The sequence below is a fragment of the Bradyrhizobium cenepequi genome, from assembly GCF_020329485.1.
Lineage (GTDB): Bacteria > Pseudomonadota > Alphaproteobacteria > Rhizobiales > Xanthobacteraceae > Bradyrhizobium > Bradyrhizobium cenepequi.
On the sequence record NZ_JAGKJI010000055.1, the window covers coordinates 1 to 41,948 of the forward strand.

The window sequence follows — 41,948 nt, forward strand, 5'->3', positions numbered from 1 at the left end:
CTTTGAGGCCGGGCGGGGGAGGGAAGTGGTGGATGGGGGACATAGCTCAGCCTGGAGTTTCGCTGCGAAGGGCCGGAAGTGTATCACCGAAAGAAGGATTGAACTTTCTCGCTTCTTGAAGGGAAACGACTGGAATGGAAAAAGTCTCCTTGTGACTTCTTCCAAAAGCGTCGAGAACTGCAACTCTCACCTTAGTTCGCCCATTCTTAGGTGACGGGAAGAAGCCTCCCCAACTGTCAGACTGCTCGAAATATACGACTCCATTTACCGACTGGCCGACCTGGAGGTAAGTGTTAGCCGATTGTCCCGAAATCGTACTTCGTTGGAGCAAGAAGGGATAGAACTTGACTTTCTCTCCGATCGCAAATTGGAAATCCTCAAGTGCGACTGCTGGGCTCTCCAGCCAAAACCAAAAAAAGCGATGCTTGAGCCAGATCAAAGAGAGTGGCCGCACATGCCACTGATATCCAAGCTTTACGCTGTCGATGCTTGTTGGCGCGGAGCCAACATTTGATAACTGTAGATATAACGCAAAACCGGTTCGATGAACGTCGAACTCATTGTATTTCTCACCCGTTGAAAACGTTGAGCAAAATGTTGGCCCATCGATTAAATTAATTCGCAGCTTTGGCCGCCGCCTCAAAGCAGAAAAAATTCCAGTTATCCAACCACCAAAAATCGTCAATGCAAATATGAGCAGACTAACAACGCCCTGATTGTCGTTCAACCATTTGGCTGTATCGACAATCATGGCGTTGTTAGTCTCCTAGTAGAGAGTTTCTACAACGCCTGATTGCTCTCCTTCACCTGCTCCGCATCCACGTACACGTCGCCCCCCATCTCCCTGAACTTCTGGCTCATCTTCGCCATGCCGTCCTCGATCGTGCCCTGCACTGACATCCCCACGCTCGCCGGATCATTCAGCGTCGCCGCATAATCCCGCACGTCCTGCGTGATCTTCATCGAGCAGAATTTCGGGCCGCACATCGAGCAGAAGTGGGCGACCTTGTGGGCTTCCTTCGGCAGGGTCTCGTCGTGGAAGCTCTTTGCGGTGTCGGGGTCGAGGCCGAGGTTGAACTGGTCGGTCCAGCGGAAGTCGAACCTTGCGCGCGAAAGCGCATCGTCGCGGAGCTGCGCGGCCGGGTGGCCCTTCGCGAGATCGGCAGCGTGAGCGGCGATCTTGTAGGTGATGACGCCGGTCTTGACGTCGTTGCGGTCGGGCAGGCCGAGATGTTCCTTCGGCGTGACGTAGCAGAGCATGGCGCAGCCGAACCAGCCGATCATGGCAGCGCCGATGCCTGAGGTGATGTGGTCATAGCCCGGCGCGATGTCTGTGGTCAGCGGGCCCAAGGTGTAGAACGGCGCTTCGCCGCATTCCTTGAGCTGCTTGTCCACGTTGATCTTGATCTTGTGCATCGGGATGTGGCCGGGACCTTCGATCATGACCTGGCAGCCCTTGTCCCATGCGATCTTCGTCAGCTCGCCCAGCGTCTCGAGCTCCGCGAACTGGGCGCGGTCGTTGGCATCGGCGATCGAGCCGGGACGCAGGCCATCGCCGAGCGAGAACGAGACGTCATACTTGCGCATGAGGTCGCAGATCTCGTCGAAATGGGTGTAGAGGAAGCTCTCCTTGTGATGCGCCAGGCACCACTTCGCCATGATCGAGCCGCCGCGCGAGACGATGCCGGTGACGCGGTTGGCGGTGAGATGGATGTACGGCAGGCGCACGCCGGCGTGGATGGTGAAATAGTCGACACCCTGTTCGCACTGCTCGATCAGCGTGTCCTTGTAGAGCTCCCAGGTCAGCTGGACCGGATCGCCGTTGCACTTCTCCAGCGCCTGGTAGATCGGCACGGTGCCGATCGGCACCGGGGAGTTGCGCAAAATCCATTCGCGGGTGGTGTGGATGTTGCGCCCCGTCGAGAGGTCCATCACGGTATCGGCGCCCCAGCGGATCGCCCACACCATCTTCTCGACCTCCTCCTCGACCGACGACGTCACGGCGGAGTTGCCGATATTGGCGTTGATCTTGGTCAGGAAGTTGCGGCCGATGATCATCGGCTCGAGCTCGGCATGGTTGATGTTGCTCGGAATGATGGCGCGGCCACGTGCGATCTCGCTCCTCACGAACTCCGGCGTGATGAAGGCCGGCACCGAGGCGCCGAAGCTTTCGCCGTCGGCGAGGGCGGCCTCCGCACGCTCGAGCTGCTTTTTGCGGCCGAGATTCTCGCGCTCGGCGACATAGATCATTTCCTTGGTGATGATGCCGGCGCGGGCGAATTCGAGCTGGGTGATCTTGTGGCCGTCGAGCCCGCGCAGCGGCTTGTGATGCGCGGTGAAGGCGCGCGCCGCCTTCTCAGTGGAGAGATTGCCGTTGTCTTCCGGCTTGATCGTGCGCCCTTCATATTCCTCGACGCCGCCGCGCTCCTTGACCCAGGCGAGACGGTTGCGCGGCAGGCCGGCATTGACGTCGATTGTGATGGACGGATCGGTGTAAGGACCCGAGGTGTCATAAACAGGAAGGTTGGGCTCGCCGGCGCCCTCGCTCAGGATGATCTCGCGCAGTGGCACGCGGAGGTCGGACGCCGCTTCGGGGGTCGAAAAGATCTTGCGCGAGGAGGGCAGCGGCCCCGTGGTGACGGCGGGAATGGTGGTATCAGGGTTGGAACGGATATTCATGGAGTTCCTCCGTAAACTTCTTACTTCAAGCGGCTTTGGCTGAAGCGCCAAGCCATTGTCTGACCCGCGCATCGGGGTCGGCGTTCTGGGTGATGTCGGAGACGACGGCGATCGAGTCGGCGCCGGCTGCGAAGATCTCCGCGGCCTGCTCAAACTTGATGCCGCCGATCGCAACCAGCGGGATGTCGCCGATGCGCTGCTTCCACTCGGTGATCTTTGGAATCCCCTGCGGGGCGAAGCGCATCGATTTCAGCGTGGTCGGGAAGATCGGGCCGAGCGCGACATAGTCCGGCTCGGCCTTCAGCGCGGTGGCAAGCTCCTCATCGTCATGGGTGGAGATGCCGAGCGTCAGGCGCGCTCGTCGGATCTCGGCAAGATCGGCACCCGCGAGATCCTCCTGGCCGAGATGCAGGTGTTCGGCGCCGGCGACGATCGCCGCGCGCCAATAGTCGTTCACGACCAGCTTTGTCGGTGTGCCCTTGGTCACCGCGAGCGCATCGGTGACGATCTGCAGCGCTTCAGCGTCGTTCAGGTCCTTGGCGCGGAGCTGAATGGTGCCGACGCCGAGTTTTGTCAGTCGCTCGACCCAGGCGACGCTGTCGACGACGGGATAAAATGGATCAGGATACGGCATGCCAGAACGGAGTCCCGATGACAGGGGTGGAGGGGGAGGCGAAATCGCGTGCTTCCATCAGCCCAGCCTCATAGGCGGCGCGGCCGGCCTCGATGCCGAGGCGGAATGCGTTTGCCATCGCGACAGGGGCTGCCGCCTTTGCGACCGCCGTGTTGAGCAGCACTGCATCGTAGCCGAGCTCGAGCGCGTGGGCCGCATGCGAGGGTGCGCCGATGCCGGCATCGACCACCAGCGTGATGTCGGGCAGGCGGTCGCGCAGCAGCTTCAACGAATCGCGATTGGTGATCCCCTTGGCGCTGCCGATCGGCGCGGCCCAGGGCATCACCACCTTGCAGCCGGCATCGACCAGCCGCATCGCCACCGAAAGATCCTCGGTGCAATAGGGGAACACTTCAAAGCCGTCCTTGACCAGGATCGAGGCGGCTTCGACCAGGCCGACAACATCGGGCTGCAGCGTGTCGTTGTCGGCGATGACCTCGAGCTTGATCCAGCTCGTTCCGAACAATTCGCGCGCGAGCTTTGCCGTGGTCACCGCCTCGCGCACGGTGCGGCAGCCGGCGGTATTCGGCAGCACTGTGACGTCAAGTTCGCGGATCAGCGACCAGAACGCGTCCCCGGTCTTGCCGCCGGCGGCCTCGCGCCGCAGCGACACCGTGACGACGTTGGCGCCGGAAGCGCGGATCGCCGCCTGCATGATCGCGGGCGAGGGATAGAGCGCCGTGCCGATCAGCAGGCGGGAGGAGAAGGTCTTGCCGTAGAAGTTCAGCATGGTGCGTCTCCGCGGTCTCGGTTAGCTCCCTCGCCCCGCTCTTCGCGGGGCCGGGACGAGCAAAGCTCGCTCTGGGAGGGTTGCGGTGAGGGGCTGCCTCCGCGAAAACGGTGGAAGTGAGACTCGCGGAGAGTCCCCCTCACCCGGATCGCATCTTGCGATGCGATCCGACCTCTCCCCGCAGGCGGGGCGAGGTGCGGCACGCACCTGCGTTCCCAACATTCTCACCCTCCCTGGCGCGGCGTGATGATCTCGATCTCGTCGCCAGCCTTGATCTGTGTCTCGGCCCAGCGGTTCTTCGGCAGCACGTCGTAGTTCAGCGCGATGGCGAAATGGGTGCCTTCGTATTCGAGCTCGGCGAGCAGCGCGTCGACGCTGGCAGCACGGATCTCCCGCGGCTCGCCGTTGACGATCACGCGCATCGCATCACCTCATTGTCGATCATGCCGCGCTCGACATAAGCGAGCGTCAATTCCGCCAGCGCCGGCGCCAGCAGGAAACCATGGCGGTAGAGCCCGTTCACGGAAATTGTCTGCTTGTTGATCGTGATCCGCGGCAGATTGTCGGGAAAGGCCGGGCGCAGGCCGGAGCCGAATTCGACGATACGTGCTTCGGCAAAGGCCGGATGCACCGAATAGGCGGCCCCGAGCAGCTCCAGCGCCGAGCGGACGCTGACGCCGGTGTCCTCGGCCTCGATCGACGTCGCGCCCAGCATGAACAAGTGATCCTCGCGCGGGATCACATAAAGCGGCCAGCGCGGATGGATCAGTCGCACCGGGCGCGCCAGCTCCACCTCCGCAGTCTCGATCAGGATCATCTCGCCCTTGATGCCGCGCAGCTCCGGCTCTCCGTCGCGCGCGGAAAGGCCGCGGCAATCGATCACGATGCCTTCGAGATCCCGCGCGTTCACGTCGCTGTTGAACTTGATGACGCCACCGGCGGCGAGGATGCGCTCGTGCAGCTTGGGCAGCACGCGGCGCGGCTCGACATGGCCTTCGGCCGGGAAGAACAGCGCGTCGCGGAAACGGCCATCGAGCGAGGGCTCGAACTGGGCAACCGCGGGGGCATCGAGCCGCTCGTGGCCTTCCGTCATCCTGGCGAAACGCTCGAAATCGTTGCGCTCGCGGGCATGCGCCACCACCAGAGAGCCGTTGAACGGCGTATCCGGCAATTCGCGCCGCCAGATGTCGAGCGAGCGCAGGCCAAGCCGGCTGATGATGGGTTCGGCCACCTCCGCCTCGCAATAGGGCGCGAGCATGCCGCCGGCCCAATGGCTTGTGGATGCCGTCATCGCCGCGTCACTGCGCTCGTGCAAAGTGACGGCGTGACCGGCCTGTGCGAACAACAATGCTTGCCAAGCGCCGGCAATGCCTGCGCCGATGATGGAGACGGGGGAATCCCCCCGCGGAGACTTGTTCTGGTACATCCCTGTCCCTTCGCCGGTATGACCCGGATCAGGTTCAAAGGGTCACCGCGGTCCCGGATATCGACCAGATGGTCGACCCCAAGCATGCGATATCTCAGCTCCTCCTCGGAGCACCCCTCGGAACGCCTCTAATGTAAGCGGATGCGCTGAGCTGTCAATGTCGCGCTTCGCGGCCGTGTCCCTCAGTTGCCGGACATCTGCTGTGCATTGTCGCCGGGAGCGCTTTCCAGCGCTTCGGCCTCTGCCTGCTGTTTTTGCAATGCGACAGCGAACGCCGGCCGGGATTCAGCCTTGGATTCCCTCAGGTGCTGCAGCCGCTGCTGCTTGGCGGCGTAATAATACCCGCCGGCGTAGTAGCGCACGGCGCGGTCGTGGTTGCCGCCGGCGGCGCGATAGGCGCCGGCGAGATATTTGATGCCATAGGTGAGATTGGTCTCGGGATCGCGCAGGCCCGCCACGTCGCCCCTGTAGCCAAGGCCGCGGGCGGTCGCGAGCTTGATCTGCATCAGCCCAATCGCGCCGCCGCGTCCGATCAGGTTCGGCCGATACTTGCTCTCGCGCACGATCACCCGGTGCACCAGCGCATCCGGCACCAGATTGGCCTGGGCATGGGCGGCGATCAGCGCCTCATATTGCGAACGCTGCTGCGCCTGCGCAGGCGAACCGGTTAGCATCGCGGCAACGGCCGCAAGCGAGGTGAGTGCGAAAGGGAATTTCATCGGACGAGGTCTCGGCGACGGAATGATCTGTTCCACTTACGCAACCGAATTGTTGCGGCTGCCGGGCAGGGATATGGCGAAAACGAGGCGTTACGCGACGGGCTTCAGTAAGGTCTTAAACGACGATTTGCTGCGGGGCGGCAAGCACATTGTCGCGCAAATGACTCAAAGCCGCCCTAGAATTTTGCATGGCGGGCGCGGGTTCAGCGCGTCCTGCAAACAATCAAGAAACGACAATCAAAAGCCGACCAAGAAAAGCGACAAAGGGAGACGCATCATGACCCATTTTGAGTCCACTGATCTGCCGCGTGGAAATCCTTGCGCACAATGCGGCAAGCCGATCACGAAGCCGGACTGGGTCGAGCACGACGCCGGCCGCACCTTCTATCTCTGGCATTGCCGCGCCTGCGATTACCGCTTCGAGGCCATCGCGATCTATCCGGAGCCCAACAGCGAACGGGCGCCGCTGGCCGCCTGAGGTCAGGCCGCCGAGCGCCGACCTTCTTGGCGCACCGGCAATTCGATCCGCACCAGGAGCCCGTGAGGCTGTTTGTCGTGCAGCGATAGTGTCCCGCCATGCGCGAGCACGATCGCGTTGGTGATCGACAGCCCGAGGCCAAAGCCTTCGGCCTCATTCATGTTGCGCGCATCGTCGCCGCGCATGAACGGCTCCAGCACATCGTGCTTGCGCGCATCCGAAATGCCGGGGCCGTCGTCCTCGACGTCGATCGTGATGCGATCGTCTGCAGTACGGAGGCGGATCGTCGCCTCGGCGCCGAAGCGGACCGCGTTCTCGACGAGATTGGTGACGCTGCGGTGCAGGTCGTCCGGCCGCACGGTGGCCATCGCGTGCGCGGGGCCGTCGTAACTCACCTTGTGGCCCATGTCGGAAAACTGGTCGGTGACGAGCTGCAGCGTGCTGGCGACATCGGTCAGCGTCATTGATTCCAGCCGACGGTCGTTGCGCAGGAACGACAGCACCGATTCCAGCATCGTGCGCATCTGGTCGAGATCGTCGAGCATGCGGCTGCGATGGGTCTCGTCCTCGATGAATTCCGAGCGCAGCCGCATCCGCGTGATCGGCGTGCGCAGGTCATGGCTGATCGCGGCCAGCATCCTGGTGCGGTCGTCGATCAGCCCGGTGATGCGCTCGCGCATGCGGTTCAGCGCTTTCGCGACCGAACGGATCTCCTCGGGCCCACGTTCGGGCAGCGGCGCCGCCGCGCCGTCGAGGCTGAAGCTTTCAGCGGCGCGTGCGAAGGACGACAGCGGCGCGGTCAGCGCGCGTGCGGCCCACAGCCCGAGCAGCGTGACACTGATGACCATGAACAACAGCGTCATCATCCAGGGACCGCCGAGGAACGGCGGCCGGTGCCGATCCGCAAACAGCCTTGCCGAGATCATCGCGCCGTCGGGCAGCACGATGCCGACCCTCGGCCCTTCGCCCACCAACGGAAACAGCCGATAGGCGCCGCCGAGCCGGCGGTGGAGGAAGTGCAATTCGCGCTCATTCAGTTCGCCGGCAGCCGGCGTGGTGCCAGGCGGAAGGCTCTCGATGGCCAGTTGCGGAAACGCGTTGTTGATATCGGCGGACAGCCGCTGCCGTTCCGACGGGGAGGCGGCACCGAGCAACTGGATCGCGCTGGCGAGCTGGGCATGTCCGCGGTCACCCGGCGGCTCCGGCTGGTCCGGCCGATACAGCAGGAAGATCGTGGCGATGATGACGTGGATGGCGACGATCGAGGCGACCACCAGCGCCGCGATCTGGCCGCTGATGCGCCGCAGATTGAGGAAGCCGGCGAGCGTCATCGTCAATTGCCCGCAGCGGCAATTATTTCCACCCTCGGCGTGAACATGTAGCCGCCGGCGCGCACCGTCTTGATCATGGTAGCCTCCTGCGGATCCGGCTCGATCTTGCGGCGGATGCGGCTGACCAGGACGTCGATGGAGCGCTCGAACGAGCCGGCGTTGCGCGCGCCCGTGAGGTCGAGCAGGCTTTCGCGCGACAGCACGCGGCCGGGCCGCTCGCAGAAGGTCCTGAGCAGGTCGAATTCGGCGCTGGTCATGGCGACCTTGGCGCCTTCCGGGTTGCGCAGTTCGCGCAGGCGGAAGTCGATCCGCCAGCCCTGGAACGTCAGCACGGTCGCGCCTTCGATGGCGCTGGCGGTGCGCGCCGCCGCCTGCCGCCGCAGCACCGCATTGATCCGGGCCAGGAGCTCGCGCGGATTGAACGGCTTCGCCAGATAGTCGTCAGCGCCCATCTCCAGGCCGAGGATGCGATCGACATCCTCGCCGCGCGCGGTCAGCATGATGATCGGCGTCTGCGAGGTCGCGCGCACCTTGCGGCACAGGCTGAGGCCGTCCTCGCCCGGCAGCATGATGTCGAGGATCAGAAGGTCGATGCGACGGTCGGTCATCGCGCGGACCATCTCGCGGCCATCGCCGGCGGTGGTGACGTTGCAGGCGTTGTTGCGCAGATATTTCGCGATCAGGCTGCGCGTCTCGCGGTCGTCCTCGACGACAAGGATGTTCGGCTGTGGTTGGGCCATGCTGACCTTTTGTCCGTGATTCGAGACAAGTGGCGAAGATTTTTGTTTCCGGATGTTTCTGGAGGACGGGCGGCAACAGGGGGTAACAGGCCAAAAGGCACTGTTAAGACGGTTAACCCTACCGTCGCGGCGAGTTTCAGGCGTGCTTATCAGAATCATTTGGAGCCTTCCATGACCGCGATCTCGGCTGCTTCGGGCAGCAGCTACCAGTCGCCTCTGCAGCGGCTGCAGGATGAACTGCAGTCCGAAATCAATTCCGGCGCCATCAGCTCGTCCGATCAGGACGCGTTGTCGTCGGCGCTGACGGATATCGACGCCTCGATGCAGGCGAGCCGTGCCAGCGATCAGGCCGGCGGCACGCGGCCGTCGCAGGACGAGATGCAGTCCAAGCTCGATGATCTCATCAACCAGGAGGTCGCGAGCGGCAAGCTGACCAGCGATCAGGCAACCGAATTGCAGGGCGTATTCAAGGCCGCCTTCGCGCAAGGTCCCGGCGGTGCCCATGGCCACCACGGCGGCGCCGGCGCGCCACCGCCATCGGACGCGTCAAGCTCGACCGATGACGCCAGCACCACGACCGATTCCGTCAGCGACATCCTGCAGCAGTTCCTGCAGTCGCTGCAGGACTCGCTGTCGGCGTCGTCGAGCTCCTACAATTCGGTCGGCAGCGCGAGCACAGCGGCTGACGGCAGTTCTTTCTCCGCGCTGCTGATCGATTACCAGAGCTAGAGACGCCTGACGCGGCGACGCAGGCGCAACGCGTAACCCGGGGCCGCTCGTCAAAGTTGACGGAGCGGTCCCGGGTTGCGTTTCTTTCCACCTGGGCTTGTGCTTCCCCGAAAGGGAAGGGTGGCTGTCCCACCAGCGGCGGAGGAACCAGTCGCCGAATGTGGCGTTGACGTTATCGATCATTTGTGGGGAGGGCCAGATGGCAGCCGACGCCAGCACCAATCCGCATCGGCTCATCGCCAGCGATCGCGTCGAAGGTACTGCGGTGCGGCGACCGAACGGCGAGATGATCGGCCACATCGAACGGCTGATGATCGACAAGGTCTCCGGACAAGTGTCTTACGCCGTGCTCAGTTTCGGCGGCTTCTTCGGCCTCGGAACCAATCTGATTCCCTTGCCGTGGGCGCGGCTCCGCTACAACACGCGCTTCGAAGCCTATGAGCTCGACATATCAGATGAAGAGTTGAAACGCGCGCCGTCGTTTCGCGCCGACAAGGATTTCGATTGGGGCGATCGGTCGCAGGAAGTCGAGCTGCATCGCTACTACGGCATACCGCCTTATTGGGGCGGTTTCTGAAAATGTGCTCGTCACTTATAACTTTTAATTTTTCAATTTGGCCTCGAGTTGGTTTGGCGTCGCAAGTTCCGTGTTACCTGACACGGAACGCTTGCTGACGTGACGGGTTTTCTCAGCACCGATTTCGAAACTGGAGGATCCGATCATGTTAGCGAAGTATGCCATCACTGGCCTCGCGGCTTCGGCCTTGCTTGCAAGCGTCGCGTTCGCGCAAACGCCGAACACGGCGACCGGAGACCAGCCGAGCAACCAAGCCACCACGTCAACCACCGCCCCCTCGTCGTTCAAGGGCACTTGGCGCGCGTCGAAAATGGCCGGCCTGAATGTCTATAACGACAGCAACGAGAGCATCGGCTCTATCAACGACATGTTGATGGACAAGAGCGGCAGCATCAAAGCGGTCGTGATCGGTGTTGGCGGCTTCCTCGGTGTCGGCGAGCATCTGGTCGCGGTGCCCTTCGAGAAGGTCAAGTTCGTCAGTGAGCCGGTCGCCTCTGCGAGCGCGTCGAACACCGGCGCAAAGCAGCCGGGCGGCGCTGGATCGCCCACGACCACGGGTGCTGCGACAGGCTCGACCTCGACTGCCAAGTCGAACCCCTGGTACCCCGATCACGCCGTCTACAGCGCGACCAAGGACGAGCTGAAGGCGATGCCGGAGTTCAAGTACTCGACTGAATAAGGTGGTGGTCACCTGCTCAAGCAAAGCGCGCCCGGTTCGGCCGGGCGCGTTCTCGTGCTCGGCGCGCGCCTCACTTCTTCACCGTCTTCGCCTGCACCTTGGGCGGCGGCGGCGCCTTTTTCGGCGCAGCCTTTGCGTTGTCGACAGCGGTGTTGATGTCCTCGATCAGTTTTGACACGCGCGCGGCATTGCTGCCGAGGTCGGCCTTGAAATAACGCGAGGCGGAGCGAATATCGACCCGCGAGTCCTCGCCATCGGGCATGACGCGGATCGCAACGTCCTCGCGGAAGCCCATGATCGGTGTACGCGCCACCGCCTCGATGCGGCCGACGCGGCGCGGTGGCGTCGGCGGGCGCTCATCGATGACGAGCCATTTGCGCCGGTTCACGAGCTGCAGCGCCACCGTGTAGGCGCGGTCGACCGGCACCTCGAGTTCGACAGTCTCGATGTCGGGATAGGCGCGGCGCTGCTGCTCGGCGGAGTAGAGTCCGGCATAGACGGCCGAATTGGTGTCGTCACTGGTGCGCAAGCGCGCCAGCGCCTCGAACCGCGGCGGATCGATCGGGTCCGTGGTGATGTCGTGGATCGGCGGCAGCCGGCGATATTGCACGGCGAGATAAGCAGGATAGGCGAGCACCACCGCGGCGATCAGGAACGCCAGAAGGATGCGGCCCATGCCACGCGAACCGTTCTGCCAAATTGCGGCGAAGGCGGCAAAGCCGAGCAGGATCGAAAGTCCGGCAAGGGCCAATGCGCCGAAGAAGGTCGCCAGCGCCGGCTTCATCTCCAGGAAGCCGAAGCGGACGATGAGGACCGAGACCACCACGGCGACGGCGGAGAAGATCGCGAGGTTGCGCGCCCAGGTGGCGAGGCCGGAAACCGGCTCCGACTGGTAGGGAACGGAAAACCTGCGGGCCATCGATAAAACTGCCGGGTTTGGGCTGGGCCGACTGTCAGCGGCCCGTTGAAAAACTCGCAGCTTGAGACCACGGCAGCTCGGCAATTTCAAGGTTTACGGGCGACATGGCTCAGGCGGCGGGAAAATTCAGCAACTTGTCGATTGGTCATTCAATTGATGCGATCTTTAGTTGCATATTGACTAGACCGTACTTTTGTCTAAACGCTCGCCTCTAGGTTGTCGGAACCAAACCGCTGGGCAGCCCACGCCGCCGCGACAATTCGGAAATGTTCACCAAAGCCGTCGCCCAAGCCATGCAGGAAGCGATGGAGCCCATCGAGGTGCCATCCGTGCTCCGCAACTCAGGAAGGCGCGCGCTGCTCAGCGTGGGGGTCAGGTTCTCGATCGCGGCCGCCGTTGCGGCGAGCATTGCGCTGATCATCGTCATGGCTATTCCGGCGTCGCAGAGTCCGGAGGTCCGGTCGAGCGACATTGCATCCATCTCGTCGTATTGGCGGTCCTTGAAGGCCTCGATCTTTCCGGCACCGCAACGCAGGCGGGCTGCGACCCTTACCGTGCAGGACAGTAGCGGCCTCGCCAACGACCCGCTGCCGCTGGGGGTACGCGTAGATGCTCCTCGCCCTTCCGAATCTCGATCATCCGGAGCTTTCTGACATGACAATCCGACGTGTGACCAACGTGGCGTTTCGCTGCGCAGCCGGGATCGCGCTTCTCCAAGGCTGTAAGCCAGGTGAAGGGAGATGGTCTGCATTTTGTGCCGATCCCGTATAGCGCCCCTTGCAGAGCGATTATCTGCCATCCGTCCTGAAGGCCGAGGATTATCCTTCGCTCATCCCGCCCGGCGGCCGCGTGGACACGATCGCCGTTCCGGCGATCCTTGCGGCCTACAACTGGCCGGCGAAGACCGAGCGATACCGCAAGGTGGAGCATTTCGTTCAGGTCTTCTTCGACCGCCTGAAATACCTGCAGCAGCCGCCGTTCCATCCGAAGCGGAAGGAGGCGGTGTTGGGTGCACCGCTGAAGGGTTGAAATCGTTTCCCGGCCGCGCAGGAATGGCTCGATCGGAATTCCGGTCCGGCATCGGACACATGCCAGCAGTTCGACCAGTTCATGGCCGTACGGGCCCGCGAGTCCGGTCGGCAAGGCGCCCGAACGCCGGAGCAGGACGAGGCGCTCTATCAGAAATGGCCGAAATTGCAGCAGACGCAATCAAGGCGTTAGAGCATGAGCCGATCGGGGGCTCCACGGGCACGAATGTTCGCGGAGAGAACCCCTCACCCGAGCGAGTTCGCTGCAGGCGACGGAGTGGCCCTCTCCCACAAGGGGAGAGGGCGCATTAACTGGCGCCGATCCTAGGCCGCTGCGGTCGGGAGGCTATAGCTCTTGAATTGATCGCGCAGTGCGGTCTTCAGGATCTTGCCGGTCGCGGTGTGCGGAATGCTGTCGACGAAGACGACGTCGTCGGGCATCCACCATTTTGCGATCTTGCCGTCCATGAATTTCAGGATCTCCTCGCGCGTCGCCTGCTGGCCCTGCTTGAGCTGCACGATGAGGAGCGGACGCTCGTCCCACTTCGGATGACGCACGCCGATCACGGCGGCCTCGGCCACGGCCGGATGGCCGACCGCGAGGTTCTCCAGATCGATCGACGAGATCCATTCGCCGCCGGACTTGATCACGTCCTTGGAGCGATCGGTGATCCGCATGTAGCCGTGCGCATCGATCGTCGAAACGTCGCCGGTGTCGAAATAACCCCCTTCGTCGAGGATGTTGCTGTTGACGCGGAAATAAGCCTTGGCGATCGACGGTCCCGAGACCTTGAGCCGGCCGAACGTCTTGCCGTCCCACGGCAGTTCCGTGCCCGCATCGTCGGTGATCTTCATCTGGACGCCGAACGGCGGGTAACCCTGGGTCTGCAGCACGTCGAGCCGTTCCTCGCCGGTGCGCTCCTCGAACGGCGGCTTCAGCGCCGCGACGGTGCCGATTGGGCTCATCTCGGTCATACCCCAGGCGTGGCGCGGTTCCACGCCCATCTTGATGAAGGTGTCGATCATCGAGCGCGGCATCGCCGAGCCGCCGCAGATCACCATCTCCAGGTGCGGCAGCTTCAGGTTGTTGGCGGCCATGTGCTGCAGCAGCATCAGCCACACCGTCGGCACGCCGGCGGTGTGCGTCACCTTTTCGGTGTCCAGCAATTCGTAGACTGACGCGCCATCGAGCTTCGGCCCGGGCATCACGAGCTTGGTGCCCATCGAGGGCGCGGAGAAAGCGATGCCCCAGCTGTTGGCATGGAACAACGGCACCACCGGCAGCATTGTATCGGTTGCGGATGTGCCGAGCGCATCCTTGTTGTTGGCCATCAGCGCATGCAGCACGTTGGAACGGTGCGAATACAATACGCCTTTGGGATCGCCCGTCGTACCCGACGTGTAGCACATCGCCGCCGCGGTGTTCTCGTCGAAGGTCTTCCACTGGAGTTTGCCGTCGGACGCCGCGATCCAGTCTTCATAGGCGACCGCGTTCTTCAGCGTGGTTTCCGGCATATGGGCCTTGTCGGTCAGCAAGACATAGCGCTCGACGCTCGGAAGCTTGTCGACAATCTTCTCCAGCACCGGCACGAAGGTGAGGTCGGTCATCACCACGCGATCCTGGGCGTGGTTGATTATCCAGGCGATCTGTTCCGGAAACAGCCGCGGGTTGACGGTATGGCAGATCGCGCCGATACCCATGATGCCATACCAGGCTTCGAGATGGCGCCAGGTGTTCCAGGCGATGGTGGCGACACGGTCGCCGAGCTTGATGCCGTCGCGCTCCAGGCTCTGCGAGACCTTCAGTGCGCGCGCATGGATCGCCGCATAAGTGGTGCGATGGATCGGGCCTTCGACCGACCGGGTCACGACCTCCTGCGTGCCGTGATATTTCGCTGCGTGTTCGATAATCCGGTGACACAGCAAAGGCCAGTCTTGCATCAAACCAAGCATACGCACGTCCCTCCTCAGTGTTCTTCCCTCGCATGACTGCCAGACGGGTGTGGCCAGCCGCTCCATCACGAAATTGACATGAACTGTAGCGCGGAGAAAGCAAGCCGAAAATCCACTTATGGCGCCTTTGGCCGCACCGGAATGGCACTGGTTACCACTGTAGCCATATTGTTCGGGATGCTGGCCGAACCCGCTATGGCCGCCCGCAGGTCGGTCCCGTTCCCTCTTTCGTCCCCTTGGGCTGACCTGTTCGCTCCTCCTCCTCGGCCAAGGCCGCATCGGGCCGTCCATCGAGCGGCCGTGCCGCTGCCAAAGCCCCGCCCGGCCGAGGCGCCTGTCGCGACGCGCGAGCCCGCGGCCGCAAAAAAGATGCCGCCGGCCGACCATGGCAAAGCCGCCGACGGCAAGGCTCCCGACGGCAAGGCTCCCGACGGCAAGGCTCCCGAGCAGGCTGCACCCGAGCCTTCGGCCTGCCGGCAGGCGTTGACCGACGATATCGCTATCGCGCCAAGCGTTCCCGCCATTCACGGTCCGGGCGCCTGCGGTGGCGAGGATCTGGTGCGGCTTGAAGCGATCGTGCTGGCTGACAAGCGGCGGGTTGCGGTGAAGCCGGCGGCGATCCTCCGCTGCAGCATGGCCACCGCCATTGCCGATTGGGTGCGGGTCGACATCGCGCCGCTGGCTGCCGGGTTCGGCAGCAGCGTCAGCGATCTCGATAATCTCGATTCCTTCCAATGCCGCGGCCGCAACGGCGTCCCCGGCGCGCAGCTTTCGGAACATGGCCGCGCCAATGCGCTCGATGTCCGCGCCTTCAAGCTCGCGAACGGCCGCTCGATCTCGCTCACCGACCGCGCCGTGCCGCGCGATCTGCGCGAGAGCGTGCTGCATTCAGCCTGCACCCGTTTTACGACCGTGCTGGGGCCGGGCTCCGACTGGCACCACGAAGACCACATCCATGTCGACCTGATGGAGCGCCGGAACAATTACCGGATCTGCCAGTGGGATGTCTTGGACCCGCTGCCGGTGGTCGCCCCACTGCTGCCCGCCCAGCGTCCCGAAGAAGCGCCGCCGCGAGAGGTCGCGGCCAAGGATGACCCAAAGGGTGGCGCCAAGAGCGACGTCAAGACTGACACCAAGTCGGAAAATACGAAGTCGAAAGCGAGGAAGCCGGATGCTGGCGATTCCGACAGCGCGGAGTCAAAGCGTGCAGCGACCAAATCGCAGCCAACAAAAAAGCGCCGGCAAAGCCGGCGCCCTTGATCGCGTCTCGTACACCCGAGCTATTGCACCATGGCGTTGCCGCCGCCCTGCAGCGCCATCTTCGAATTGAACGGCGAGTCGCCGTGCTTCGGTTCGAGCACCACCACGACCGTGCCGACGCCGACGCGGTCATAAAGGTCGATCACGTCCTCGTTGGTCATGCGGATGCAGCCCGAGGAGATTGATGCGCCGATATATTCCGGCTGGTTGGTGCCGTGGATGCGGAACAGCGTGTCCTTGCCGCCCGAGTACAGATAGAGCGCGCGCGAACCCATCGGATTGTCGGGGCCCGGCGCGACATAGGTCGGCACGCCGAGCCGGGAGATTTCGCCGGGGGTCGGATGCCAGGCCGGCCACTCGGTCTTGCTGCCGACCTTGGCAATGCCGGACCATGCCATGGCCTCTTCGCCGACAGTGATGCCGTAGCGGATCGCCTTGCCGTCCTTCTGCACCAGGTAAAGATAGTGGTTATCGGAGTCGACCACGATGGAACCCGGCGCCTCCTTGCGGTGATAATCCACAATGGCGCGGCGGAACGGCTCGGCAACCGGGACTTTCGCGTAAGTGGTTTTCGCCAGCAGGTCCTTGTCGCGGGGCTTGAAGTTGGCGATGTTGGTGGCCTCGTAAGTTGTGGCCTGCATGCAACCCGACAGCATCAGGCCGGCGGCCACAATTCCCAGCGTAACTTTCAGCGACGACATGGTGCACTTCCGTTGAAAACCCTGCGCTCGCAGCGCGAAAATGCGCCCCAATCGCCACGATTCCATTAATCCCATTAGTCGTATTATTGCCGAAACCTGCCGCTATTCCCAGCGTTTCGAGACCTATCCCGCGCTGCGGGACTTCTGCTGTGGCTTTTTTGCCGCAAATCCTACCATCGGCAGCCGATTTCTGTGCAGATCGGCAACGGTTGCCAAGTCCGGGCCGCGCCGGAGCCATTTCTCCGCCACAAATATGGATGGGCGGTTAATGCGCCGGTCATGAAGCCCTTGCCAGAATCGCGTTTAGTCCTGTTGGGTGCGCCGGTGCCCGGTTCCGGAGTTGCTGATGCTGTCGGTGTTCGTTCCTGCTGATCTTGCGCTGAAAAAGGTCGTCTCCGCCGAACTGGCGGCCTTGCCGGAGAACACGGTGTGGATCGACATGGTGAGGCCCACCCCTGACGAGGACCGCGCTGTGGAGCGGCTGGCCGGGATCGCGGTGCCGACCCGGGAAGACATGCAGGAAATCGAGATTTCCAGCCGGCTCTATATCGAGAGCGGCGCGCGCTACATGACGGCGACGCTGATGAGCCATTCCGACACCGACATGCCCCGCACCACGGCGGTCACCTTCATCCTGGCCGGCCACCGCCTGGTGACCGTCCGCTATGACCAGCCGAAACCGTTCGCGCTGGTCGAGGCCAAGCTTGGGCGGTCCTGCGCGCCCGGCATCTCCGGCGAGATGGTACTGATGGAACTGCTCGACGCGGTGATCGACCGTTGCGCCGACATCCTGGAGCGTTGCGGTTCCGAGATCGACCAGGTCTCCCACGACGTCTTCGAGCCGGAGAGCGAACGGCACGGCCAGGCCAAGCGATATGCGCGGATCCTGACTGAGATCGGACGCAAGGGCGACCTGACCTCGAAGGTGCGCGAAAGCCTGGTTTCGATCGGCCGTCTCGTCACGTTCCTGTCCGCGGTGATTGAAGGCGTCAAATGGTCCAAGGACATGCGAGAGCAGCTCAAGACCATGCAGCGCGACGTGGTCTCGCTCACCGACCACGCCTCCTATCTCTCCAGCAAGATCACCTTCGTGCTGGACGCCATGCTCGGGGTCGTCAACCTCGAGCAGAACAACATCATCAAGCTGTTCTCGGTGATGGCCGTGGTGCTGATGCCGCCGACCTTGATCGCGTCGATCTACGGCATGAATTTCAAGCTCATGCCAGAACTCGACTGGCCGCACGGCTACCCGATCGCGCTGGTGATGATGCTGATCGCGGCAATCGTGCCGTACTGGATTTTCAAATGGAAGAAGTGGCTGTAGTTCGGTCGCTGCACTCGATCGCGAGTTCCATTATCGCGCTAATCGCGCTCGATTGCGGCAACAAAGCTGCCGCAATTCCTCCGCTAAAATTTGAGTGTTGCGCTGAACGTTTGAGCGAAACTTTGCTGCGATAACCGCCGGCCTCAAGCCGGAGGACAGCAATGGTTGAGAAGATCATAACGCCACGGCGTAACATCATCGACTTCGCGCGCTATCAGCAGGACCGCATGGTCGGAAAGATGCAGGCGATCTCGCCGCGCATCTGCCGTCACTGCGGCGCTGCCCTGCTCGATGGCGAAAACGAAGACGAGTGCTCGAGCGCGTTCAACACCAGCGCGCTGCGAGCGGTTGAGAAGCCGCGGAAGTTCTACGCGGATTGACGGCCATCTAGGCCGCTAACAGAGTGCAAGCAAAGCAATCCAGAAGTCGACGGCGGAAACGGTCTGGATTGCTTGGTGCTCTCGTTTGTTTCCAGCAGCAATCGCCTGTCCTACACGTGCTGGCCGCCATTGATGTGGATCTCGGCGCCGTTCACGTAGGAACTGGTTTCCGTGCACAGGACGTAGATGATCTTGGCGACTTCGTCGGGCGTGCCGAGGCGATGCATCGGAATCTGCTGCTCGACGATCTTCTCGGTGCCCGGCGACAGAATCGAGGTGTCGATCTCGCCCGGCGCGATCGAGTTGACGCGGACGCCGACGCGGCCGAAATCGGAAGCCATCTCGCGCGTCAGAGCCGCGAGTGCCGCTTTCGAGGTGGCATAGGCCGCGCCTGCGAACGGATGCACGCGGGAGCCGGCGATCGAGGTGACATTCACCACCGCGCCCTTGGCGGTCTTCAGCTCGCTGATCAGTCCGCGCGCCAGCATGATCGGCGCAAAGAAGTTGACGCGGAAGACATGCAGCCAGGTGTCGATATCGGTGTCCATGGTGCCGAGCCGCGCACCGCCCGGACCCTTGGGCGAAATCGCCGCATTGTTGACCAGCGCGTGCAGCTCGTCATTCTCCAGCCGCCGCCGGATCTCCGAGATCGCACGCACGGTGTCGTCATGGTCGCCGAAGTCGACCTCGATATGATCCTCCGGTCCCGCGCCCCACGGACAGACTTCCGGAAAAGCGTGCCGCGAGCAGGTGATGACGCGCCAACCGGCCGAGGAGAAGCGGATTGCGGTGGCATGACCGATGCCGCGGCTGGCGCCGGTCAGGAGCAGCGTGCGTCGCGGCGCGTTGGGGATGTTCGGCATGGTGCTCTTTCAGGCTCTCGTCATCAGGGGTAGAGCCGCACTTTGGACCAGGCTTGGCCTTCGCCCTCGCGACGGAATTCGATGCGGTCGTGCAGTCGATAGGGGCGGTCGTGCCAGAACTCGATTCTGACAGGCGTGATGCGCCAGCCACTCCACCCTTGCGGGCGCGGCACGTCGCCGATGACATATTTCGCGGCCACCTTCGCGATCGCCTGCTCGAAGGCGAAACGGCTCTCCAGCGGCTGTGACTGCTTGCTGGCCCAGGCGCCGAGCTGCGCCTGCTTCGGGCGCGTCGCGAAATAAGCGTCCGCCTCGGCGTCGCTCACCGGTGACACGTTGCCGCGGATGCGCACCTGCCGGCGCAGCGATTTCCAGTGGAATAGTAAAGCGGCCTTAGGATTTGCGGCGAGTTCGCGGCCCTTGGCGCTGGCCGTGTGGCTGTAGAACACGAAACCATCCGCGTCATAGCCCTTCATCAGCACCATCCGCACGTCCGGCAGCCCGTCGGGATCGACCGTTGCCAGCGCCATCGCATTGGGATCGTTCGGCTCGGACTTGCATGCTTCGGCAAACCATTCGGCGAACAGCGCAAACGGTTCCTCTGCCGCGGTAAAATCACCCGATGTTAACGGTGTCGGGTGTTTGATGGAGGTCGTGTCCGTCATGTCAGGAGTCCAGCGTTGCGTCCGTCGGCATCAGAGCGCGCGTTACTCGCCCTATATAGGATGTCCTTATATAGGGCATGGGGACGCGTTGGCCTATCGGCGATCCGCCCGGCGGGGATGGTGATGACACTGGTTCTAATCGGCTTGGGGACCGGCGGCTGCGCCCTGTCCCGGGGCGACAGTTTCGCCCGGCTGGACGACAAGGACTTCACCGGCGCGCTCCGTGCGACCCAGGTCAAAGCATCGGCGCCAACCGACAGCGATCTCGCCTTCGCCCGCAACGCCGCCACCGACGTGCTGACCAAGGGCGACAAGGATTCCAGCCAGGCCTGGGAAAACCCTGAAACCGGCGCGCGCGGCTCGGTGACGCCGCTGGCGCAGGCTTACGCCGCCGAGGACGGCCGGACTTGCCGGGATTTCCTGGCAAGCTATGTCAATGGCCGGACCGAAAGCTGGCTGCAGGGCGCCGGCTGCCGGTCCGGGCGTGGACGGTGGGAGATCCACAGTCTGAAACCTTGGCGATCCTGAGCAGCAAAAGCAGTTGCAAAAATGCCACTGCGCCCCCAAATGACATCAAAGTGGGGCGACAACCCCGAAAATTTCAGGTCTGATTTCCCGTGAAGGAGACGTGACGGATGCGCGACCCCTATGAGGTCTTGGGGGTGCCGCGGGGCGCCAGCGCTGCCGCGATCAAGAGCGCCTATCGCAAGCTCGCCAAGAAACATCATCCCGACAACAACAACAACGACCCGAAGGCTGCCGCGCGTTTCGCCGAAATCAACTCGGCCAACGAAATCATCGGCGACGAGGAGAAGCGCAAGCAATTTGACCGCGGCGAAATCGACGCCGAGGGCAAGCCGCGCTTCCAGGGTTTTCCCGGCGGCGGCTTTGGGGGTGGCGATGCGCGCGGCCGTGCCGGACCGGGCGGGTTCGAAACCTATACGTTCCGCAGCGGCCCCGGCGGCATGGAAGGCGGCGCTGGCGGCTTCGAGGACATCCTCAACAGCATGTTCGGCGCCGGTGCGCGTGCGCGCGGTGGCGGCCGCCAGTTTGAATTCGACACCGGCGGTGTCGGCCTCGACCTCGACCTCAGTGTCGCCATGACGGTGTCGCTGGAGGAGGCGGTGAAGGGCGCGGAGAAGCGCGTCCGGTTGCCGACTGGCAAGGAACTCAACGTCAAGATTCCCGCCGGCGTCAGCTCCGGCCAGCAGATCCGGCTGAAGGGGCAGGGCGAGACGGCGCCCGGCCATCGCCCGGGCGACCTGCTGATCACCGTGACGATCGCGCCGCATCCCTTCTTCAAGGTCGACGGCAACGATCTCCGGGTCGATTTGCCGATCACGCTGTACGAGGCGGTGCTGGGCGCGAAGGTCCGCGTGCCGACGCTCGGTGGCGCGGTCGAATTGTCGATCCCCAAGAACACCTCAACTGGACGGACGTTTCGGCTGAAGGGCAAGGGCCTGCCGAAGCCGGGCGGTCCAGGCGACCTCTACGTCATCACCCGCATCATCCTGCCCGATGGGAACGATGCGGAGCTGGAGACATTGATGCAGAAGTGGCGCGACCAGCATCCTTATAATCCCCGCAGCGATCTTGGCTGAGGGTGCGGCCTCGAGAGGGGGACCAGCGCTGTACCAAACCCCAATCGAGGCCGCGAGCGCCGATCGGCGGATCGAGCGCTGCGCGATATCGCGGGAACATCCGGTGCGATTCTGAGACGCGCCGATGTCCTCATTCCAGATTTTCAATGTCGGAATTTGGACACCGGGCAAGTGTTGCCGTTGCATCACGAAGGTCCGCGAAATGCGGGCGTTTTAGCAAAACCCGGTATTGCCCGGTCTTCCGAATCGCGGCGCGCGAACTACATAAAGTCGTGCGATGGCGCTTCGCGCTATCGCAGCCCTCCTTGGGCGTTTCCTCCCTAGACTTGGGCCGCTTGCTCCCGCGAGTGGCCCTTTTTTCTCACGGTGGCCGGCGACGATCTGGCTGGCTCAGCCGCCGCTCTTTTCCATCTGGTCGTAGACGGCCTGTGCGATCTGGGTCAGGCGGTTGCGGTCGGTGCCGCCGCTGACGACATAGCCGACGCCGCGGTCGGCCCAGAACAGGGCGCCTTCATTGCCGTGCGTGGCGTAACGCATCTGCGTGGTCTCGGCCTGAGCCTTGGAGGCGTAGACCGTGAAGCGCTCGCCGGAGGCGCTCTCATACATCAGGAAAGAGGCCGGTCGCCCGGTCGGGCCGGGCAGCAGCCGGCCGCCAACCAGCTTCAATCCGGCCGCCGACAATTCCGGCGCGCGCACCTGCCAGCCGCAGCGCTTGGTCAGCCACGTCTGCAGATGGGCACGTTCATCGCCGGGCACCTCGACTGGATGGCGGACCTCGACCACGTAGAGCCGGTGCGCGTCCATCGCGTCGAGCGTGAAGCTCTGCAGCGGCGAGGGCGCGGCGGCAGCGCCATGCGCGATCCAGCCGACGCCGCCGCCGGCGATGAACGCCACCAGCGTTGCGGCAATGGCGCCATAGACCAGCTTGCGCGGCTGACGCACCAGCTGCTCGATCTCGAGCCGCTTCGGCACTGCCTCGTCGGCGACCGAATCGTAGCGCGCGTGCAGCACGTCGGCCATGGCGAGCCACGACCGCACCCTCTCGGCGTCATCAGGGTGCATCGCCAGCCACGCCTCGACATCGCCGCGGCGCTCCGCCGGCAATTCGTTGTCGATGTAAGCGTGCAGCTCGTCCTCGGTGACGGGAATCCTGGGGTTGGTCATCGCAGTCTTCTCTGTCTAATCCTCAACAAACAAATCGCCTGAATCTGATGTCATGGCCATGCATAACGCCTGCCATCATTTCACCCGCCTCAATGCCGTCGCGCGTTCGCCCTCGAGGAAGGCTTTAACGTGGGCGCGGGCGCGCGCAAGCCGGGACATCACGGTGCCGATCGGCACGCCCTGGATGTCGGCGACCTCGCGGTAACTCAATCCTTCCAGCATCACGAGAAGCAGCGCGGCGCGCTGCTCTTCCACGAGCGTCGCCAGCGCGCGCGCAATGTCGCGGCCTTCGGCCTCCGTGCCGCTGGCGTCGGGATTGTTGTCCAGCAGCGGCATGAATTGCGGTCGCCGCGCCAGCGAGCGCCGGCGGTTCTTGTTGAGATTGGTCAGGATCGTATAGAGCCAGCTCCGCACGTCGCCGCCGAGGAACAGCCGCTCCGAGCGCAGCGCCCGCACCAGGGTGTCCTGCACCAGGTCGTCGGCAACATCGGCATCCCGCGCAAGCGCCCGCGCGTAGCGGCGCAGCGCCGGGATCATGGCTTCAACACTCTGCCGGAACGCGGTCATGGCACCGGAATCTTCATCCCTCGTCGGCGCGGACGCCTTGCCCAACATAACACCAAAATGACACGACTATTCCTTCGCTCTTGCAGCCCGAGTTGCGCTGCGCTTCACCCGGGCTACGGGATCGGACAAAATCGGCGTGAGGGGACTGTACCGCGGTGGAGCGCTGGTGTACCTCCGAATACCAAACCAACGCGAGAATGGACAGCGGATGGCACAGAAATCAGGTCTGATGCAGGGCAAGCGCGGCGTGATCCTTGGCGTCGCAAACAACCGCTCGATCGCCTGGGGGATCGCCAGAGCATGCCACGACGCCGGCGCCGAGATCGCGCTCACCTGGCAGGGCGATGCCCTGAAGAAGCGGGTCGAGCCGTTGGCGAAGGATTTGAACGCGCTCCTGCTCGGCCATTGCGACGTCACCGACGCTGCGACCATCGACGCAGTGTTTGATGTCGCCCGCGAGAAGTGGGGCAGGATCGATTTCGTCGTGCATGCGATCGCCTTCTCCGACAAGGACCAGCTCGACGGCCGCTACATCGAGACCACGGCAGAGAATTTCTCCAAGTCCATGCTGATCAGCTGCTACTCGCTGACCGCGATCGCGCAGCGCGCCGAGAAGCTGATGACCGAAGGCGGCTCGATTCTGACGCTGACTTATTACGGCGCCGAGAAGTGGATGCCGCATTACAACGTGATGGGCGTCGCGAAGGCGGCGCTGGAGGCGAGCGTGCGCTATCTCGCCGCCGATCTCGGCGAGAAGAACATTCGTGTCAACGCGATCTCCGCAGGTCCGATCAAGACGCTCGCGGCCGCCGGCATCGGCGATTTCCGCTACATTTTGAAGTGGAACGAATACAACGCGCCGATGCGGCGCACCGTCACGATCGAGGAGGTCGGCGACAGCGCGCTCTATCTGTTGTCCGATCTGGCGCGCGGCGTCACCGGCGAGGTGCATCACGTCGATTCCGGCTATCACATTGTCGGCATGAAGCGTCCCGATGCGCCTGACATTTCGCTCGCCAAGGAATAGTTGCTGCCGCGATGCCGATGCCGACGATCTACTACATCCGCCATGGCGAGACGGCGTGGAATGCAGAAGGGCGGTTGCAGGGCACCCTGGACATTCCGCTGAACGATCGCGGCCGCGCGCAGGCGTCTCATGCCGGTCATGTGCTGGCCGACCTTTTCGCACGCGACGGGCTCGACCGGGCGTCGCTGCCTTACGTCTCGAGTCCGCTGGGACGGGCGCGCTCGACCATGGAGCTGGTGCGGCGCGTGCTGGAATTGCCGCCCGGGGATTACTCGCTCGACGATCGGTTGCGTGAGATCGGTTACGGCGTCTGGGAAGGCTCGACGCTGGCGGAGATGCAGCTTGCCGATCCCGAACTCTACGCCGAGCGCCAGACCGCGAAGTGGACGATGGCGCCGGAGGGCGGCGAGACCTACGCCACAGTGCAGCTTCGGATGCGCGACTGGTACGATTCGCTCCTGGTCGACACCGTCGCGGTCGCCCATGGCGGCACCTGCCGCGCCCTGATGGTGTCGCTGGGGATCGAAACCCCTGATAGCGCCGCAGACCTCTACATCGAACAGGGCACCGTCTATGTGTTTCGCGATGGCGGGCTGACGAAGTATAGTTAAGGCGTCAGGAATTGAGCGGTCATTCCGGGGCGGTCCGCAGGACAGAACTACGATGTGCAATTGCACATCGGAGAATCTCGAGATTCCGGGTTCGATGCTTTGCATCGCCCCGGAATGACAGACTGCCGCGTTTGACCGTGGTGCCCCCACGCGTTACGACAAGTCAGTATTGACTTACGAGTTAGGCGACGGATGTCCCACAACACTTTCGGCCATTTGTTCCGGGTCACGACCTTTGGCGAGAGCCATGGGGTTGCGATCGGCTGCGTGGTCGATGGCTGTCCGCCGCTGATCCCGCTGACGGCTGAGGACATCCAGCACGATCTCGACCGCCGCCGGCCGGGCCAGTCGCGCTTCACCACCCAGCGTCAGGAGCCGGATGCGGTGAAGATCCTGTCCGGCGTGATGGCTCATCCGGAGACCGGCGTGCAGGTGACGACGGGCACGCCAATCGGCCTCCTGATCGAGAACACCGACCAGCGATCGAAGGATTATTCCGAGATCAAGGACAAGTTCCGCCCCGGTCATGCTGACTTCACCTATGAGGCCAAGTACGGCCTGCGCGATTATCGCGGTGGTGGCCGCTCCTCTGCGCGCGAGACCGCGACCCGGGTCGCCGCCGGCGCAATCGCGCGAAAGATCCTGCCGGAGATCAAGATCCGCGGCGCGCTGGTGCAAATGGGCCCCTACAAGGTCGATCGCGACAAGTGGGACTGGGACGAGGTCGGGCGCAACCCGTTCTTCTGCCCGGACAAGGACAAGGCGGCGTTCTTCGAGGACTATCTCGACGGTATCAGGAAGAAGGGCTCCTCGATCGGCGCGGTGATCGAGGTCGTGGCCGAAGGCGTGCCGCCCGGGCTCGGTGCGCCGATCTATGCCAAGCTCGATAGCGAGCTCGCAGCGGCGATGATGAGCATCAATGCGGTGAAGGGTGTCGAGATCGGCGCCGGGTTCGGCGCGGCCGAATTGTCGGGCGAGGAGAACGCCGACGAGATCCGCACCGGCAATAACGGGGTGCGTTTCCTGTCCAACAACGCCGGCGGCGTCCTGGGCGGCATCTCCACCGGCCAGCCGGTGGTGGTGCGCTTTGCGGTGAAGCCGACCTCCTCGATCCTGTCGCCGCGGCTGACGGTGGACCGCAGCGGCACCGAGACCGACATCATGACCAAGGGGCGCCACGACCCCTGCGTCGGCATTCGCGCCGTGCCGGTGGGCGAGGCGATGATGGCCTGCGTGCTCGCCGATCATTTGCTGCGGCACCGGGGGCAGGTTGGATAGAACCTGACAGAGGGCAGGGGCCGCGATGCAGATCGGCATCAGGGGGATCGCGGACTGGCTGATCGATGGCGCAAGGTCGACCCCTGTTGTCACCGACATGATTTCCGAACTGTGCGGGCGTCTGGTCGCGGCCGGCATCCCGCTGTGGCGGGTCGGATTCTTCATCCGGACGCTGCACCCCGAAATCTATGGGCGCAATTTCATCTGGAAGCCCGGTGAAGCCGTCGTCGTCGGCTCTGTTGACTTCGACATTCAGCAAACGCCGGAGTTCATTGCGAGCCCGCTTGCGATCGTCTTTGGCGAGCGCAAGGAGGTGCGGTGCCGCATCGACGATCCCGCGAGCCGCCGATTTCCCTTCCTTGACGACATGCGCGCGGAAGGTGTTACCGACTATGTGGCGATCCCGCTGCAATTCATCGATGGCCGCACGCATGCCTCAAGCTGGACCACCAAGCAGGTAGGCGGTTTCACCGACGCCCAGCTGGCTGCACTGCGATCGGTCCTGCCGGCGCTGACGCGTCTGATCGAGGTGATCGGCCTTCGCCGTGTCGCGGCGACCTTGCTTGATACTTATGTCGGCAACCGCGCGGGCACGCGCATCCTCGACGGTCAGATTCGGCGCGGCGATGGCGAGACCATGCACGCGGCGATCTGGCTGTCGGACTTGCGTGGCTTCACGGCGCTATCGGATCGGCTCCCGGCCGAGACTGTCGTCGACATGCTCAACCGCTATTTCGACTGTCAGGTCGCCTCGATCCGCGCTCACAATGGCGAGGTGCTGAAGTACATGGGCGATGGACTGCTCGCGGTGTTTCCGATCGATGAGTATGTCGGGGATGCGCAACAGGTCTGTTCGCACGTATTGGAAGCCGCGCAGGACACCCGCGCCAGCATCGAGGCGCTGCAATATCCGGTCGGCGACGTCGTCGAGCGTTTCCGTTTCGGCGTTGCGCTGCATGTCGGAACAATTCTCTATGGCAATATCGGCGGCGGCAACCGGCTCGACTTCACCTGCATCGGCCCCGCAGTGAATCTTGCTGCGCGACTGGAGAGGATCGCCGGTCGGCTTGGCCGCACCGTCGTGGCCTCCGAAGCCTTTGCCGGCATCTGCCGCGGCGGCTGGGACGACCTTGGTGAATTTCCGATCGCAGGCTTCTCCAAGGCCCAGCGTGTCTATGGCCTGGTGGATGAGGTGTCGCAATTTCACGCCTAGCCTGGGTGGAGCAGCGCACCTCGGTGGCGAAGGACGGGGCTGCAGCATATAGTTGTTGGTGGCTGTGAACGAGGCGGGCCTCATGGTTCGAGACGCCGCTGCGCGGCTCCTCACCATGAGGGTCTAAAATTTCGCCGCGAAATCCGACCTCATCCTGAGGAGCCGCGCAGCGGCGTCTCGAAGGATGGGCCGCGAAGGGACCGCCCACCAAATTCTATTTCATATGCGATAGCCCTCCGCCCTGCGGGAGAGGTGAAGCGGGCTCGCGGTCAGAGCCGAACTACTCTTCCGGCTCGGTGGTGAACAGCAGCGGATAGCCCTTGGCGCGGCCGGCATCGGTGGCGCGGGTCGCCTTTGTCTCTGCGACGTCCTTGGTGAAGACCGCAACCACGCAGACGCCGCGCTGGTGGGCGGTGAGCATCACCTTGTAGGCTTGGTCCTCGGTCATGCGGAACTCCGCCTTCAACACGGTGACGACGAATTCGCGCGGCGTGTAGTCGTCGTTGACGAGGATGACCTTGTGCAGGCGCGGCCGTTCGACCTTGGTCTTGACCTTGGTTTTCGGCGTGGTGACGCTGTCGCTCATGGCGCGGCACCTCCTGCTGCTCTGCGAACACGCAAGAATATCGCCTTCCCGGCGCCTCTGGAACCGGCGGTTTTGCACGGGCTCCTTGCAGGAGCGGGACAATCGCAGACGGGCGACAAAACCTCGCCAAAATCGGGGCGAGCACAAGGCCAAGCTGGGCCGGACTTCAAACCTAGACGGAAGGCTAACCTGAATGTGAAGGACAAATGCTGTTCGCCCTTTGCGCCACGCAGTTTGCGTGTCACCATTATTGACGTTCGACGGGAGGGCAGCTTATGCGCTGGTATGTCTCGATCGGGGTTGTGCTTGTCGCGGGCTGGCTCGCCGGCGGCGATAGGGCTGGCATCGCCGCGCCGGGTCCGGGCAACCAGGGTACCCGCCAGGTGGCGGAGAAGGACGCGAACCCCACCGTCGATGTCGAACTGGTCCTTGCCGTCGACGTCTCCTATTCCATGGACATGGACGAACTCGCGATCCAGCGCGAGGGTTACGCGCAGGCGATCGTGTCGAAGGAATTTCTGCAGGCATTGAAGGCCGGCCCGAACGGCAAGATCGCAGTGACCTATTTCGAATGGGCCGCTTCCTCTGACCAGAAGATCATCATTCCCTGGCGCCTGATCGACGGCCCGGAAACCGCTGATGCCGTTGCCGCCGAGATCACGAAGACGCCGATCCGGCGGGCGTCGCGGACCTCGATCTCGGGGGCGATCACTTTCGCAGTGCCGCTGTTCGACGAAAACCCATATCGGGGCCTAAGGCGCGTGATCGACGTTTCCGGCGATGGCCCCAACAACAATGGCGGTCCGGTCACGGTCGCGCGCGACGCGGCGCTGGAGAAGGGCATCGTCATCAACGGCCTGCCGATCATGATGAAGGAGCCGTCCTATTCCACCATGGATATCGACAACCTCGACCAATATTACGAGGACTGCGTGATCGGCGGTCCCGGCTCCTTCGTGGTGACGATCAAGGAGCGCGAAAAATTCAAGGAAGCGATCCGCACCAAGCTCCTGATGGAAGTCGCCGGCCGCACGCCCGAGCGCAAGGTCGTGCCGGTGGTCGAAAGGGAGTCGCGCGTCAGCTGCATGATCGGGGAAAAGATCTGGCAGGACAGGTGGGGAAGGTAGCATCCCTTCCTTCTCCCCTTGTGGGAGAAGGTGGCGCGTATGCAATGCGCGCCGGATGAGGGGTTCTCTCCACGAGCGACCGTTCTCGTGGAGGCAACCCCTCACCCAAACAAGCTGTTCGTGGCCGGCACCGGAGCGGCCCTCTCCCACAAGGGGAGAGGGCACATCAACCAGCACCTGCAAGACGGCACGAGTCCGCTACGACATCTCGCGCATCACCTGCTCCGGTGCCCGGCGCAGGGAATTGGGCAGATTGGGCCCCGTACCAAAGCGCATGATGATGTCCGGGCGGCGTCCTCCAAGGTCCAGGAACGAGGCGAATTGGGATCGCATCTCCGCCACCTCAACCGGCTGATTGATGAACGCGTACTTCAACCCGAGCGCGGTCGCCTGCAGTCCGAAACGCTGGCAGGCTCGGCCTACTGCGATCCAGTGGGCCTTGTCGCTGGCATCAGCCGCAAGGACAACAATGCCAGCCGAGCTCTCGATCTGCTCGCGGTACTTCTTGCCCTCGCCCTTCTCGGTGAAGAAGAAGCCGAGCAGCGGCCGGGCGATCCAGGCAGGAAGCGCGGGATTTCCCGAGCAGCGCGAGAACAGACCATCCATTGTCGCCATGGCGTCCGCTTCGCTGAAGCGCAGCCAGTGGAGCAGTTCGTCCATGAACGCCGCATCGCGCATCTGTGCCGAGTTGCCTCGAACGACATAGTCGGCGACGTTCGAGATCCTGGCCCGGTCGGTCAACATGATGGTCGAGACGCCGGGCTCGCGGCACGCGCTTTCCAGCACGCGCAATGCCTCTGCCGCGACTGGCCTGCCGTCATAGGCTGTGCGCGTGCTTTGGCGAACCGTGATCGTCTCCGCGAGCGGCGACGTCGCTCGGGATGCGACGACTTCGAGATCGATCGCAATCTCATCGCCTTCGATGACGGGATTCGCTTTCAGCCCGAGCATTGAGGCGGCGAGCACGAGATTTTCCGCGGCGCATCCCAGGCTGACGAAGAGATGGTGGTCATCCGGATCGACCGCGGGGCATCTGCGTGAGAAGTCCGGCGCGATGACGATTCTGTTGGCGCTCGCGGTGAAGGTCCAGGGTTGGGTGTTGTGGCTGTTGGCTGCCAGAGTGGCAAAGCGCACGAGTTCTCGGTTTCTCGGCGCGGACCGCAACGGCGCTCTGATGATGCCCGTGGCGTCTTCATAGGTCAGTGGTGCTGCTCCTGCTTGCGACGATGGCCCTGTGATTGCCGCAGAGCCAAGCCCAAGCGCGGTTCCGAGCATCCGTCGTCTGTCGATGAGCATTGACCCGCTTCCCGGCAATTCCACGAGGAAGCAGTTAGCGCCGCGAAGAGCCGGGGCCGTTGACCAAGGTCAAAGCCTGCCAGCGTAGTGCGATTTGGCTGAGCTGCGGTCAGCGCTTGCGCGTGAATCGGGCCACCAGCTCGACGTGCGGCGTGTGGCGGAACTGGTCGACGGGTGTAACGCCTTCGATCCTGTAGCCGCCGTCGATGAGGATCTTGGCATCGCGCGCAAACGTTGCTGCGTTGCAGGACACCGCCACAACGACGGGCACCTTGCTTGCGGCAAGCTGCGTTGCCTGCGCCTGCGCGCCCTGGCGCGGCGGATCGAACACCACCGCGTCGAAGTCGCGCAATTCCTGCGGCACCAGCGGGCGGCGGAACAGGTCGCGTGGCTCGGCCTTGACCGGCTTCAAACCTGGAGTCGAGGTTGCCGCTTTCTGCAGGCTCGCGATTGCGCCGGCGTCGCTGTCGAAGGCGGCGACCCGCGATTTCGCGGCGAGGCGCAGGGTGAACGGGCCGACACCGCAGAAGAGATCGGCGATATGCTTGGCGCGCTGGCAGTGATCGCTGACCAGTTGCGCCAGCGTCTCTTCGCCGCCGACGGTCGCCTGCAGGAACGAGCCCGGCGGCAGGATCACCTGTGCCATTCCGATCATCACCGCGGGAGGCGCGCGCATCAGCACCAATTCGCCGTGCCGTGTCAGCCGCGCCAGTCGATGGTGCTCCGCGATGCGCGACAGTGCCGCGATCATGGTCGAGGGCAGGGCGCCCGAGCCGCGGACGTCGACATCGAGGCCATTTAGGGTCGAGGTTACCTGGATGTCGAGCGGCTTGCCCATCGATATCAACGGCTCGGCGATGGCCCAGGCGGCGTCGAGCGCGCCGCTCAGGCCGGGATCGAGGATGGGACAACGATCGACGGGAATGATGTCGTGCGAGCTCGCCGCGGCGAAGCCGACCTTGAGCACTTCATGCGTACCCATCCGCGCGTGGAGGGTGATGCGACGGCGCCCGAGGCCGTGGGCGTCGATCAGCGGGGCGACCTCGGCCGCAACCCTGGCCTGCGCCAGCGCCTCGACGACGAGGTCGCGTTTCCAGGCGCAGTAGCTCTCGTCGTCCCAATGCTGGATCGCGCAGCCGCCACAAAGCCCGAAATGCGGGCAGAACGGCGCGATGCGCTGTGGGCTGGCGCTCTCGACCTGGAGCAGGCGCCTCCGATCGGGATGGCCGGGAACGGCGGCAACCTCGACCGTCTCGCCCGCCAGCGCATAAGGAACATAGATCGCCTGACCGTTTGCGATCGCGACGCCGTCGGCGCGATGGCCGACATGATCGATCACGAGCCGTTCAGCCACGGCGCGCGCCGAGGAAGAATTCGATGTTGCCGTCGCCGCCGGTGATCGGGGACGGAAAGACCTGGATATCGGTGCAGCCCTGGGCGGCCGCAAAGGCCGCGATGTCGTCGCAGATTTCCTGATGCACCATGGCGTTGCGGATGATGCCGCGGCGCGAATGCTTCCGCTGCGCCTCGAATTGCGGCTTGATCAGCGCGAGCAGGTGCATCGGCGCCGCCGCCAGCGACAGTGCCACCGGCAACACCAGCTTCAGCGAGATGAAGCTGACATCGATGACGACGACATCCGGTCGCGCCGGCAGGCGCTTGCCCTCGAAGGAGCGGATATCGGTCTCTTCCATCGACACGACCCTGGGATGGCCGCGCAGCGACGGATGCAATTGGCCGTGGCCGACATCGATGGCGAACACAAGGCTCGCGCCGTTGGCCAGCAGCACCTCGGTGAAGCCGCCGGTCGAGGCGCCGACATCGAGGCAGACATGACCCTCAATGTCGATCGGGTATTGCTCCAGCGCGCCGGCCAGCTTGACGCCGCCGCGCGAGACATAGGGGTGCGCGGGCTCGGCCGACAGCTCCGCATCGGGCGCAAGCGTATCGGAGGGTTTGCCGACCTGCTTGCCGTCGGCGATCACGAGCCCGGCTTCGATCGCGGCGCGCGCCCGCGCCCGGCTCTCGAACAGGCCGCGCTCGACCAGCAGCACATCCGCACGCTTGCGCGGAGCCTGCTCGCTTTCGCTTTTCTTCATCGGCTTCGACTCGTCTTTCGCCCGTGATCCGCCGCAAGGCGGACGCAGGTCTCGAAGCAGGTGAGGTCGTGCCAGATATCCGCAGGCGCGGTCCTCGGCGTCACGAACGGGCAGCCGTGCAGGTCGAGGGCGTGCATCATCATCAGATTGTCGGGCAAGCCAAACTCTTCCACAGTGAGACCGTGTCCATCGGCCAGGCTGCCGTCGGACAACGTCGTCACCTCATATAGGCGCGCCACGCGAGTTGCATATGACGCGGGATCGTTGGAGTAGCCGAGGCACAATTTGCCGCGCCCCGCCATGTAGCCGAGTTCATAGACCGTGCCTGCGTCGGCACTGGGGCCACGAAACGGCGTCAAATTGGCGATGATGGCATCGGCGGCCTCCATCATCGCTTCGTTGCCTTTGAAGATGACGAGGGAAGCATCGGGCGCCGACCGGTCGACCGCGTTGTCGAGCGGATAGAGCCCGCTTAGGCCGTAGCGGGCGCAAAGCTCGGCCTTGCGCCGTCCGATCTCAATCGCATCCGGCAGGAACACGTCGGGCCCTGCCAGATAGATATTCATCGCGGAATCCGCGGAAGCTTGGCGTCAGGCAAGCTTGACGGTCTCGGCCTTGAAATCCTTGCCGAGGGTCTCGAACACCTTGGCGACGATGCTCTTGGCGTCGAGGCCTGCGCGGGCATACATCGCCGCCGGCGTGTCGTGATCGAGGAACGCGTCGGGCAGCACCATCGCGCGCATGCGCAGGCCGCCGTCGAGCATGCCGTTCTCGGCGAGAAGCTGCATCACATGCGAGCCGAAGCCGCCGATCGAGCCTTCCTCGATGGTGATCAGGATCTCGTGGTCGCGTGCGAGCTTCAGGATCATCTCTTCGTCGAGCGGCTTCATGAAGCGCGCATCCGCGATCGTGGCGGAGAGGCCATGGGCCGCCAGCTCGTCGGCAGCCTTCTCGCATTCGGCGAGGCGGGTGCCAAAGGAGAGCAGAGCTACCTTCTTGCCCTCGCGGATGATGCGGCCCTTGCCGAGCTCGAGCGGAATGCCGACTTCGGGCATCTCGACGCCGCGGCCTTCGCCGCGCGGATAGCGCACCGCGCTCGGGCGATCGTTGATCGCCACTTGCGTTGCGACCATGTGCACGAGCTCGGCCTCATCGGCGGCTGCCATGATGACGAAGTTCGGCAGGCAGCCGAGATAGGCGCTGTCGAACGAACCGGCATGGGTCGCGCCGTCGGCGCCGACGAGGCCAGCGCGGTCGATCGCGAAGCGGACCGGCAGGCTCTGGATCGCGACGTCATGGACCACCTGGTCATAGCCGCGCTGCAGGAAGGTCGAATAGATCGCGCAGAACGGCTTGTAGCCTTCGGCGGCAAGGCCGGCTGCGAAGGTCACGGCATGCTGCTCGGCGATGCCGACATCGAAGGTGCGGGTCGGGAACGCCTTGTTGAAGATGTCGATGCCGGTGCCGGACGGCATCGCAGCGGTGATGCCGACGATTTTCTCGTCCTTCTGCGCCTCCTTGACGAGGCTCTGGCCGAACACGTTCTGGTAGGCCGGCGCATTCGGCTTGGCCTTGGCCTGGGTGCCCGTGGCCACATCGAACTTGACCACGGCGTGGTACTTGTCGGCGGAAGCTTCCGCCGGGCCGTAGCCCTTGCCCTTCTGCGTCACGACGTGGACCAGGATCGGACCGGTATCCATGTCGCGGACGTTCTTCAGGACCGGCAGCAGGTGGTCGAGGTTATGGCCGTCGATCGGACCGACATAATAGAAGCCGAGTTCCTCGAACAGCGTGCCGCCGTCCATCATGAAGCCGCGGGAATATTCCTCGACGCGGTTGGCGCGGTTGGCCAGCACCTTCGGCAGATGCTTGTTGATCTGCTTTGCCGCCTCGCGCAGCGAACGATAGGTCTTGCCGGAATAGAGCCGCGACAGATAGGCGCTCATCGCCCCGACCGGCGGGGCGATCGACATGTCGTTGTCGTTCAGGATCACGATCAGGCGCGAGTTCATGGCGCCGGCATTGTTCATGGCCTCATAGGCCATGCCTGCCGACATCGCGCCATCGCCGATCACGGAGATCACGTTGTTGGTGCCGCCGGAGAGGTCGCGCGCCACCGCCATGCCAAGGCCGGCGGAGATCGAGGTCGAGGAATGGGCGGCGCCGAACGGATCGTAGTCGCTCTCGCTGCGCTTGGTGAAGCCGGACAGCCCGCCGCCGGTCCGCAGCGTGCGGATGCGATCGCGCCGGCCAGTCAGGATTTTGTGCGGATAGGCCTGGTGGCCGACATCCCAGATCAGCCGGTCGCGCGGCGTGTCGAAGGTGTAGTGGATCGCGGTGGTCAGCTCGACCACCCCCAAACCCGCGCCAAAGTGACCCCCGGTCACGGAAACCGCGTCGATGGTCTCCTGGCGGAGTTCGTCGGCAACCTGGTGCAGCTGCTCGACCTTGAGCCGGCGCAGGTCGTCGGGCGTGCGGATCGTGTCGAGAAGCGGCGTCTTACTGTATGTGGTCACAGCGATATTCCAGTTCTTGAGGTCAGGGCCAGCGGCCCGACCGGAGTTAGGGGCGCATCGATTGCGCCGTGAGAATCCAGACGCCAGTTGCCGCCTTGGCAGGCCGGTGCCTGATTTGAAAGCCTAGGTGCACTCCGGATCGAACCATGTGATATGCATCACGTTGGTAGCTTCACCCGTCCCGGTCATTTTTGTTGGCCGTTTCGGAGGTATTCACTGCCGCCAAATTAGCAGCAAGCTGCCCCCAAACAGCCATAGAACGGCAAGCATTACACCAAAGCCCACGGCAAAGCCAAGCCGCCCAGCTGCCGGGTTCCCGGGGGAACCCAAGCGGGAGATTGAAAAGTCTAGGATTTTTAACCGCGTCGACGGGCGGAAGGTTCCAACGCGAGCAAATTCCCGCTACCCGTGGCGTCCGCGCCGCACATCTCGATCTGCCTCCAAGCCTGCTCGCGGGCGACCGGATCGCCGATTGCAACCTCCAAGGCTGCCTGCGGGGATTCCATCCGCTCCTTCAGCGGCACCGGTCCGCACACGATCATGAAGAAATCGTATGGCTGCGGACGCTCATTGGCCATCACGAATTGGAAATGCACCCGGAAGAACTGCCAGCGGAAGGTATTGTAGTGTTCGGGCTTGACGATATCGCGGAAGCGGACCGGCACGATTGTCGGGTTGCGCCTCTCGTCGCCAAGCTCAATGCCGTGGCCCCTGATCGGATCGAACTGGTAGAAGTTCATCACGTCCTTGCGGGCCTGGCAGTCGATCCATTCGATCGACTGCTCCAGCGCCAATTGCCGCAAATGGTCGCGAAACTCCCGCGATAGCTTGTGAAAGCCTACGATCGGAAGGTTGCCGCCGATCGTGAACAGCGCCACGCGGGGGCCGTGCCGGCCGAGTACCGGGTCGAGCCTGAGCGCCCGCGCCAGGATTTCCGTCCCCAGAAATGATCCCGAGCTGTGGCCGACCAGCACGATCTCGTCCGCGTCGCTCGTGCGAGCGACCTTTATGAGGTGCTGCGCGAAGCGGTCGATGCGCTCGTCCCATTCGGGCCGCTGTCGGTGCGAGAACTCCCAGGTCCAGATCGTGTCCGACAGGAGATAGAGCACGTAGGTGTTGTTTTCGGTGTATTTCAGCACCGTGCCGAGCAGGGCGACAAAGATTGCGGTTGCCGCGGCAACGCTGAACAGATCGGGGATGCCGATCGCATTGAGGCCCTTTTCGAACACGAACGCGACTGCCGCAGCGCACAAGGCTTCCAGCAGCAGCACGACATGCGGATAGGTGATGAACGCCGTGAAACGCCAGTTCGCCCGCGTGAACCGCGCAATCGTGCCGGTGAAGACCAGTCCCCAATAGATCCAGACGGCATGAAACACGGTGCGCCAGATCGGCGCGGCGAGGTCGCGCTGGATGAAGTCCTCGAATCGCAGGAAATCGTAGGAGGTGCGGGTCTGCCAGTCGTCCGCCTTGGTCTCGATGGTCCAGGACGCGATCTCGCCGTCGGTGACGACCTGCGGCCGGCTCATCGTGGCCGATAGCTGATAGAGACGGCTGAATTTCCGCAGTTCGGTCCTGAACATGCGGTAATACTGCGCCAGACCACGCGGATCGTACCCCTGGATATAAATGATATGGCGGTGCCGAACGCGCACTTACTGTCCCCAGATGAGGTCGGGACTATAGCAGTCGGCGCGATGCGCCAAGAGCTATTTCACCCGATCTCTGGGGAAGACAGCGGATTCGCCTGATGTGCTGTTCGATTGCGACGCCGCGTCGCGGACTAGATCATGACCCGATCAGATGGAATCAGGTCATGATCTCATCTCTTTGTTTGAGCATGATCTTTTCGGAAAACCGGTTTCCACTTTTCCGGATCATGCTCTATTGCACGTCGAGCGGCTCGGTTCCGGTGGGCTGGCCGGTTGCGTCGGTCGTGATCTTGTCGACGCGCGCCTCGGCCTGCCGCAGCAATTCCTCGCAGCGGCGCTTCAGCGCTTCGCCGCGTTCATAAATGGCAACCGATTCCTCAAGGGGCACCTTGCCCTCCTCAAGCCGTTTGACGATCGATTCAAGTTCCTCCATCGCGCGTTCGAAGGAGAGCTTCTTGACGTCGGCTTTGTTGTTTTCGACCTGAGTGGTGTTTTCGGCCATTGCTCGCGTTCCCGATTCGCGCTCTTAAGGCTGCGCCCCGTTCCCGGCGCAGAATCAAAGCAATTTAAGGCTGCGCCCCGTTCCCAGCGCAGAATCAAAGCAATTTTCTGCGGAAGTATTGTGGCGCCTATTTATGCGCCCATCAATGCGGTGACATGCGCGGCCACCGACTCTTTCAGTCCCTGCAGATCATAGCCGCCTTCGAGCACGGAGACCACCCGTCCGTCGGCGTGCCGATCGGCGAGATCCAGAAGCTTGCGCGTCACCCAGCCGAAGTCCTCGGCCTTCAAGTTGAGCGAGGCGAGCGGATCACGGTAATGCGCGTCGAAGCCTGCGGAGATGATGACGAGCTCGGGGCCGAATTTTTCCAGTTGCGGCAGGATCAGGTTGTCGAACGCCGAGCGGAATTGCACGCCGCCATCTTCGGGCGCGAGTGGCGCATTGACGATGGTGTCGTGCTCGCCGCGCTCGCCGCGGCTGCCGGTGCCTGGAAACAGCGGCATCTGATGCGTCGAGCAATACATCACGGTCGGATCGGCCCAGAAGATATCCTGGGTGCCGTTGCCGTGATGAACATCGAAATCGACCACAGCGACACGGCCGATGCCGAACTTGCGCTGGGCATGGCGCGCGGCGATCGCTGCATTGTCGAAGAAGCAGAAGCCCATCGGTCGGCTGTTCTCGGCATGGTGGCCAGGCGGCCGAACCGCCACGAAAGCGTTCTGATGCTCGCCCGACAACACGGCGTCGGCGGCCGCGACGGCGCCGCCGACGCCGTGCATCACCGCTTCCCAGGTGCCCGGCGACATCGAGGTGTCGCCATCGATGTACACCAGGCCAGAGGTCGGGGCGACGTGCTGGAGCTCGCCGACATAGAGCTCGCCATGGCAGAGCATGACGGAATCCAGGCTGCCTTCGGGCGCTTCGCCGCGCGATAGCGGCGCGAACCGCTCTTCGCCCAGCACCTCCGCGACCGCACGCAACCGGTCAGGGCGTTCGGGATGGCCTGGAGGGGTCAGGTGATCGAGACAGGCGGAATGCGATAGAAGAAGGGTCATACAGGTTTCCGGCGCATTCGCTGCGCGTTCTTGCGAGTGACCCCCTATTTAGGCGTTCGGCGCCCGGCGCGAAAGAGCCCAGCTAATTGACCCGCTGGATCCGATTGCCCGGTGCGGGCCCGACCGGGCTGTTCGCCTGGAAATAGGCCTGCAGGGCATCGACGTCGTAGATGCCGGTCAGCGGCGCTTGCCCCTCTTTCAGGACGGTAAAGCCGTCGCCGCCGAGCGACAGGAAATTGTTGACCGTCACCCGGTAGGTCGCGGCGGGGTCGATCGGCACGCCGTTCAGCGTCATCCGCTCGGCGATGATGCGCTCGCCATCGCCCTTGCTCGCATCCCAGGCGTAGGCGAACCCTTTCGACACTTGCAGGACCCGCGGCCGCTTCGGATCGAGCCATTGCTGTTCGAGCGTGTCCTTGATCTGCTTGCCGGTGAGCGTCAGCGTGATGAGCTGGTTGCGGAATGGCTGGCTCGAGAACAGGTCGGCATAGGTGACGGCACCGTCCTCTCGCCGCGCAATGTCGGTGCGCACGCCGCCCGGATTGGTGAACGCGATCGCCGCGCCGCCTTTCTCGGGCGAGCTCGTTGCGGCGAACTGGGCGTCGGCGATGACGTCGCCGAGCGCGCTTTCGCCCGCGTCGTTCGGCACGCGCGACAGCGTTTCCGTCACCGCGCCCGCCGGACGGTTGGCGATCGGTGCGGCCAGCCGGTCATAGGCCTCGATCAGCTCTGTCTGGCTTGCGTCCTTCGCGAGCGTCTGGCTGCGGACGATGGTGTTCTCGGCCTTGGCGCTGATCACGTCGCGAGTCTTCGGATCGAGCTTGAGATCGATCGCGGTGACGAGCGTGCCATATTTGTCGCCGGAGGTGACGAGCCGGCCATCGATGTTGCAGACATAGGCCTGGTGGGTGTGGCCGGAGATCACGACGTCCACCGCGCGATCGAACTTCTTCACGATATCGACGATCGGGCCTGAGATGCCGGGGCATTCATTGTAGTCGCCGGTCGGCACGCCGCCTTCGTGGATCAGCACGACGATCGCCTCGACGCCGCGCGTCTTCAACTCCGGAACGAGCGCATTCACCGTCTCGGCTTCATCGCGGAATTCGAGGCCGGCTGAGCTTGCCGGCGAGATGATGTTCGGCGTGCCCTTCAGCGTCAGCCCGATGAACGCGACCGGGATGCCCTCGAACTGTCTGATCTCGTGGGGCGGAAACACGGTCTTGCCGGTGGCCTTCTCGAACGTGCTCGCGGCGAGATAGTGGAATTTGGCGCCGGGGAAGGGGTGAGGACCCTGGCACTTGTCGACCGGATGGCAGCCGCCATTCTGCATCCGCCGCAATTCGCCCATGCCTTCGTCGAATTCGTGGTTGCCGACCGAGGCGACCTCGAGCCCCATCATCGATAGCGATTCGATCGTCGGCTCGTCATGGAACATCGCCGACAGGAACGGGCTCGCGCCGATCAGGTCGCCGGCCGCGACGAAGATCGTGTTCTTGTGTCCCTCGCGCAGCTGCCGCACCAACGTCGCCATGTGCTCGGCGCCGCCGGCCGGCACGACGATCTTCTTGGTTTTGTCCTCGGGATCGCTGATGCGGATGCCGCCCGGCGGCGGCCGCAAATAGCCGTGGAAATCGTTGATCGCGAGGATGCGCAGATCGACGGGCGAGGCGGTTTGGGCCTGGCAAGGCGCAAGGACAAATCCGGCCAGCAGCGCCAGCGCTGCAAGGATATGATGAGGTCTCATGGGGACGAATATGGATAAGCGCGGCAACGATTTTGCGACGTCCCGGTTCAATTCTGCTTGCGCGCAAGGAACGCCTTGAAGGCAGAGACCGCTTCCGTGGAGCGCATCCGTTCGCTGAACAGATGGGCTTCCTGGTCGATCCGCCGGGTCGTGTCCTCCGGGGGCAGCTTTATCAGCTTGCGCGCGATCGCGACTGCGTCGGCCGGCAGCGCGCAGATCTCGCGCGCCACTTTCCGTGCTTCCGCTTCGGTGTGGCCCGGAGCCACCACTGTGTTGGCGAAGCCGGCGATGCGGGCGGCGTCGGCGTCCATGGTGCGGCCCATCACCAGCATCTCGAAGGCGCGCTGGTGCCCCATCGTGCGCGGCATCAGCAGGCTCGAGGCGCCCTCTGGCACCAGCCCCAGATGGATGAACGGCGTCGAGAAGGTCGCGGTGCTGCTGGCGAGCACATAGTCGCAATGGAACAGCATGGTCGTGCCGATGCCGATCGCGATCCCATCGACGGCCGCGATGATCGGCTTGACGTTGTGCGCCAGCGAGTAGAGGAATTTGACCGCGCCGGAGCTGCGCACCGCGTCGGGATTGGCGGCGCCTTGCTTGACGAAATCCTCGACATCATTGCCCGCGGTGAACACGCCGGAGCCGCCGGTGATGATGAGGCAGCGGATGTCCGGATTGTTCTGCGCGGTGTCGATCGCATCGCTCATCGCGCGATACATCGCTTCCGTGATCGCGTTCTTCTTCTCGGGCCGGCGCATCGTGATCACGCGCGTTGCGGCTTCGTCGGTAACGATGAGGTGCCCGGTCATCAAGCGGTCCTTTGCGAAGACGGCTAGATTGCCGCCAGCGAACAATCACCATCTTACATGATCTTCGCCCGGGCCCCAATGTCCCTCACGGTTTTCCCACTCACTTGTCATTCGGGCATGCGTGCCGATCACGCGGGCGAGGAATCCAATGGGCCGGCGATGCTGAAGATCACGATCTCCACAAAGTCTCTTCGGTCCAGCCAAGACTTGCGAATTCGGCGGCCCGGAGCGGCGCTTCTGCTGCGGCAAAGAACTCGTCGAGCTGGGGCGGCTCGACGGCCGTTCCCGACAGCATGGCGTGTGCCTGTCCGCGATGGTGGATCTGGTGTTGGAAGACATGCATAAGGAGGCGGTCGCGACGTTCGGCCTGTACGGACGTGTCGCGATTGACGCGCACGATTCCGTCGAGCAATTCAGGCGTCAATCCGTCGCAGACAGCAATCAAACGCTTGTCGACGCTCGCCCGAGCGGGCTTCAGCTCGGCAACGGTTCGACATGGCACTTCGTTTTCCCAGGCTTGCGGCCCAAGCCATCCACCTTCAAGTGCGTCGACGTAGAATAGGTCGATCACATAAATGTGGTTCAAGGTTAGCTGCAGGCTTGGAAAGAAGCCCGTGCGCGCGGCCTCAAAATCCTGCTGGCTGAGAGTTGCGCACGCCGTGAGCAGCCGATGGTTGGCCCACGCGTTGTTGTAGGCGAAAGCGCGATACGTCTGAACAGATCCAGCGGGCACGGCCGTTCCTCATCCGAAGGCATTGCCTGGAAGCAATCGTATGCGAGGGCGACTATACTGCATTCTGCTTCGGCCCACATGCCTGTCATTCCGGGATGCGTGCGCAGCACGCAGGCCCGGAATCCATCGGGCGGCAGGGCGAGGGGAGAAATGGATTCCGGGCTCGCGCTTCGCGCGCCCCGGAATGACGCAGGAAAATTCGCGGAATCCGTAGGGTGGGCAAAGCGGCAGCGTGCCCACCATCGCCGGCGGAGCGCTTGATGGTGGGCACGGCGCTTCGCGCCTTTGCCCACCCTTGTATTAGCGCGTTGGAGTAGAGTGAGATCGTTCCGTGAGGAATGGCCCAGCCCGGGTGGCCGCCCGAGCTGGGCTGCCGATCGATCGGATCGCTGCCCACCGAAGCCTTGAGGCTGCCTTGTAGCAAGATCGCGGTCGGCGCTTCATCGGGACCCGAATGGTTGAACGAACTTCAGGTTCGCATCACAAGGGAGGGTCGACGAAGATGGCC

Annotated in this window: 44 protein-coding genes and 1 riboswitch; of the genes, 15 read left to right on the forward strand and 29 right to left on the reverse strand. The window is 63.5% G+C overall.

All coding sequences use genetic code 11. From position 1 onward, the window contains the following. Positions 1 to 46: 46 nt before the first annotated feature. The 7 genes from J6497_RS34270 to J6497_RS34300 form a co-directional block, all read right to left on the reverse strand. Positions 47 to 751 (reverse strand): hypothetical protein, encoded by a 705-nt coding sequence (locus J6497_RS34270; RefSeq protein WP_225708631.1) that lies wholly within the window; start codon positions 749 to 751, stop codon positions 47 to 49. Positions 752 to 780: 29 nt separating this feature from the next. Further along, positions 781 to 2,679, reverse strand: a complete 1,899-nt coding sequence (gene thiC / locus J6497_RS34275) for a phosphomethylpyrimidine synthase ThiC (RefSeq protein ID WP_225708632.1) — start codon at positions 2,677 to 2,679, stop codon at positions 781 to 783. Positions 2,680 to 2,704: 25 nt separating this feature from the next. Further along, positions 2,705 to 3,313: a thiamine phosphate synthase gene (locus tag J6497_RS34280; RefSeq protein WP_225708633.1), complete on the reverse strand. Its 609-nt coding sequence runs from the start codon at positions 3,311 to 3,313 to the stop codon at positions 2,705 to 2,707. Beyond that, complete coding sequence (locus J6497_RS34285) at positions 3,300 to 4,082, reverse strand: thiazole synthase (RefSeq protein ID WP_225708634.1); 783 nt, start codon at positions 4,080 to 4,082, stop codon at positions 3,300 to 3,302. The genes J6497_RS34280 and J6497_RS34285 overlap by 14 nt, the downstream gene beginning before the upstream one ends. 224 nt (positions 4,083 to 4,306) lie before the next feature. Further along, positions 4,307 to 4,504: a sulfur carrier protein ThiS gene (gene thiS, locus J6497_RS34290; protein WP_225708635.1), complete on the reverse strand. Its 198-nt coding sequence runs from the start codon at positions 4,502 to 4,504 to the stop codon at positions 4,307 to 4,309. Beyond that, positions 4,495 to 5,508 carry an FAD-dependent oxidoreductase gene (locus J6497_RS34295; RefSeq protein WP_225708636.1) on the reverse strand — a complete coding sequence of 338 codons (1,014 nt, stop codon included), beginning with the start codon at positions 5,506 to 5,508 and terminating at the stop codon, positions 4,495 to 4,497. The genes thiS and J6497_RS34295 overlap by 10 nt, the downstream gene beginning before the upstream one ends. Next, positions 5,496 to 5,636: riboswitch (TPP riboswitch) on the reverse strand. Its footprint overlaps the gene before it by 13 nt. 54 nt (positions 5,637 to 5,690) lie before the next feature. Further along, positions 5,691 to 6,227 carry a transglycosylase SLT domain-containing protein gene (locus J6497_RS34300; RefSeq protein ID WP_376708315.1) on the reverse strand — a complete coding sequence of 179 codons (537 nt, stop codon included), beginning with the start codon at positions 6,225 to 6,227 and terminating at the stop codon, positions 5,691 to 5,693. A 22-nt stretch (positions 6,228 to 6,249) separates the two neighbouring features. Between J6497_RS34300 and J6497_RS42230 the strand changes: the two genes are divergently transcribed. Beyond that, positions 6,250 to 6,705 carry a hypothetical protein gene (locus J6497_RS42230; protein WP_376708316.1) on the forward strand — a complete coding sequence of 152 codons (456 nt, stop codon included), beginning with the start codon at positions 6,250 to 6,252 and terminating at the stop codon, positions 6,703 to 6,705. Between the two features lie 2 nt (positions 6,706 to 6,707). Here the strand turns inward: J6497_RS42230 and J6497_RS34310 are convergent, their stop codons facing one another. Both J6497_RS34310 and J6497_RS34315 read right to left on the reverse strand, forming a co-directional pair. Then, on the reverse strand, positions 6,708 to 8,036 hold the full coding sequence (locus J6497_RS34310; protein WP_225708637.1) for an ATP-binding protein: 1,329 nt from the start codon (positions 8,034 to 8,036) through the stop codon (positions 6,708 to 6,710). Between the two features lie 2 nt (positions 8,037 to 8,038). Continuing rightward, a complete protein-coding gene (locus J6497_RS34315; protein WP_225708638.1) occupies positions 8,039 to 8,776 on the reverse strand; it encodes a response regulator in 738 nt (245 codons plus the stop codon). A gap of 171 nt (positions 8,777 to 8,947) precedes the next feature. On the opposite strand from J6497_RS34315, the gene J6497_RS34320 reads away from it, so the two are divergent. The 3 genes from J6497_RS34320 (at position 8,948) to J6497_RS34330 (ending at position 10,761) form a co-directional block, all read left to right on the forward strand. Beyond that, positions 8,948 to 9,505, forward strand: coding sequence for a hypothetical protein (locus J6497_RS34320; protein ID WP_225708639.1), 558 nt, complete (start codon positions 8,948 to 8,950; stop codon positions 9,503 to 9,505). Between the two features lie 199 nt (positions 9,506 to 9,704). Further along, on the forward strand, positions 9,705 to 10,082 hold the full coding sequence (locus tag J6497_RS34325; protein ID WP_225708640.1) for a PRC-barrel domain-containing protein: 378 nt from the start codon (positions 9,705 to 9,707) through the stop codon (positions 10,080 to 10,082). Between the two features lie 145 nt (positions 10,083 to 10,227). Then, positions 10,228 to 10,761 carry a PRC-barrel domain-containing protein gene (locus J6497_RS34330; protein WP_225708641.1) on the forward strand — a complete coding sequence of 178 codons (534 nt, stop codon included), beginning with the start codon at positions 10,228 to 10,230 and terminating at the stop codon, positions 10,759 to 10,761. Between the two features lie 70 nt (positions 10,762 to 10,831). On the opposite strand, the gene J6497_RS34335 is transcribed toward J6497_RS34330, so the two are convergent. Further along, the gene (locus J6497_RS34335) at positions 10,832 to 11,680 is read right to left on the reverse strand and encodes a DUF1499 domain-containing protein (RefSeq protein ID WP_225708642.1); all 849 of its coding nucleotides are present in this window, start codon (positions 11,678 to 11,680) and stop codon (positions 10,832 to 10,834) included. A 211-nt stretch (positions 11,681 to 11,891) separates the two neighbouring features. Next, the gene (locus J6497_RS34340) at positions 11,892 to 12,107 is read right to left on the reverse strand and encodes a hypothetical protein (RefSeq protein WP_225708643.1); all 216 of its coding nucleotides are present in this window, start codon (positions 12,105 to 12,107) and stop codon (positions 11,892 to 11,894) included. Positions 12,108 to 12,457: 350 nt separating this feature from the next. Between J6497_RS34340 and J6497_RS34345 the strand changes: the two genes are divergently transcribed. Next, entirely contained in the window at positions 12,458 to 12,709 is a 252-nt protein-coding gene (locus J6497_RS34345; RefSeq protein ID WP_225708644.1) for a hypothetical protein, read from the forward strand. 323 nt (positions 12,710 to 13,032) lie between these two features. Here the strand turns inward: J6497_RS34345 and J6497_RS34350 are convergent, their stop codons facing one another. After that, positions 13,033 to 14,661: a fatty-acid--CoA ligase gene (locus J6497_RS34350; protein ID WP_225708673.1), complete on the reverse strand. Its 1,629-nt coding sequence runs from the start codon at positions 14,659 to 14,661 to the stop codon at positions 13,033 to 13,035. A gap of 78 nt (positions 14,662 to 14,739) precedes the next feature. Here J6497_RS34350 and J6497_RS34355 point away from each other — a divergent pair, with 78 nt between their 5' ends. After that, the gene (locus J6497_RS34355) at positions 14,740 to 15,921 is read left to right on the forward strand and encodes an extensin family protein (RefSeq protein ID WP_376708317.1); all 1,182 of its coding nucleotides are present in this window, start codon (positions 14,740 to 14,742) and stop codon (positions 15,919 to 15,921) included. A 20-nt stretch (positions 15,922 to 15,941) separates the two neighbouring features. Here the strand turns inward: J6497_RS34355 and J6497_RS34360 are convergent, their stop codons facing one another. Further along, positions 15,942 to 16,622, reverse strand: coding sequence for a L,D-transpeptidase (locus tag J6497_RS34360; RefSeq protein ID WP_225708645.1), 681 nt, complete (start codon positions 16,620 to 16,622; stop codon positions 15,942 to 15,944). 346 nt (positions 16,623 to 16,968) lie between these two features. Between J6497_RS34360 and J6497_RS34365 the strand changes: the two genes are divergently transcribed. Both J6497_RS34365 and J6497_RS34370 read left to right on the forward strand, forming a co-directional pair. Next, positions 16,969 to 17,946 (forward strand): magnesium transporter CorA family protein, encoded by a 978-nt coding sequence (locus J6497_RS34365; RefSeq protein ID WP_225708646.1) that lies wholly within the window; start codon positions 16,969 to 16,971, stop codon positions 17,944 to 17,946. Positions 17,947 to 18,107: 161 nt separating this feature from the next. Continuing rightward, positions 18,108 to 18,326, forward strand: coding sequence for a hypothetical protein (locus J6497_RS34370; RefSeq protein ID WP_225708647.1), 219 nt, complete (start codon positions 18,108 to 18,110; stop codon positions 18,324 to 18,326). Between the two features lie 110 nt (positions 18,327 to 18,436). On the opposite strand, the gene J6497_RS34375 is transcribed toward J6497_RS34370, so the two are convergent. Both J6497_RS34375 and pdxH read right to left on the reverse strand, forming a co-directional pair. After that, entirely contained in the window at positions 18,437 to 19,189 is a 753-nt protein-coding gene (locus J6497_RS34375; protein WP_225708648.1) for an SDR family NAD(P)-dependent oxidoreductase, read from the reverse strand. 23 nt (positions 19,190 to 19,212) lie between these two features. After that, on the reverse strand, positions 19,213 to 19,854 hold the full coding sequence (gene pdxH / locus J6497_RS34380; protein WP_225708649.1) for a pyridoxamine 5'-phosphate oxidase: 642 nt from the start codon (positions 19,852 to 19,854) through the stop codon (positions 19,213 to 19,215). Between the two features lie 123 nt (positions 19,855 to 19,977). Here pdxH and J6497_RS34385 point away from each other — a divergent pair, with 123 nt between their 5' ends. Both J6497_RS34385 and J6497_RS34390 read left to right on the forward strand, forming a co-directional pair. Next, entirely contained in the window at positions 19,978 to 20,382 is a 405-nt protein-coding gene (locus J6497_RS34385; RefSeq protein WP_225708650.1) for an RT0821/Lpp0805 family surface protein, read from the forward strand. 107 nt (positions 20,383 to 20,489) lie between these two features. Further along, entirely contained in the window at positions 20,490 to 21,455 is a 966-nt protein-coding gene (locus J6497_RS34390) for a DnaJ C-terminal domain-containing protein (protein ID WP_225708651.1), read from the forward strand. A gap of 390 nt (positions 21,456 to 21,845) precedes the next feature. Here J6497_RS34390 and J6497_RS34395 read toward each other — a convergent pair whose 3' ends face one another. Continuing rightward, on the reverse strand, positions 21,846 to 22,619 hold the full coding sequence (locus tag J6497_RS34395) for an anti-sigma factor family protein (RefSeq protein ID WP_225708652.1): 774 nt from the start codon (positions 22,617 to 22,619) through the stop codon (positions 21,846 to 21,848). A 75-nt stretch (positions 22,620 to 22,694) separates the two neighbouring features. Further along, positions 22,695 to 23,186 carry a sigma-70 family RNA polymerase sigma factor gene (locus J6497_RS34400; RefSeq protein ID WP_225708653.1) on the reverse strand — a complete coding sequence of 164 codons (492 nt, stop codon included), beginning with the start codon at positions 23,184 to 23,186 and terminating at the stop codon, positions 22,695 to 22,697. Between the two features lie 208 nt (positions 23,187 to 23,394). Between J6497_RS34400 and fabI the strand changes: the two genes are divergently transcribed. The 4 genes from fabI to J6497_RS34420 all read left to right on the forward strand — a co-directional run bounded on the left by fabI (position 23,395) and on the right by J6497_RS34420 (position 27,315). Continuing rightward, the gene (gene fabI, locus J6497_RS34405) at positions 23,395 to 24,213 is read left to right on the forward strand and encodes an enoyl-ACP reductase FabI (RefSeq protein ID WP_225708654.1); all 819 of its coding nucleotides are present in this window, start codon (positions 23,395 to 23,397) and stop codon (positions 24,211 to 24,213) included. A gap of 11 nt (positions 24,214 to 24,224) precedes the next feature. Beyond that, positions 24,225 to 24,824 (forward strand): histidine phosphatase family protein, encoded by a 600-nt coding sequence (locus tag J6497_RS34410; RefSeq protein ID WP_225708655.1) that lies wholly within the window; start codon positions 24,225 to 24,227, stop codon positions 24,822 to 24,824. Positions 24,825 to 25,016: 192 nt separating this feature from the next. Continuing rightward, positions 25,017 to 26,102 carry a chorismate synthase gene (gene aroC, locus J6497_RS34415; protein WP_225708656.1) on the forward strand — a complete coding sequence of 362 codons (1,086 nt, stop codon included), beginning with the start codon at positions 25,017 to 25,019 and terminating at the stop codon, positions 26,100 to 26,102. Positions 26,103 to 26,127: 25 nt separating this feature from the next. After that, positions 26,128 to 27,315 (forward strand): adenylate/guanylate cyclase domain-containing protein, encoded by a 1,188-nt coding sequence (locus tag J6497_RS34420; protein ID WP_225708657.1) that lies wholly within the window; start codon positions 26,128 to 26,130, stop codon positions 27,313 to 27,315. Between the two features lie 280 nt (positions 27,316 to 27,595). On the opposite strand, the gene clpS is transcribed toward J6497_RS34420, so the two are convergent. Next, complete coding sequence (gene clpS, locus J6497_RS34425; RefSeq protein ID WP_225708658.1) at positions 27,596 to 27,901, reverse strand: ATP-dependent Clp protease adapter ClpS; 306 nt, start codon at positions 27,899 to 27,901, stop codon at positions 27,596 to 27,598. A 275-nt stretch (positions 27,902 to 28,176) separates the two neighbouring features. Here clpS and J6497_RS34430 point away from each other — a divergent pair, with 275 nt between their 5' ends. Beyond that, a complete protein-coding gene (locus J6497_RS34430) occupies positions 28,177 to 29,028 on the forward strand; it encodes a DUF1194 domain-containing protein (protein WP_225708659.1) in 852 nt (283 codons plus the stop codon). A gap of 198 nt (positions 29,029 to 29,226) precedes the next feature. Here the strand turns inward: J6497_RS34430 and J6497_RS34435 are convergent, their stop codons facing one another. The 11 genes from J6497_RS34435 to J6497_RS34485 all read right to left on the reverse strand — a co-directional run bounded on the left by J6497_RS34435 (position 29,227) and on the right by J6497_RS34485 (position 41,440). Continuing rightward, positions 29,227 to 30,162 carry an Acg family FMN-binding oxidoreductase gene (locus tag J6497_RS34435; RefSeq protein WP_225708660.1) on the reverse strand — a complete coding sequence of 312 codons (936 nt, stop codon included), beginning with the start codon at positions 30,160 to 30,162 and terminating at the stop codon, positions 29,227 to 29,229. A gap of 271 nt (positions 30,163 to 30,433) precedes the next feature. Then, positions 30,434 to 31,678: a class I SAM-dependent RNA methyltransferase gene (locus tag J6497_RS34440; protein WP_225708661.1), complete on the reverse strand. Its 1,245-nt coding sequence runs from the start codon at positions 31,676 to 31,678 to the stop codon at positions 30,434 to 30,436. Further along, positions 31,671 to 32,423: a TlyA family RNA methyltransferase gene (locus J6497_RS34445; RefSeq protein ID WP_225708662.1), complete on the reverse strand. Its 753-nt coding sequence runs from the start codon at positions 32,421 to 32,423 to the stop codon at positions 31,671 to 31,673. The genes J6497_RS34440 and J6497_RS34445 overlap by 8 nt, the downstream gene beginning before the upstream one ends. Further along, positions 32,420 to 32,989, reverse strand: a complete 570-nt coding sequence (locus tag J6497_RS34450) for a nucleoside 2-deoxyribosyltransferase (protein WP_225708663.1) — start codon at positions 32,987 to 32,989, stop codon at positions 32,420 to 32,422. Before J6497_RS34450 ends, J6497_RS34445 begins: the two co-directional genes overlap by 4 nt. A gap of 24 nt (positions 32,990 to 33,013) precedes the next feature. Then, positions 33,014 to 34,939, reverse strand: coding sequence for a 1-deoxy-D-xylulose-5-phosphate synthase (gene dxs, locus J6497_RS34455; RefSeq protein ID WP_225708664.1), 1,926 nt, complete (start codon positions 34,937 to 34,939; stop codon positions 33,014 to 33,016). Positions 34,940 to 35,295: 356 nt separating this feature from the next. Next, entirely contained in the window at positions 35,296 to 36,594 is a 1,299-nt protein-coding gene (locus J6497_RS34460; protein WP_225708665.1) for a hypothetical protein, read from the reverse strand. Positions 36,595 to 36,823: 229 nt separating this feature from the next. Then, complete coding sequence (locus J6497_RS34465) at positions 36,824 to 37,093, reverse strand: exodeoxyribonuclease VII small subunit (protein WP_225708666.1); 270 nt, start codon at positions 37,091 to 37,093, stop codon at positions 36,824 to 36,826. Positions 37,094 to 37,224: 131 nt separating this feature from the next. After that, positions 37,225 to 38,151: a histone deacetylase family protein gene (locus J6497_RS34470; protein WP_225708667.1), complete on the reverse strand. Its 927-nt coding sequence runs from the start codon at positions 38,149 to 38,151 to the stop codon at positions 37,225 to 37,227. A gap of 82 nt (positions 38,152 to 38,233) precedes the next feature. Further along, positions 38,234 to 39,898 (reverse strand): bifunctional metallophosphatase/5'-nucleotidase, encoded by a 1,665-nt coding sequence (locus J6497_RS34475; RefSeq protein ID WP_225708668.1) that lies wholly within the window; start codon positions 39,896 to 39,898, stop codon positions 38,234 to 38,236. Positions 39,899 to 39,945: 47 nt separating this feature from the next. Further along, entirely contained in the window at positions 39,946 to 40,707 is a 762-nt protein-coding gene (locus tag J6497_RS34480) for an enoyl-CoA hydratase-related protein (protein ID WP_225708669.1), read from the reverse strand. A gap of 169 nt (positions 40,708 to 40,876) precedes the next feature. Next, positions 40,877 to 41,440, reverse strand: coding sequence for a DinB family protein (locus tag J6497_RS34485; RefSeq protein ID WP_225708670.1), 564 nt, complete (start codon positions 41,438 to 41,440; stop codon positions 40,877 to 40,879). Between the last annotated feature and the right edge of the window lie 508 nt (positions 41,441 to 41,948).

Bases quoted from the DNA above. Each gene is read 5' to 3' on its own strand.
- J6497_RS34270 (WP_225708631.1), bottom strand. From the start codon at position 751: ATGATTGTCGATACAGCCAAATGGTTGAACGACAATCAGGGCGTTGTT.
- thiC (WP_225708632.1), bottom strand. From the start codon at position 2,679: ATGAATATCCGTTCCAACCCTGATACCACCATTCCCGCCGTCACCACG.
- J6497_RS34280 (WP_225708633.1), bottom strand. From the start codon at position 3,313: ATGCCGTATCCTGATCCATTTTATCCCGTCGTCGACAGCGTCGCCTGG.
- J6497_RS34285 (WP_225708634.1), bottom strand. From the start codon at position 4,082: ATGCTGAACTTCTACGGCAAGACCTTCTCCTCCCGCCTGCTGATCGGC.
- thiS (WP_225708635.1), bottom strand. From the start codon at position 4,504: ATGCGCGTGATCGTCAACGGCGAGCCGCGGGAGATCCGTGCTGCCAGC.
- J6497_RS34295 (WP_225708636.1), bottom strand. From the start codon at position 5,508: ATGTACCAGAACAAGTCTCCGCGGGGGGATTCCCCCGTCTCCATCATC.
- J6497_RS34300 (WP_376708315.1), bottom strand. From the start codon at position 6,227: ATGAAATTCCCTTTCGCACTCACCTCGCTTGCGGCCGTTGCCGCGATG.
- J6497_RS42230 (WP_376708316.1), top strand. From the start codon at position 6,250: ATGATCTGTTCCACTTACGCAACCGAATTGTTGCGGCTGCCGGGCAGG.
- J6497_RS34310 (WP_225708637.1), bottom strand. From the start codon at position 8,036: ATGACGCTCGCCGGCTTCCTCAATCTGCGGCGCATCAGCGGCCAGATC.
- J6497_RS34315 (WP_225708638.1), bottom strand. From the start codon at position 8,776: ATGGCCCAACCACAGCCGAACATCCTTGTCGTCGAGGACGACCGCGAG.
- J6497_RS34320 (WP_225708639.1), top strand. From the start codon at position 8,948: ATGACCGCGATCTCGGCTGCTTCGGGCAGCAGCTACCAGTCGCCTCTG.
- J6497_RS34325 (WP_225708640.1), top strand. From the start codon at position 9,705: ATGGCAGCCGACGCCAGCACCAATCCGCATCGGCTCATCGCCAGCGAT.
- J6497_RS34330 (WP_225708641.1), top strand. From the start codon at position 10,228: ATGTTAGCGAAGTATGCCATCACTGGCCTCGCGGCTTCGGCCTTGCTT.
- J6497_RS34335 (WP_225708642.1), bottom strand. From the start codon at position 11,680: ATGGCCCGCAGGTTTTCCGTTCCCTACCAGTCGGAGCCGGTTTCCGGC.
- J6497_RS34340 (WP_225708643.1), bottom strand. From the start codon at position 12,107: ATGACGATGATCAGCGCAATGCTCGCCGCAACGGCGGCCGCGATCGAG.
- J6497_RS34350 (WP_225708673.1), bottom strand. From the start codon at position 14,661: ATGCTTGGTTTGATGCAAGACTGGCCTTTGCTGTGTCACCGGATTATC.
- J6497_RS34355 (WP_376708317.1), top strand. From the start codon at position 14,740: ATGAACTGTAGCGCGGAGAAAGCAAGCCGAAAATCCACTTATGGCGCC.
- J6497_RS34360 (WP_225708645.1), bottom strand. From the start codon at position 16,622: ATGTCGTCGCTGAAAGTTACGCTGGGAATTGTGGCCGCCGGCCTGATG.
- J6497_RS34365 (WP_225708646.1), top strand. From the start codon at position 16,969: ATGCTGTCGGTGTTCGTTCCTGCTGATCTTGCGCTGAAAAAGGTCGTC.
- J6497_RS34370 (WP_225708647.1), top strand. From the start codon at position 18,108: ATGGTTGAGAAGATCATAACGCCACGGCGTAACATCATCGACTTCGCG.
- J6497_RS34375 (WP_225708648.1), bottom strand. From the start codon at position 19,189: ATGCCGAACATCCCCAACGCGCCGCGACGCACGCTGCTCCTGACCGGC.
- pdxH (WP_225708649.1), bottom strand. From the start codon at position 19,854: ATGACGGACACGACCTCCATCAAACACCCGACACCGTTAACATCGGGT.
- J6497_RS34385 (WP_225708650.1), top strand. From the start codon at position 19,978: ATGACACTGGTTCTAATCGGCTTGGGGACCGGCGGCTGCGCCCTGTCC.
- J6497_RS34390 (WP_225708651.1), top strand. From the start codon at position 20,490: ATGCGCGACCCCTATGAGGTCTTGGGGGTGCCGCGGGGCGCCAGCGCT.
- J6497_RS34395 (WP_225708652.1), bottom strand. From the start codon at position 22,619: ATGACCAACCCCAGGATTCCCGTCACCGAGGACGAGCTGCACGCTTAC.
- J6497_RS34400 (WP_225708653.1), bottom strand. From the start codon at position 23,186: ATGACCGCGTTCCGGCAGAGTGTTGAAGCCATGATCCCGGCGCTGCGC.
- fabI (WP_225708654.1), top strand. From the start codon at position 23,395: ATGGCACAGAAATCAGGTCTGATGCAGGGCAAGCGCGGCGTGATCCTT.
- J6497_RS34410 (WP_225708655.1), top strand. From the start codon at position 24,225: ATGCCGATGCCGACGATCTACTACATCCGCCATGGCGAGACGGCGTGG.
- aroC (WP_225708656.1), top strand. From the start codon at position 25,017: ATGTCCCACAACACTTTCGGCCATTTGTTCCGGGTCACGACCTTTGGC.
- J6497_RS34420 (WP_225708657.1), top strand. From the start codon at position 26,128: ATGCAGATCGGCATCAGGGGGATCGCGGACTGGCTGATCGATGGCGCA.
- clpS (WP_225708658.1), bottom strand. From the start codon at position 27,901: ATGAGCGACAGCGTCACCACGCCGAAAACCAAGGTCAAGACCAAGGTC.
- J6497_RS34430 (WP_225708659.1), top strand. From the start codon at position 28,177: ATGCGCTGGTATGTCTCGATCGGGGTTGTGCTTGTCGCGGGCTGGCTC.
- J6497_RS34445 (WP_225708662.1), bottom strand. From the start codon at position 32,423: ATGAAGAAAAGCGAAAGCGAGCAGGCTCCGCGCAAGCGTGCGGATGTG.
- J6497_RS34450 (WP_225708663.1), bottom strand. From the start codon at position 32,989: ATGAATATCTATCTGGCAGGGCCCGACGTGTTCCTGCCGGATGCGATT.
- J6497_RS34465 (WP_225708666.1), bottom strand. From the start codon at position 37,093: ATGGCCGAAAACACCACTCAGGTCGAAAACAACAAAGCCGACGTCAAG.
- J6497_RS34470 (WP_225708667.1), bottom strand. From the start codon at position 38,151: ATGACCCTTCTTCTATCGCATTCCGCCTGTCTCGATCACCTGACCCCT.
- J6497_RS34475 (WP_225708668.1), bottom strand. From the start codon at position 39,898: ATGAGACCTCATCATATCCTTGCAGCGCTGGCGCTGCTGGCCGGATTT.
- J6497_RS34480 (WP_225708669.1), bottom strand. From the start codon at position 40,707: ATGACCGGGCACCTCATCGTTACCGACGAAGCCGCAACGCGCGTGATC.